General features: G+C 70.5%; 40 protein-coding genes and 1 pseudogene (1 of these 41 running past the window's edge). 14 read left to right on the forward strand and 27 right to left on the reverse strand.

What is annotated here, in order from left to right; all coding sequences use genetic code 11:
• Positions 1 to 2,953 carry the 5' portion of a hybrid sensor histidine kinase/response regulator gene (locus tag IEY73_RS17210; RefSeq protein WP_189080221.1) on the reverse strand. 1,505 nt of this gene lie to the left of the window's left edge, so the window shows 2,953 of its 4,458 coding nt (coding positions 1-2,953); the start codon lies at positions 2,951 to 2,953; its stop codon lies beyond the left edge, outside the window.
• Positions 2,954 to 3,088: 135 nt separating this feature from the next.
• Between IEY73_RS17210 and IEY73_RS17215 the strand changes: the two genes are divergently transcribed.
• Both IEY73_RS17215 and IEY73_RS17220 read left to right on the forward strand, forming a co-directional pair.
• Positions 3,089 to 5,098, forward strand: a complete 2,010-nt coding sequence (locus IEY73_RS17215; RefSeq protein ID WP_229715902.1) for a SpoIIE family protein phosphatase — start codon at positions 3,089 to 3,091, stop codon at positions 5,096 to 5,098.
• Positions 5,099 to 5,109: 11 nt separating this feature from the next.
• On the forward strand, positions 5,110 to 5,703 hold the full coding sequence (locus IEY73_RS17220) for an MBL fold metallo-hydrolase (RefSeq protein ID WP_189080223.1): 594 nt from the start codon (positions 5,110 to 5,112) through the stop codon (positions 5,701 to 5,703).
• 447 nt (positions 5,704 to 6,150) lie between these two features.
• Here the strand turns inward: IEY73_RS17220 and IEY73_RS17225 are convergent, their stop codons facing one another.
• Positions 6,151 to 8,256, reverse strand: a complete 2,106-nt coding sequence (locus tag IEY73_RS17225; RefSeq protein WP_189080224.1) for a S9 family peptidase — start codon at positions 8,254 to 8,256, stop codon at positions 6,151 to 6,153.
• Between the two features lie 308 nt (positions 8,257 to 8,564).
• On the opposite strand from IEY73_RS17225, the gene IEY73_RS17230 reads away from it, so the two are divergent.
• On the forward strand, positions 8,565 to 9,740 hold the full coding sequence (locus IEY73_RS17230) for an FAD-binding oxidoreductase (RefSeq protein ID WP_189080225.1): 1,176 nt from the start codon (positions 8,565 to 8,567) through the stop codon (positions 9,738 to 9,740).
• 18 nt (positions 9,741 to 9,758) lie between these two features.
• Here IEY73_RS17230 and IEY73_RS17235 read toward each other — a convergent pair whose 3' ends face one another.
• From IEY73_RS17235 to IEY73_RS17260, 6 genes are read right to left on the reverse strand one after another with little or no spacing between them, the layout of a single operon-like run.
• Positions 9,759 to 11,315, reverse strand: a complete 1,557-nt coding sequence (locus IEY73_RS17235) for a SpoIIE family protein phosphatase (protein WP_229715903.1) — start codon at positions 11,313 to 11,315, stop codon at positions 9,759 to 9,761.
• Entirely contained in the window at positions 11,291 to 12,655 is a 1,365-nt protein-coding gene (locus tag IEY73_RS17240; RefSeq protein ID WP_229715904.1) for a sensor histidine kinase, read from the reverse strand. The genes IEY73_RS17235 and IEY73_RS17240 overlap by 25 nt, the downstream gene beginning before the upstream one ends.
• Positions 12,652 to 13,680, reverse strand: a complete 1,029-nt coding sequence (locus tag IEY73_RS17245; protein WP_189080226.1) for a SpoIIE family protein phosphatase — start codon at positions 13,678 to 13,680, stop codon at positions 12,652 to 12,654. Before IEY73_RS17245 ends, IEY73_RS17240 begins: the two co-directional genes overlap by 4 nt.
• Positions 13,677 to 14,084 carry an anti-sigma regulatory factor gene (locus tag IEY73_RS17250; RefSeq protein ID WP_189080227.1) on the reverse strand — a complete coding sequence of 136 codons (408 nt, stop codon included), beginning with the start codon at positions 14,082 to 14,084 and terminating at the stop codon, positions 13,677 to 13,679. The genes IEY73_RS17245 and IEY73_RS17250 overlap by 4 nt, the downstream gene beginning before the upstream one ends.
• Positions 14,081 to 14,497: an STAS domain-containing protein gene (locus IEY73_RS17255; RefSeq protein WP_189080228.1), complete on the reverse strand. Its 417-nt coding sequence runs from the start codon at positions 14,495 to 14,497 to the stop codon at positions 14,081 to 14,083. Before IEY73_RS17255 ends, IEY73_RS17250 begins: the two co-directional genes overlap by 4 nt.
• Position 14,498: 1 nt before the next feature.
• Positions 14,499 to 15,347: an STAS domain-containing protein gene (locus IEY73_RS17260; RefSeq protein WP_189080229.1), complete on the reverse strand. Its 849-nt coding sequence runs from the start codon at positions 15,345 to 15,347 to the stop codon at positions 14,499 to 14,501.
• Positions 15,348 to 15,493: 146 nt separating this feature from the next.
• On the opposite strand from IEY73_RS17260, the gene IEY73_RS17265 reads away from it, so the two are divergent.
• The 3 genes from IEY73_RS17265 (at position 15,494) to IEY73_RS17275 (ending at position 16,742) form a co-directional block, all read left to right on the forward strand.
• Positions 15,494 to 15,847, forward strand: a complete 354-nt coding sequence (locus IEY73_RS17265; RefSeq protein WP_189080230.1) for an anti-sigma factor antagonist — start codon at positions 15,494 to 15,496, stop codon at positions 15,845 to 15,847.
• Positions 15,848 to 15,996: 149 nt separating this feature from the next.
• Positions 15,997 to 16,437, forward strand: coding sequence for a large conductance mechanosensitive channel protein MscL (mscL, locus tag IEY73_RS17270; protein ID WP_189080277.1), 441 nt, complete (start codon positions 15,997 to 15,999; stop codon positions 16,435 to 16,437).
• Between the two features lie 71 nt (positions 16,438 to 16,508).
• The gene (locus IEY73_RS17275; RefSeq protein ID WP_189080231.1) at positions 16,509 to 16,742 is read left to right on the forward strand and encodes a hypothetical protein; all 234 of its coding nucleotides are present in this window, start codon (positions 16,509 to 16,511) and stop codon (positions 16,740 to 16,742) included.
• A 71-nt stretch (positions 16,743 to 16,813) separates the two neighbouring features.
• On the opposite strand, the gene IEY73_RS17280 is transcribed toward IEY73_RS17275, so the two are convergent.
• The 3 genes and pseudogenes from IEY73_RS17280 to IEY73_RS17290 form a co-directional block, all read right to left on the reverse strand.
• Complete coding sequence (locus IEY73_RS17280; protein WP_189080232.1) at positions 16,814 to 17,719, reverse strand: zf-HC2 domain-containing protein; 906 nt, start codon at positions 17,717 to 17,719, stop codon at positions 16,814 to 16,816.
• Positions 17,720 to 17,897: 178 nt separating this feature from the next.
• Positions 17,898 to 18,470, reverse strand: a pseudogene (locus IEY73_RS17285) (ABATE domain-containing protein); the annotation flags it as partial.
• A gap of 17 nt (positions 18,471 to 18,487) precedes the next feature.
• Positions 18,488 to 18,937: a TetR/AcrR family transcriptional regulator gene (locus IEY73_RS17290; protein WP_189080234.1), complete on the reverse strand. Its 450-nt coding sequence runs from the start codon at positions 18,935 to 18,937 to the stop codon at positions 18,488 to 18,490.
• 92 nt (positions 18,938 to 19,029) lie between these two features.
• Here IEY73_RS17290 and IEY73_RS17295 point away from each other — a divergent pair, with 92 nt between their 5' ends.
• Positions 19,030 to 19,881 carry a L,D-transpeptidase family protein gene (locus tag IEY73_RS17295; RefSeq protein WP_229715905.1) on the forward strand — a complete coding sequence of 284 codons (852 nt, stop codon included), beginning with the start codon at positions 19,030 to 19,032 and terminating at the stop codon, positions 19,879 to 19,881.
• A 2-nt stretch (positions 19,882 to 19,883) separates the two neighbouring features.
• Here IEY73_RS17295 and sthA read toward each other — a convergent pair whose 3' ends face one another.
• The 7 genes from sthA to IEY73_RS17330 all read right to left on the reverse strand — a co-directional run bounded on the left by sthA (position 19,884) and on the right by IEY73_RS17330 (position 28,142).
• Positions 19,884 to 21,287 carry a Si-specific NAD(P)(+) transhydrogenase gene (gene sthA / locus IEY73_RS17300; RefSeq protein ID WP_189080235.1) on the reverse strand — a complete coding sequence of 468 codons (1,404 nt, stop codon included), beginning with the start codon at positions 21,285 to 21,287 and terminating at the stop codon, positions 19,884 to 19,886.
• Between the two features lie 100 nt (positions 21,288 to 21,387).
• Positions 21,388 to 22,431, reverse strand: coding sequence for an ABC transporter ATP-binding protein (locus IEY73_RS17305; RefSeq protein ID WP_189080236.1), 1,044 nt, complete (start codon positions 22,429 to 22,431; stop codon positions 21,388 to 21,390).
• Entirely contained in the window at positions 22,428 to 23,249 is an 822-nt protein-coding gene (locus IEY73_RS17310) for an ABC transporter permease (RefSeq protein WP_189080237.1), read from the reverse strand. The genes IEY73_RS17305 and IEY73_RS17310 overlap by 4 nt, the downstream gene beginning before the upstream one ends.
• Positions 23,237 to 24,115: an ABC transporter permease gene (locus tag IEY73_RS17315; protein WP_189080238.1), complete on the reverse strand. Its 879-nt coding sequence runs from the start codon at positions 24,113 to 24,115 to the stop codon at positions 23,237 to 23,239. The genes IEY73_RS17310 and IEY73_RS17315 overlap by 13 nt, the downstream gene beginning before the upstream one ends.
• 2 nt (positions 24,116 to 24,117) lie before the next feature.
• Positions 24,118 to 25,248, reverse strand: coding sequence for an ABC transporter substrate-binding protein (locus tag IEY73_RS17320; RefSeq protein WP_229715906.1), 1,131 nt, complete (start codon positions 25,246 to 25,248; stop codon positions 24,118 to 24,120).
• A gap of 131 nt (positions 25,249 to 25,379) precedes the next feature.
• Positions 25,380 to 26,423, reverse strand: coding sequence for an NAD-dependent epimerase/dehydratase family protein (locus IEY73_RS17325; protein WP_189080240.1), 1,044 nt, complete (start codon positions 26,421 to 26,423; stop codon positions 25,380 to 25,382).
• 51 nt (positions 26,424 to 26,474) lie between these two features.
• Positions 26,475 to 28,142 carry a LamG-like jellyroll fold domain-containing protein gene (locus tag IEY73_RS17330; protein WP_229715907.1) on the reverse strand — a complete coding sequence of 556 codons (1,668 nt, stop codon included), beginning with the start codon at positions 28,140 to 28,142 and terminating at the stop codon, positions 26,475 to 26,477.
• 273 nt (positions 28,143 to 28,415) lie between these two features.
• On the opposite strand from IEY73_RS17330, the gene IEY73_RS17335 reads away from it, so the two are divergent.
• From IEY73_RS17335 to IEY73_RS17345, 3 genes are all read left to right on the forward strand, one after another.
• Entirely contained in the window at positions 28,416 to 29,549 is a 1,134-nt protein-coding gene (locus IEY73_RS17335) for a glycosyltransferase family 4 protein (protein ID WP_189080242.1), read from the forward strand.
• Positions 29,546 to 30,685 carry a glycosyltransferase gene (locus IEY73_RS17340; protein ID WP_189080243.1) on the forward strand — a complete coding sequence of 380 codons (1,140 nt, stop codon included), beginning with the start codon at positions 29,546 to 29,548 and terminating at the stop codon, positions 30,683 to 30,685. Before IEY73_RS17335 ends, IEY73_RS17340 begins: the two co-directional genes overlap by 4 nt.
• A gap of 82 nt (positions 30,686 to 30,767) precedes the next feature.
• Positions 30,768 to 31,526, forward strand: a complete 759-nt coding sequence (locus tag IEY73_RS17345) for a metallophosphoesterase family protein (RefSeq protein ID WP_189080244.1) — start codon at positions 30,768 to 30,770, stop codon at positions 31,524 to 31,526.
• A gap of 7 nt (positions 31,527 to 31,533) precedes the next feature.
• On the opposite strand, the gene IEY73_RS17350 is transcribed toward IEY73_RS17345, so the two are convergent.
• The 9 genes from IEY73_RS17350 to IEY73_RS17385 all read right to left on the reverse strand — a co-directional run bounded on the left by IEY73_RS17350 (position 31,534) and on the right by IEY73_RS17385 (position 38,438).
• Positions 31,534 to 32,313, reverse strand: a complete 780-nt coding sequence (locus tag IEY73_RS17350; RefSeq protein WP_189080245.1) for a S1 family peptidase — start codon at positions 32,311 to 32,313, stop codon at positions 31,534 to 31,536.
• A gap of 70 nt (positions 32,314 to 32,383) precedes the next feature.
• Positions 32,384 to 33,178 carry an IclR family transcriptional regulator domain-containing protein gene (locus IEY73_RS17355; protein ID WP_189080246.1) on the reverse strand — a complete coding sequence of 265 codons (795 nt, stop codon included), beginning with the start codon at positions 33,176 to 33,178 and terminating at the stop codon, positions 32,384 to 32,386.
• A 47-nt stretch (positions 33,179 to 33,225) separates the two neighbouring features.
• Entirely contained in the window at positions 33,226 to 33,600 is a 375-nt protein-coding gene (gene pcaC, locus IEY73_RS17360) for a 4-carboxymuconolactone decarboxylase (RefSeq protein WP_189080247.1), read from the reverse strand.
• Positions 33,593 to 34,357: a 3-oxoadipate enol-lactonase gene (gene pcaD, locus IEY73_RS33620; RefSeq protein WP_229715908.1), complete on the reverse strand. Its 765-nt coding sequence runs from the start codon at positions 34,355 to 34,357 to the stop codon at positions 33,593 to 33,595. Before pcaD ends, pcaC begins: the two co-directional genes overlap by 8 nt.
• Positions 34,354 to 35,652 carry a 3-carboxy-cis,cis-muconate cycloisomerase gene (gene pcaB, locus IEY73_RS33625; protein WP_229715909.1) on the reverse strand — a complete coding sequence of 433 codons (1,299 nt, stop codon included), beginning with the start codon at positions 35,650 to 35,652 and terminating at the stop codon, positions 34,354 to 34,356. The genes pcaD and pcaB overlap by 4 nt, the downstream gene beginning before the upstream one ends.
• Positions 35,627 to 36,178, reverse strand: coding sequence for a protocatechuate 3,4-dioxygenase subunit alpha (gene pcaG, locus IEY73_RS17370; RefSeq protein WP_189080248.1), 552 nt, complete (start codon positions 36,176 to 36,178; stop codon positions 35,627 to 35,629). Before pcaG ends, pcaB begins: the two co-directional genes overlap by 26 nt.
• On the reverse strand, positions 36,178 to 36,897 hold the full coding sequence (pcaH, locus tag IEY73_RS17375) for a protocatechuate 3,4-dioxygenase subunit beta (protein ID WP_189080249.1): 720 nt from the start codon (positions 36,895 to 36,897) through the stop codon (positions 36,178 to 36,180). Before pcaH ends, pcaG begins: the two co-directional genes overlap by 1 nt.
• Positions 36,898 to 36,900: 3 nt before the next feature.
• Positions 36,901 to 37,644, reverse strand: coding sequence for a CoA-transferase subunit beta (locus tag IEY73_RS17380; RefSeq protein ID WP_189080250.1), 744 nt, complete (start codon positions 37,642 to 37,644; stop codon positions 36,901 to 36,903).
• Positions 37,641 to 38,438, reverse strand: a complete 798-nt coding sequence (locus tag IEY73_RS17385) for a CoA transferase subunit A (protein ID WP_189080251.1) — start codon at positions 38,436 to 38,438, stop codon at positions 37,641 to 37,643. The genes IEY73_RS17380 and IEY73_RS17385 overlap by 4 nt, the downstream gene beginning before the upstream one ends.
• Before the next feature lie 210 nt (positions 38,439 to 38,648).
• Between IEY73_RS17385 and IEY73_RS17390 the strand changes: the two genes are divergently transcribed.
• From IEY73_RS17390 to IEY73_RS17405, 4 genes are read left to right on the forward strand one after another with little or no spacing between them, the layout of a single operon-like run.
• Positions 38,649 to 39,611, forward strand: a complete 963-nt coding sequence (locus IEY73_RS17390) for an ABC transporter substrate-binding protein (RefSeq protein ID WP_189080252.1) — start codon at positions 38,649 to 38,651, stop codon at positions 39,609 to 39,611.
• Positions 39,608 to 40,402, forward strand: a complete 795-nt coding sequence (locus IEY73_RS17395) for an ABC transporter permease (protein WP_229715910.1) — start codon at positions 39,608 to 39,610, stop codon at positions 40,400 to 40,402. Before IEY73_RS17390 ends, IEY73_RS17395 begins: the two co-directional genes overlap by 4 nt.
• The gene (locus IEY73_RS17400; RefSeq protein ID WP_189080253.1) at positions 40,399 to 41,163 is read left to right on the forward strand and encodes an ABC transporter permease; all 765 of its coding nucleotides are present in this window, start codon (positions 40,399 to 40,401) and stop codon (positions 41,161 to 41,163) included. The genes IEY73_RS17395 and IEY73_RS17400 overlap by 4 nt, the downstream gene beginning before the upstream one ends.
• 14 nt (positions 41,164 to 41,177) lie before the next feature.
• Positions 41,178 to 41,957, forward strand: a complete 780-nt coding sequence (locus tag IEY73_RS17405) for an ABC transporter ATP-binding protein (RefSeq protein ID WP_189080254.1) — start codon at positions 41,178 to 41,180, stop codon at positions 41,955 to 41,957.
• Positions 41,958 to 42,058: the final 101 nt, after the last annotated feature.

The raw sequence follows: 42,058 nt of genomic DNA on the forward strand, positions 1-42,058 counted from the left end.
CGCGCGCCAGCCGTTGCGACTGGGAGAGCAGTTCCTCGGTGCGGCGATTGGCCTGGATCGTGTTGAGCGCCACCCCGATGGTGGCGACCAGCCGTTCCAGGAACGTGAGGTGCAGCCCGGAGAAGTCGGCCACCGAGGCGAACTCGATCACCCCGAGCATCTCGCCCTCGAACAGCACCGGAAGCACGACCAGATCGTTCGGCGGCATCGACATGAGCCCGGAACGCATGGTGAGCACTCCGTCCATGGTCGCCCGCACCCGGATCGTGCGGCGGGAGACCGCGGCCTGCCCGACCAGGCCCTCGCCCGGCCCGAACGTGACGTCGTGATGGCGCGCCACGTATCCGTACGAGGCGCACAACCTCAGCCGCATCACGGCTTCCTCATGGTCCACCATGAAGAAGGCGCCGAGCTGGGCGTCCACCAGCGGTGTCACCTCAGTCATGATCATCCGGCAGACCTCGCCAAGGTCCCGCTGGCCCTGCAACAGGCCGCCGATGCGGGCGAGGTTGGAGTCCAGCCAGCCCTGCTCCGCGTTCGCCTTGGTGGTGTCGCGCAGCGTGACGATCATCTGGTTGATGTTGTCCTTCAGCTCCGCGACCTCGCCCTGCGCCTCGACGGCGACGCTCTGCGTCAGGTCGCCACGGGTCACCGAGGTGGACACCCCGGCGATCGCCCGCAACTGGATGGTCAGCGTGGCGGCGAGCTGGTTCACGTTGTCGGTGAGGTCCTGCCACGTACCGGAAACGCCCTTGACCTGGGCCTGACCACCGAGCTTGCCCTCGATGCCCACCTCGCGCGCCACCCGCGTGACCTCGGTGGCGAAGCTCTGTAGCTGATCCACCATGGTGTTGACGGTGTCCTTCAGCTTGAGGATCTCGCCCTGCGCGTCCACGGTGATCTTCTGCGACAGGTCACCCTGCGCCACCGCCGTGGTGACCGAGGCGATGTTGCGCACCTGAGCGGTCAGGTTCGACGCCATGCCGTTCACGTTGTCGGTCAGGTCCCGCCACGTGCCCGCCACACCCCGCACCTGCGCCTGACCACCGAGCTTGCCCTCGGTGCCCACCTCACGCGCGACACGGGTGACCTCGTCGGCGAACGACGAGAGCTGATCCACCATCGTGTTGACGGTGTCCTTCAGCTCCAGAATCTCGCCCTGCGCCGCCACGGTGATCTTCTGCGACAGATCACCCTTGGCCACCGCCGTGGAGACCTGAGCGATGTTGCGCACCTGAGCGGTCAGGTTCGACGCCATGCCGTTCACGTTGTCGGTCAGGTCCCGCCACGTGCCCGCCACACCCCGCACCTGCGCCTGACCACCGAGCTTGCCCTCGGTGCCCACCTCACGCGCCACCCGCGCCACCTCGTCGGCGAACGACGAGAGCTGATCCACCATCGTGTTGACGGTGTTCTTCAGCTCCAGAATCTCGCCGCGCGCATCGACCGTGATCTTCTGCGACAGATCGCCCTTGGCCGTCGCGGTGGTCACCAGGGCGATGTTGCGCACCTGGCTGGTCAGGTTCGAGGCCATGTAGTTGACGTTGTCGGTGAGGTCTCGCCACGTACCGGAAACGCCCTTGACCTGGGCCTGACCACCGAGCTTGCCCTCGATTCCGACCTCGCGCGCCACCCGGGTCACCTCGTCGGCGAACGACGAGAGCTGATCCACCATCGTGTTCATGGTGTTCTTCAGCTCCAGAATCTCGCCGCGGGCGTCCACGGTGATCTTCTGCGACAGGTCGCCCTTGGCCACCGCCGTGGAGACCTGTGAGATGTTGCGCACCTGGTCGGTCAGGTTGGCGGCCAACTGGTTGACGTTCTCGGTGAGGTCCCGCCACGTACCGGAAACGCCGCGCACTTGCGCCTGACCGCCGAGCCGGCCCAGCGTGCCCACCTCACGCGCGACGCGGGTGACCTCGTCGGCGAACGACGAGAGCTGATCCACCATCGTGTTGACGGTGTCCTTCAGCTCCAGAATCTCGCCCTGCGCCGCCACGGTGATCTTCTGCGACAGATCACCCTTGGCCACCGCCGTGGAGACCTGAGCGATGTTGCGCACCTGAGCGGTCAGGTTCGACGCCATCGAGTTCACCGAGTCGGTGAGGTCCTTCCAGGTGCCGGCCACGTTCGGCACGTCGGCCTGGCCGCCCAGCTTGCCTTCGGTGCCGACCTCACGGGCCACCCGGGTGACCTGCTCGGCGAACAATCGCAGGGTGTCGGTGAGGGCGTTCATCGTGTCAGCCAGCTCCGCGACCTCGCCGCTAGCCGATACGGTGATCTTCTGCGACAGATCACCGCGGGCCATGGCGGTCGCCACCTGCGAGATCGACCGCACCTGGTGGGTCAGGTTGGAGGCCATCGTGTTCACCGAGTCGGTGAGGTCCTTCCAGGTGCCGGCCACTCCCCGGACGTCCGCCTGGCCGCCCAGCTCACCCTTGGTGCCCACGTCGCGGGCCATCCGGGTGACCTCGTCGGCGAACGACGACAGTTGGTCGACCATGGTGTTGACGGTGCGACCGATGCGCAGGAACTCGCCGCGTAGCGGTCGGCCGTCCATCTCCAGCGCCATGTGCTGCGACAGGTCGCCCTGGGCTACCGCGACGATGACGCGGGAGATCTCGCTGGTCGGCCGGCCCAGATCGTCGATCAGGGAGTTGACCGAGCGGACACTCTCCGCCCAGGAACCGTCCAGGCCCTCCTCATCCAGGCGTTCCGTCAGCCGGCCGTCCCGACCGACGATGCGACTGATCCGCCTGAGGTCCAGATTCTGCCGCTCCTGCAGCGAGACGACCTCGTTGAACGCGTCGGCGACCTCGGCGGCCACGCCGGACCGCCGGGGCAGCCGAACCTTGAGGTCGCCGCGCCGGACCCGTCGCAGCGCGTCGGCGAGTTCGCCGAGCAGGGCGGTCTCGTCGGTAGAGCCGACACTGACCTTCTCCGCTGCCGTCATGCTTTCCTCACTCGCTGTCGTTTGCTAGGGACTCGGTGTGATTTTTTCTCGGGGCGTTTCATCATCTCTCGATTGCGCTAGTCAATGCGAGGCACGGCTTTGTGGATCCACCCGAAAACACGAGAGGATGCATGCGTGTCCGTGGAGACGGGAGAGGCTGTGACGGGCGGTCTGGTCCGTCGGGTGCGCCTGCCCAACGACCGCCGCACCCCGGCGGCGGCGCGGGCCCTGGTGCGCTCGATGATCGAGGAAGCCGGCCTGGACGCCCTTCTCAATGAGGCGCTGCTGCTGACCACCGAGCTGTCCACCAACGCCGTGGTGCACGCCGGCACCGAGCTCGACATGGAGGTCGCCGCCGATCCCGACGGGCTCACCGTCACGGTCACCGACTTCGCCCCCGGGCCGGTGGAACAGCTCGCGGTGGGACCGCGCAACGACTCCTTCGACATCGGCGAAGTCGCCGAGCGCGGTCGCGGCCTGCTGCTCGTCGACCACTTCGCCAGCCGGTGGGGCACCGTGCACGAGGGTGCCGGCAAGGGCGTGTGGTTCCGGCTGGAGCACGGCGCGGACGCGTCAGCGCTGACCGTGCCCGCCATCGGCGCCACCCCGGACGCGGCCGCGCCGAGCGTCGGCTCGCTCACCGCGCTGCTGCAGATCGCCCCGGACGAGGGACTGGCCGAGTTCGCCACCGACCTGCTGGCCCGCCTCACCCACCTGACCGGTGCGGCCGGCGGCGTGGTCCGCCTGGACCGCGGCGACGGCATGGGCATCCAGCAACTGGCCCGGCACGGCCGCTCCCCCCGCGACGACGCGCCGGTGGTCCGCCTGCCGCTGAGCGTGCAACGTCCGTACGCCGGAGAGCTGGAACTGGACGCCTCGCCGGACGGCTACGCCCTGCCGCTGGCCGCCCTGGTCACCGAGCGGCTCTCGCTGCACGTGGAGAACGACCGGTTGCGCCTGGCCGACCGGCGCCGACAGACGTGGCTGACGTTTCTCGCCGAGGCGAGCGAACTGCTCGCGCAGTCCCTCGACGTCAACCTCACCATGGCGCTGATCCCGCAGCTCGTGGTGCCGCGGCTGGGCCAGTGGTGCGCGGTGCACACCACCGACGCGTGGGGACGGCTCCAGCTCGCCGCCGCGACGCACGCCGACGAGGCCCTGCTGGCCCAGCTCTACGACCAGCTCGCCGAGACCGGGCCGGAGTCGGTGCTGGGCCGGCTGGAAGAGGCGTCCCGGCTCGGCACACAGGTCGTCTTCGGCACCCCGTCGGAGGGCTTCGCCGTCCCGCTTGTCGCCCGCGGGCAGCGCCTGGGCACGCTCGCCGTCGGGCGGCATGCCACCCATCGGCACGAGGCCGACGAGGTGGCCGTGCTGGAGGACGTGGCCCGGCGCGCCGCACTGGCCATCGACAACGCCCGGATCCACGACGAACGGCACAAGGTCGCCCGCACCCTGCAGGCGTCGCTGCTGCCGCCCGCCCTGCCGCACGTCGCGGGTGTGGGTTTCGCAGCGGAATACGTGCCCACCGGCTCCGAGGTCGGCGGCGACTTCTACGACGTGGTCCCGTCCGGCGACGGCTGGACCGTGGTGGTCGGCGACGTCTCCGGCAAGGGCGTGCAGGCGGCCACGGTCACCGGCCTGGTCCGTGACGTCATCCGGATCCTTGTCGACGACGGCAAGCCGATGGCCGAGATCCTGGAGCGGGTCAACCGCACCCTCGTGCAGCGCGGCGGCGGGCGATACTGCACGCTCGCCCTGGCCTCGGTGGAACGCTCCGACGCCGACCTCGCCGTCTGCCTGCACCTGGCCGGGCACGACCGGGCCGTGATGGTCCGCGCCGACGGCAAGGCGGCCTTCGTCGGCGAGGGCGGTACGGCGCTCGGCCTGCTCGACACCATCGTCTCGCCGGACACCAAGATCGTGCTGCAACCCGGCGACTCGCTCATCTTCTACACCGACGGAGTCACCGAACGTCGCCGCGGCCGGGAACTCTTCGGCACCGCACGGCTCCGTGAGGCCGCCGCGCCGCTGGCCGGCTACCCGGCCGACGTGATGGCCGCCCGGCTGCGCACCACCACGATCAACTTCTCGGTCGAAGAGCCCCGCGATGACATAGCGATACTCGTTTTGCGTAACGATCTGTAACATTGGCGCTCGTGCGTATGACAAAACACGGGCACGCCTGCGTCCGGCTCTCCGCCGAGGGCCGGGTCCTCGTCGTCGACCCGGGCGCCTGGAGCCCCGACGTGCCCCTCGACGACGCCGACGCGGTGCTCGTCACCCACGAACACGCCGACCACGTCGACGCGGCACGCGTGGCCCGCCTCGGCATCCCGGTGTTCGCCCCCGCGGACGCGCGGATCCCCGGGTTGGAGACCATCGGCGTGCGAGCCGGCGAGGAGTTCACCGCAGCGGGTTTCCGAGTACGCGCGGTAGGCGGGCGCCACGCCGAGATCACCGATGGTGAGCCGGACTGCGCCAACCTCGGGTACGTGGTGGACGGCGACTTCTACCACCCGGGCGACTCCCTGCACGTACCCGAGGTCGCGGTGCGCACGCTGGCGATCCCGGCGCAGGCATCGTGGTTCAAAATGGGCGAGGCGATCAGTTTCGCGCGGGCGGTGGCGCCGGAGCGCAGCTTCGCGATCCACGACGGACAGGTGAACGAGCGTGGCCTGGCGAGCGTGAACGGATGGCTGGGCGAGAACGCGCGTGGTTACCGATACTTGGCCCCAGGCGAGACCCTCTGACCCAGGTTCGCCGGGCCCACCCCCGTCCCCCGTCGCCCGTCCCCCGTCCCGCCGCCCCGCCGCCCGTCCCGTCGCCCGTCGCCCGTCGCCCGTCGCCCGTCGCCCGTCGCCCGTCGATCTTGAACTTTCCGGTCCGACAAGTCGGACTTGCCACCCCGAACCGGGCCCGCAAAGTCCAAGATCGCCGGGGTCGGCGCGTACGCCCCGGTCGATCTTGGACTTTGCGGTCGGACAGGTTGGGTTATGTCAGGGCGAAACGGGCACGCTTTCTTCAAGATCGCGCGGGGGCAGCACCGCGGGGCGGCGCGCCGCGGGACGGGCGGGACGGGCGGCGGGACGGCGGGACGGCGGGACGGGCGGCGGGACGGGCGGGACGGGCGGGACGGGCGGGACGGGCGGGACGGGCGGCGGGACGGGCGGGACGGGCGGCGGGAGGGCGGGGTGGGGCTACGAAGCTGGCGACTGATCCGCGCGACCCAGCACGTCCAGCGTCCACGCCATCACGAACGCCTCCTCGCGCCACGCGTCATAACGCCCGCTCGGTCCGCTGTGCCCCGCACCCATCTCGGTCTTCAGCAGGTATTCGCCCTCCGGCGCCACCGCGCGCAGGCGCGCGATCCACTTCGCCGGCTCGTGGTAGAGCACGCGAGTGTCGTTGAAGCTCGTCACGGCCAGGATTGCCGGATAGTCCAGCTTCCCGACGTTCTCGTACGGACTGTACGACTTCATGTACGCATACACGTCCGCCGACTCGATCGGGTTGCCCCACTCCTCCCACTCGGTGACGGTCAGCGGGAGCGACGGGTCCAGGATGGTGTTCAGCGGATCCACGAAGGGCACCTGCGCGACGATGCCGGCGAACGCGTCCGGGGCGATGTTGGCCACCGCGCCCATGAGTAGCCCGCCCGCCGAGCCACCACGGGCGACGATCCGATCGGGCGACGTCCAGGAGCCGGCGGTCAACGACCGCGCGCACGCCACGAAGTCGGTGAAGGTGTTCTTCTTCGCCAGCATCTTGCCCTTCTCGTACCACTGCCGGCCCATCTCGCCGCCCCCGCGGACGTGCGCGATCGCGTAGACAACACCGCGGTCGAGCAACGACAGCCGGGGGATCGAGAAGTACGGGTCGATGCTGTATTCGTACGAGCCGTAGCCGTACAGGACCAGCGGCGCGGTCCCGTCCCGGACGGTGCCCTTGCGCGCGACCACCGAGATGGGTACCCGCGTGCCGTCGTCGGCGACCGCCCACTCGCGGAACTGTTCGTAGTCCTCCGGCCGGTAGCCGCCGAGCACCGGCTTCCGCTTGCGCAGCGTCATGGAACGGGTGACCAGGTCCACGTCGTACACGGAATCCGGAGTGATCATCGAGGTGTAGCCGATGCGCACGGTGCCGGTGTCGTATTCCGGGTTGGCGGCGAGGCCGACGCTGAACAGCGGCTCGGGGAACTCCATGTCGTAGGTGTCGGTGGTGCCGGAGCCGAGCACGCGCAACCCGGTGAGCCCGTCGGCGCGCAGCGAGATGACCACGTGATGCTGGAACGCGTCGACCGCCTCCAGCCGCGTTCCGGGCCGGTGCGGCACCAGTTCGATCCACTCGCCGGGCGCGTCCGCGGACGTATAGGCCAGCGCGAAGTCTTCGGCGTCGTCGTTGTGCAGGATCAGGAAGCGATGACCGTGGTGCTCGACGTCGTACTCGACGCCCTGGCGGCGCGGGGCGATCACGGCCGGCTCGGCGGTCGGGTTGTCCGCGGCGATCGCCCACACCTCGGCGGTGACCTTGCTGCGGGTGTCGATGAGGATGAACTTCTCGCTGCGGGTGAGCTCGACGCCCACCCAGAAGCGTTCGTCGGCCTCCTCGAAGACGGTGACGTCGGCGGCGGCCGGGCTGCCCACGGCGTGCCGCCACACCCGGTGTGGCCGCCAGGCGTCGTCCACGGTGATGTAGAAGAGTGTCGAGCCGTCCGCCGACCACGCACTGCCGTAGAACACACCGGGCACTTCGTCGGCCAGCGTCTCACCGGTGCGCAGATCCTTGATGCGCAATGTGAACCGCTCGTCGCCGGCGAAGTCGACGGAGTAGGCCAGCCGGTTGCCGTCCGGGCTGATGTCGAACGTGCCCAGGGCGAAGAAGTCCGCGCCCTCGGCCAGCGCGTTGCCGTCCAGCAGCACCTGCTCGCCGGGCAGCGCGGCGCCGTCCTCCGGGATCGGCGGGTCGGTCACGCCGGGATCGGCCGGCACCCGGCACTGGATCCCATATTGCTTGCCCTCGACGGTCCGGGTGTAGTACCAATAGCCGCCCTTGCGACTGGGCACGGTCAGATCGCTCTGCTGAGTCCGGCTCTTGATCTCACCGAAGACCGCGTCGCGCACCTGGCCGAGGTGCGCGGTGGCGCGTTCCGTCCAGGCGTTCTCCGACTTGAGGTAGGCGACCGTGTCCGGATTCTCCTTGTCGGTCAGCCAGGCGTACTCGTCGATGACGGTGTCGCCGTGAAAGGTGCGCTCGGTGGCCACGGCACGGACGGTGGGTGGGCTGTCAGGCTGATCGGTCGTCACGCGGCCCAGATTACGCGCCGCTCGGCGCAGCGATTTGCGCTCGTTCCTACCCGTACGCGGTCGGGCACGAAAAAATGAGTACGCTCGACCACCCGCAACGATTAGAACATGTGTACGATGTGCCAGAGTGGACGATCTTCGGGGTTTCGATGTCATGCGTTCGATCCGGGCTCGTTCGATCCGGGCTATCGATTCAGGGGAGGGCCGATGCCCATCAGACCGGGGCTGATGCCCGTCAAGGAAGTGCCGATGCCCGCGACCCGGCTGCTTGAGGCACCCCCACCGGTCTTCCGGACGGCGGTTGCGTGATGGGTGAGAAGCTGCCCTCGCGCGAGCCCTTGCTCCACACTCTCCGGGACATCTGCGGCCCCGACTTCGCCCGCACCGCGCGCGCGGTGGACCGCGTCGCCGGCGGCCGGGTCAGTTTCGTGGCCACGCCGGCCACCGCCGATGCGGTCTCCGCGGTGATGCGCCTGGCCGACGAGCGCGGCCTGGCGGTGAAGGCCCGCGGTTCGGGCAGCAAGATCGACTGGGGCCGACCGCCCCGCGGGGTCGACCTGATCGTCGACACCGCCCGCCTCAACGGGCTGTGGGACCACCGGGCGGAGGACCGGACCGTCGAGGTCGCCACCGGCACGCCGGTCCACGCCCTGCAGGCCGCGCTCGCGCTGCGCGGTCAGCGTCTGGCCGTGGATCCGCCGTCGCGCACCGCGACGGTGGGCGGCATGCTCGCGGTCAACGAGTCGGGTCCGCTGCGGCACCGTTTCGGCAGCCCCGCGGAGTTCGTCGACCGGGTGAGCTATGTGGACATGCATGGCCTCGCGGCCGATTCGGACGGCGAGGACGGCCGTCCCGGCATCGCCGAGATCGACGGCGTGCTGCTGTCGGCGCGGTTGCGGCTGCAGGCGGCGCCGGCGGCCAGCCGGTGGGTGACGGTTCCCGCGGCCACCCCGCTCCAGGTGCACCATGTGACCGAGCAGGTTCTGGCGCTGAGCCTGGGCGAGAGCGCAATCGAGATGGACCTCCCGGCGCCCGCCGCCGCACGGGACTCCACGCCGCCGCGGGGCACCGTCGCGGTCCTGGTGGAGGGCGACGCCACGGATGTCACCGACCGTGCCGCGCGACTCGTGCGGGAGCTGGGCGACGAGTCCGCCGCCGCGGATGCCGCTCCATCGTGGTGGGGCCGCTATCCGTTCGAGGCCGCGGACGTGGCGCTGCGCATCTCGGCCGCGACGGCCGACCTGCATGCAGCGGTGTATGCGCTCAGCGATGCCCTGCGGGCGCCGGTGGCGGTCCGCGGTTCGGTCGGCTACGGCCGGGTGCACGCCGTCCTCCCGGGCGGGATGACCGCGGAGGAGGTCACCGCGGCCCTGGAGTCGGTTCGGCAGGTGTTGCTGGCCCGTGGCGGCCGGGTGGTCGCGATCGTCGCGCCGCCCGCGTTGGCCCGCCAGATCGACATCGCCGGCCGGGAAGACCTGTTCTGACGGCCGGCCGCGTCCCGGTCAGGCGCGGCGCAGCGCGACGATCGCCACGTCGTCGGCCTGCTGTTCGGTGCCGGCCAGCCGCACGAGTAGCCGCTGGCAGAAATCGTCCAGATCGCCGTCCACCCGCTCGGCGTTCTTGGCCAGTGCGTCGAGACCCACATCGATGTCGGCGTCTCGCCGCTCGACCAGGCCATCGGTGTAGAGCACCAGTGTCCCGCCGCGAGGAAGCACGAACTCCAGATCGTCGGGCCGCTCCGCGTTGATGCCCAGCAGCGGTCCCCGGGCCTGCAGGAAACGGACCGGCCCGGCGCCGCTGAGCAGCGGCGGCAGATGTCCGGCGCTGGCCATGCGCACCGAGCCCGACCCCGGGTCGATCGCGAGCAGGCACAGGGTCGCCGACTCCTCCGGCAGCACCGTGCGCATGAACCGGTTGACCAGGCGGATCACCGCCCCCGGCGGGTGCCCCTCGACCGCGTACGCGCGCACCGCGTGCCGCAGTTCGGCCATCACCGTGGCGGCGTGCAACGAGTGCCCCGCGACGTCGCCGATCGCCACCAGCAACCGACCGTCCAGCATGGTCAGCTCGTAGAAGTCGCCACCCACCTCGGTCTGCGCCCCGGCCGGCTCGTAACGCATCGCCAGATGCATGCCCGGCACGTCGGGCAGGCGAGACTGCAGGAGGCTGCGCTGCAAGGTGACCGCGATGCGGTGCTCCTCGTCGTAGGAACGCTGCGCTTCCACCGCCGCAGCCACCGCCTGGGCGAGCTGACGCAGCACCGGGAATCCGGGCGTCTGTGAACTGCCGGGCACCCCGACGAAGACCGCGGGCCGGTCCGGGCGCAGACGCGCGGCGGCCACCGCCACCGTCTCGCCGTCCGGCCAGTCGACCACGTCCCAGGCCGCCGGGTCGTCCGTCCGCACCAGCGAACCGACCGCCACGTCGCGCTCGTGAAACGACCACGCCCGCATGGTGGGTGGATCGCCCGCGGCGGCGAGGCATTCCCCCTCGGACGTCTCGGCGAGCACCACCACGGGACCGCCGAAGATCCGGTGCGCCCCGTCCGCCGCCGCGGACAGCAGAGCACTCAGCGTCGACGCGGAGTTGATCGCCAGCGTCGTCTCCGCCAGCCGGACCATGCGTTCCGCCAGGGACTCGGCGCGTTGCCGGGCCCGGTAGTACCGCAGCACCGCCTGGGCGGTGGCGATCAGCTCATCCGGTTCGATCGGCTCGACGAGGTAGGCGTCGGCCCCGCGGTTCAGGCCCTGGGTGCGGTCCACCACGTCGACCGCGTGGGCGGACACGTGGACGACCGGAAGGGCGCCGATCACCGGGTCGGTCTTGATCCGTTCGCAGACCTCGAACCCGCTCATGTCCGGCAGCTTGACGTCCAGCACGACCAGGTCCACCTCACCGGCGTGCGCCGCGAGGTATTCCAGGGCGGCGCCGCCGCTCTCCGCCTCGCGCACCTCGAATCCGGCCCGGCTCAGCCAGCTCACCAGCAGGTACCGCTTGGTGGCGCTGTCATCGACGACCAGGATGGCGGCGGAGTTCACGGCTGTCGTAGCGGCAGGCACACGGTGAACGTACTGCCGATTCCCGGCTCGGAGGAGACGCGCATGGCGCCGCCCAGGATTCCCACCAGACGCCGGGCGTACGGCAGGCCCAGGCCGGTCCCGGTGCCGTTCAGCGGCTTTGCGCCGGGCACCTGGTAAAACTCCTCGAAGATGCGTTCGTGCAGTTCGGCCGGGATGCCCGCACCGGTGTCCGCCACGGTGAACTCGACGTCGTCGTCGACCCGCTGGGCGGTCAGGCGCACCGAGCCGGTCGCGGTGAACTTCAGCGCGTTCGTCAGCAGGTTGCGCAGCACCTGAGCGAGCATCACCTCGTCGGAAAGCAGGTGCGGCACGGCCGGTTCCTCGACCAGGAAGTCGACCTCGGGCCGGGTGGCCAGCGGCCGCAGGGTGCCGCGTAGCTGGCCGAACATCGCCCGGAGGTCGACGTCGCTCCAGTTCGGCTCCATCCGGCCGGCCTCCGCCTTCGCCAGATCCAGGAGATCGTTGACCAGGGCCAGCAGGTCGGTCGCCGAGGACCGGATCAGTTCCACCTGGCGGCTCTGCTCGGGATCCAGCGCACTGGACGACGTGTCGACGAGCAGCCTGCCCAGACCGATGATGGCGGTGACCGGGGCCCGCAACTCGTGACTGACATTGGCCAGGAATCGGGTCTTCGCCTCGCTGGCCGTGCGCAGTTGCACCGACTTCTCGTCAAGCTCGGCATACAGGGCGACGACGCCGCGGTTGGTCTCCTCCAGTTCCTCGGAGAGCTGGTGGTACAGCGCCATCACGCCGCGGTTGGTCTCTTCCAGTTCGGCGTTCAACCGAGCCAGGTCATCACGTTGGGCGCGCACCTCGTCCAGCGCCGAGATCAGTTGCTGGTTCTGCACTGCCAGTTCGTCCAGGGGCGTGCCCGGCACGTGTGCGGCGAGCCCCTCGCGGATCTCCGTCATCCGGTCGCGCGTCAACGGCGGCGCTCCCGGTGGCAGACGTCGTGACATCCGTACGGTGGTACCGGTGTCGCCATCGTCGACCTCCATCGTGTCCACCAGCCGCCCGACCTGCGCCAGGTGCGGAACCAGGTGTTCCTGGCCGTCGGTGATCGGACTCACCATCTCTACCCGCACCGCCGGATGCTGCACCGCGGATGCGAAAAATGCCACTTCAACGTCTCGCCCCAGGGCTACCATGCGCCGGGCCACTTCACTGATCGCGGTGGCCAGCCGGGTCTGGTCCTGGGATTCCATCCCGGCCGCGCGGGCCACCTCGCGACCGAACTGACGGACCACGAAGATGTCCTGCTCGATGCGCAGCCGCATGCGGGACAGCAGATGATCCCGCTGCGCGTCGGCGGAGTTCATAGCCGGGCCACGAGAACGCCCGCGTCGTCGCGGCGGGTGCCTCCGTCCCGCAGCACGGTCGCGGCGATCACCTGCGGGGAGCGGGTCAGCAAGCCCGGATAGTCGGACGGGTCCCAGCGGTCGACCACACCGTCGGTGTGCATGACCACCACGTCCGCCGGCCCCAGCGCGTACTCGTACTCCCGGATCTGCCTGCGCTGGTGACCGGCGATCCCGGGCAGTGAGACCATGCCCCGCCGCGCCCCCCCACCGGCCAGCACGGCGCCCACGACGTTGCCCAGGCCCGCGTAGCGAACCACGCCGGCGGCCGGATCGAGTTCGGCGACGGCGACGGCAGCGCCCCGGGTGTGCCCGAGCGCGCGATGCAGTGCCTCCACGACCACCGACGGCGGTGCGGCGGGCGCCGCCGCAAAGCCGCGGGCCGCTTCCTGCGCCGCGCGGGCGGCCAGCGGGCCGTGTCCGAGGCCGTCACAGACCATGACCTGTCGGCGCCCGGCCGCCTCGCGTACCGCACATCCGTCCCCGCTGACCGGCTCCCCGGTCAGCGGGCGCACCAGCCCCGCCGCCCACGCCGGCGTGGGCGGCGGGCCCGGCCACACCTGTACCGCCAGCACGGTCCCCCGGTCCGGCACCGAATGCAGGTCGGACCAGCTCGCCTGGCGCATGATCGCGCCCAAGCCGATGCCCAGCGTCCCCACCGTGGAATGCCCGTCGCCCAGCGCCTGCGCCACATCGCGCATGCCCGGCCCGGTGTCCACCGCCACCAGTTCGACTCCGGCCTGATCATCGGTTCGCACGGCGCGCATGAAGAGCCGGCCGTGCTCGGCGTGTTTGACCAGGTTGCCCGCCAGCTCGGCGACCACGATCGAGAGGTCCGCGATGCGGCGTTCCGGCACCGCGAGCTCGGCCGCGAGCCGTTCCGCGGCGCGGCGCGCTCCGGAGGCGGAACCCGGCTCCTCCATCCGGAACCAGACTCCGCCGTCGAGAAGCCCTTCCGGTAGCGACGCCACCGCGCCTCCGCTCATCGGCACCACTTCGTCACGGTGATACTCGTACCCTGCCCCACGCCGGTGTCGATGGCGAACTCGTCCACCAGGCGGCGGGCGCCGCTGAGTCCCAGGCCGAGGCCGTTGCCGGTGGTGTAGCCGTCGGTGAGGGCCAGATCCACGTCGGCGATGCCGGGGCCCTGGTCGGCGAAGACGATCCGGATGCCGGCCCGGCGGCCGTTCTCCACCCGGCTCACCTCCACCGTGCCGCCCCCGCCGTAGACGAGCGTGTTGCGCGCCAGTTCGCTGGCCGCGGTGACCAGTTTCGTCTGATCGACCAGGGACAGCCGGACGGACACCGCCACGGTACGCACGAGTTGGCGTACCCGGACCACGTCCTGGTCGGAGGAGACCGCGATCCGGTCCGTCGTTGGTGAGGTCATGGGGCGGATACCGCGGCGTCGTCCCCGTCCTGCATCGCCGTGTCGTCCGGCTCGGAGTCGCCGTGGTCGCGGGCGAGCATCTCCATGCCGAGTTCCACGTTCAGTGCGGTGCGGATGCCGGGCAGCGACAGCCCGAGCTCGACGAGCGTGATCGCGACCGCCGGGCGCATCCCGACGACGAGGGTCTCCGCATCCAGCACCCGGGAGACCGAGGCGATGGTCGCCAGGGTCCGGCCGACGAACGAGTCGACGATGTCCAGCGCGCTGATGTCGATGATCACACCACCGCAACCGGTCGCCACGATGCGTTCCGCGAGATCCTCCTGGAGCTGGAGGGCCACCTGGTCCTCCATGTCGATCTGGATGGACACCAGCAGGGTGTCCCCGATCTTGAGAATGGGCACCCGCTCCACGTCAGCGCTCCTGCCGCTTCATCCCGGTCAGCTTGAGCACGTGCCGTAGCGCGTCGGCAAGCGAGGCTTTGGTGGCGATGTCGCCGAACTCGATGCCCAGCGCCACGATGGTCTGCGCGATCTGCGGGCGGATGCCGGAGATGATGCAGTCGGCGCCCATCAGCCGGGCGGCCACCACGGTCTTCAGGATGTGCTGCGCGACCTGGGTGTCCACCGCTGGGACGCCGGTGATGTCGATGATCGCGTACGGCGAGCCGGTGTCCACCAGGGTCTGCAGCAGGCGCTCCATGACCACCTGGGCGCGCGCCGAGTCGAGCGTCCCCACCAGGGGAAGCGCTACCACGCCCTCCCACAGGCGGACCACCGGCGTGGACAGCTCCAGCAACTGCTCGGCCTGGTCCGCGATCAGCTCTTCGCGCGTACGCACGAAGGAGTCGAAGGTGTGCAACGCGGCCTGATCGACGAACGACGAGAAGGCGACATAGTCACGAAGGGTCTCCGGACGCTCGTCGCCGGCGTGGTCCAGCGCGGCGAGCACCGCGTCCTTGAGCGCGAAGACGCTCACCGCGGTTTCCGTGGCGGTGAAGCCTTGGCGGGCACGGCTGCCGGACAGCTCGGCGAGCAAGGCACGCAGCTCACCGCCCGCACCGTCGGACAGCTCCGACAACCCGTCGGACAGTGCACCCTGCACGGCATGGTGCAGATCAACGGTCTGGCGGTGCAGCTCCGCGGTGCTCAGCCGACCGCGCAGCGTGCTGCCCACCCGTTCCGCCCAGGTCGAGACGATCTCGTCTTCGCGCTCTTTGAGCAGCTCAGCGAAGCGCCCAGCCTCGTCCGAACTCAGCGCCACCGCTGCCTCCCCGAGGTCATGGGTCCCGTGACGCGCCGGACTCTACCATCGGGAAGAGCCCTTACTTGCCGTTGGCCAACTAAGCCCCGAATCTGCACTCCACCCGGCAGTTGGAGTACGGTTCTGCTCATAACTGGAGGTCCTGCATGTCACTGACGGTACAAACGGAACAGCGCGCCGACGTGGTCGTGGTGTCGGTGTCCGGTGAGCTCGACATGGCCACCGCGCCGCAGCTCCAGGACCAGATCAGCGACCTGCTGGAGAAGGGCCGCACGCGGCTGGTCTTCGACCTGTCCGAGGTGTCGTTCTGCGACTCCACTGGTCTGTCGGTCTTCGTCCGGGCCAAGAACAGCACCGACGATGTCGGCGGCGTGGTGCGCCTGGCTGCTCCGCAGCGCGGCGTGCTGCGGATCCTGGAAGTCAGCGGACTGGTCGAGGTGCTGCGCACCTATCCCACCGTCGACGAGGCGGTCACCGCCCAGGAGCCGGCGCTCGACTGAGCGACGCACATCGATGATTCCTGGCACCTTCGGGTGCCGGGCCACTCTCCCCTGACTTGTTCCGGTCGGCGTAGTTTGTCGCAGACCGGCAGTGGGAATCTGCTGCCGACATCCCTTCGGTCTGGTGCAGGAGAGTGGTCGTGAATTCCATGTTCAAGGGCTTCAAGGACTTCATCATGCGGGGCAACGTTGTCGACCTCGCCGTCGGCATCGTGATCGGTGCCGCGTTCACCGCAGTCGTCACGGCCTTCACCGACGCCTTCCTCAAGCCTCTGATCCAGTTGATGGGCGGGGGCAGTGGGCAGCAGAAAGGCGTATGGACGGTGAACGGCGTGGAGTTCGACTACGCCACCTTCATCAACGCGGTCATCACCTTCCTGCTGACCGCTGCGGTGCTCTACTTCCTGGTCGTCTACCCGCTGAACAAGCTGGCCGAGCGGCGCAAGCGGGGCGAAGAGCCGCCGCCCGCCGCACCCAGCGAGGACATCAAGCTGCTCACCGAGATCCGCGACGCGCTGATCCGCCAGCAGGTGCCGCCGGGCGCCGCGAACGACCTGCTCGGCCGCGGCCAGCAGCCGCCGCGCTCCTGACCGATTTTTCAGCTAGAGAAAGATCAACCCCACCCGGCACTGTTCGAACACACGTTCGATACAGTGCCGGGATGGAACAGCGTAAGCACTGGTGGAACGGCAGATGGGGACGCGCCGCGCGAAAGGATGTCTATCTCCGCGCGAGCGGCGATCAGTGGTATGTCGAACAGCGCGCCGGCGGCTCCGACGGGGTCTCGCACTTCTTCGAGTACGACTCCGAGGAGGCCGCACTGGACACCGTGCGCGCGCTGCTGGCCGGGCCGGACGAGTGGCGCGAGCTCTCGGTCCGCCCTCGCCCCCGATGAGGCCCCCGCCCCCGATGAGACCCACGTCCCGATGACCCACGTCCCGATGACCACGCCCCGATGAGTGGGCGCTACGCGGCGCGCCGACCGTCCCGGCGTGCGCTGAGCGGACCCCGCCGCCGCGACACCAGCCGCAACTTCGGCACCGCGGATGTGTCGTCGTCGGCGACCGGTTCCGGGAAGCTCGCCCGCCAGGGTGCGGCGATCCGCCTCCCGGGTGGACGCGCCGAGTCCGGCGCCACCCGCGCCAGCGCCACCACGAGCAGATATCCCATCACCAGGAATCCGTGACTGATCAGCCGTGTGCCGTTCACCCGGTGCGCGGTGAGGTCGTTGAGCGACAGCAGCACCAGCGTCCCGACGAAGACGGTGAGCGTCGGCACCAGCGCCGACGGCCGACCGCGGCGCAACGCGAGGAAGAGATAACCGGCGCCGACGGCGACATTCCACGCCGCGGACTCATGCCACAGGTGGCCACGGGCGGCGTCCATGCCGTCGTGTATCTGCCCGCCACCCCCACCGGTGCCGATCTGCGTCAGGCCGAGCACCAGTTGCGCCGTACCCACGACGGCGAGAGCGACGTAAAGCGCCGCGGCGAGTTGCGCACGACTCGGCCTCCGGAGCGCGTACCGCCACCGCGTCACCGCGCCGAGCGGTATCCGCGCGACCATCGCGCCGAGCGGTATCCGCGCGACCATCGCGCCGAAGCGCCGGAGGCGGCCGTCGGCTCCGCCGGACGAGGGCCGTGTGCCGCGTCCGGTGTCCGCGGGCAACGCGGCGAGCACCGCGGCACTCAGGTCCGGCATGTCCGCGACGGCCCCGGTGCGCGTCAGCCGATTGACCATGGCCGCGCGATCCAGCCACGTCCGGCAGGCGGCGCAGCCGGCCAAATGCTCATCGACCAGCGGCCGGTCGGCCGGGTCGTCCTCGGAGTCCAACTGCGCGGACAGCATCTCGCGCCACCGATCACACGCCATAACCCGGTAGTCGCGCCGGAGCGGCGTTTGGTTCCCGCCTCCGCCGGATCGCGCCGGACGGCCGTCGCCCCGGTCAGCCGGGGGGCCGCTGATGGTCGCCGGTGTTGCCCATGAGGCGTTTGCGTTCCCGGTACGCCCGCAGGTTGGCCGTGTTACCGCAGGTGCTCACGTCGTGCCAGACCCCGCTGTTGTTCCGGGACGTGTCGAAGAAGGCTGCCCGGCAATCGACGTTGTGACAGAGCTTGAGGCGCGACCACAGGCCGGCCTGCTGGGCGAGCAGCGCTTCGGCCCACAGCGCCGACGCCAGCCACCGGGTACCGCGTCCCGCGGGCACCATCCGCACCCAGCCGTCCGCACCGGGCACCAGGCTGACCGGCACATCGGCCGGCGGCAGCGCACCCCCGCCGATCGCCTGCCGGCCACCCGCCGCGATCACCGTTTCGAAGGTGGTCCGCAGCCGACGCAACGATCGCATGTCGGTGGAGGACAGCAGCAGCGTCGGCGCGGGCAGGCCGGTGAACCGCGACCAGACGGCCAGCGCGTCGGTCAGCCAGTGCTGCGCATCGTCCGGCGTGGCGAGCAGGTCCGAGCCGTACGTGACGGTGGCGCGCGTGTTCAGCAACTCCTGAACCAGCCCGAGGCCAGCCGGCGCCTCGCGGACACCATGCCGTGCGCTGGCCTTCCATGACATAGCCGAAGGGTACTTGACTCTTTTACAGGCCAGCATCCGCCTACCGTTTGACCTGTGCATATGCGGAAAGCAATCGATCAAACACTAACCGCCGCGGTGGCGCGGGCGCGGAGCAGCAGGCCGAGCGCGAGCGCGGTGCGCTTCTGCGCATCGGTGGCATCGTCGAGAATCCGCAGTGCCCGGGACGTCTCCTCGGCCACCTCCGAGTCCACCGGCGCCCGCTCGACCATGGCCAGGAACAGCAGGCCAAGCCCGTGTCCGTCGGCGAGCACCCGCTCGACCGCATCCGGCGGCGCGCCCCGGGAGGTGACCTCGGCCAGCGCGGCGACGTCCTGGTCGATGTGCCGGCGCAGGGCAGCTAGGTAGAGCCCGCGCTTGTTGCCGAAGGTCTTATACATGCTTCCGCGATGCACGCCGAGGTGGGTCACCATGTCATCCACGGACGTCCCGTCGTAGCTGCGCCGCGAGAACAACTCAACGGCCGACCGGACGACCTGATCCTCATCAAACCCCCGTGGTCTACCCATATCGGCCACGGTAGAACGACCGTTCCGCGAAAGCGATCATCGCCGCGCCGAGGCCACCGCTGAGGTGGACGCGCCCAGGTAGCGTATTCGGGATGATGCGGAGGATCTTCATGTGCGCGACGGCGGCAGCGACCCTGGCGCTGGCCACCGCCTGCAACCCCGGCGACGACGGGACCGACGCGGCCGCGCCGGCACCCACCGTCACCACTGCGGCCCCGCCGTCCGCCGCACCCGCATCCACCGCGCCCCCGACGACGCCGCCGTCGTCGTCCGCCGCGACATCGGCCACCGCGCCCCCGACGACACCGTCGGCGGCGGCAAGCGAGCCGAGCAGCAGCCCGGCCAAGCCCGAGCCGCTCAAGGTCGGCGCGAAGGGCACCGAGGTCCGCGCGCTGCAACAACGCCTCACCGAACTGGGCTACTGGAACGGCAAGGCCGACGGGGTCTTCGGATCGGTCACCCAGCAGGCCGTGTACGCGCTGCAGAAGGCGGCCGGCCTGAGCCGCGACGGCGTGGTGGGCCCGAAGACCAGCAAGGCGCTCGACAAGGGCGTACGACCGAGCGCGAAGAGCGACGACGGCTACGTGATCGAGATCAGCAAGAAGCGGCAACTGCTCATGCTCGTCAAGGACGGCACGGTGCAGCAGGTGTTCAACACCTCCACCGGATCCTACGAGCACTACGAATCGGAGGGCGCGACGCACATCGCGGCCACCCCGAGCGGGAAGTTCAGCGTGTCCCGGCAGATCGACGGGTGGCGGAACGCCCCGCTCGGCATGCTGTGGCGCCCGAAATACTTCAACGGGGGCATCGCGGTGCACGGCGCGAACAGCGTCCCGCCCTACCCGGCCTCGCACGGCTGCGCTCGCCTGTCGATCGCGGCGACCAACTACCTCTGGACCCACGACAAGATCCCGCTGAAGACAAAGGTCTGGGTCTACTAGGGTCAGCCGTCGATGCGGACGATGTTGCGGATCTTGTTCGAGGCGTCCAGGGCCGCCACCTTGTACGCCTCCGCCAGCGTCGGATAGTTGAAGACCGCGTCCACCAGGTATTCCACCGTGCCGCCGCACCCCATGACTGCTTGCCCGATGTGCACGATCTCGGTGGCGCCCGTGCCGAAGACGTGCACCCCGAGGAGCCGGCCGTCGCCCGGTGAGACCAACAGCTTCAGCATGCCGTACGAATCGCCGACGATCTGACCACGCGCCAGCTCGCGATAGCGGGCGATGCCCACCTCGAACGGCGTCGACGCCTCGGTCAGCTCGTCCTCGGTCTTCCCGACGAAACTGATCTCCGGAATGGTGTAGATGCCGATCGGCTGCAACGAGTGCATCTCGCGCTGGGGTTCGCCGCAGGCGTGGTGCGCGGCGAGCCGGCCCTGCTCCATCGACGTCGAGGCGAGCGCCGGGAAACCGATCACGTCGCCGACCGCGTAGATGTTCTCCACCGCGGTCCGGTAGTTCGCGTCGACCGTGATCCGGCCTCGACGGTCCGCCTCCAGGCCGGCCGCTTCCAGAGCCAGATCGTCGGTCTGCCCCTGCCGCCCGGCCGAATACATCACGGTGTCCGCGACGATCTTCTTGCCGCTCTTCAGAATGCACAGCGCGGCGGTCTGGTGCCGCTCGACCGCCGCGACCTCCTCGCCGAAGCGGAAGGTGACGCTGAGATCGCGCAGGTGATATTTCAACGACTCGACGATCTCCTCGTCGCAGAAGTCGAGCATCTTCTCCCGGCGCTCGACCACTGTCACCTTGGTGCCGAGCGCGGCGAACATCGACGCGTACTCCATGCCGATCACCCCGGCGCCGACCACCACCATGCTGCGCGGCACGGCGTTCAGGTTGATCACGCCGTCGGAGTCGACGATGGTCCGGTCGTCGAAGTCCACGCTGTCCGGGCGGGCCGGCCGGGTGCCGGCGGCGATGATGATCCGGTCCGCAGTGATCTTGCTTTCCCGGCCGGAGCCGCCGTCCACCCAGATCGCATGGGCATCCGCGAACCGTCCGGTCCCGGTGATCATCGAGATCCGGTTGCGCGCGAGCTGATTGCGGATGACGTCGGTCTGCCGGCTGATCACGTGCTGGGTGCGGGCCGCCAGGTCGCTGACGGTGATCTCCTCCTTGACCCGGTAGCTGCTGCCGTACAGGTCACGCTGATTCAGGCCGGTGAGGTACAGCACCGCCTCGCGGAGGGTCTTCGACGGCACGGTGCCGGTGTTGATGCAGACGCCACCGATCATGTCCCGGCGATCGACGATGCCGACCCGGCGGCCGAGCTTGGACGCGGCAATGGCAGCTCTCTGGCCGCTGGGCCCGGAGCCCAGGACCAACAGGTCGTAGTCATACACGCGCTCAGCCTCGCAAGACTCGGCCGTACGCGCCACGGCCACATTTCGCGCAAACCCGGATCTGTGCCCCAGGCCGCGCCGATTCGTCTCCGCGTACGGGTCAGCCCGCGACCGCCGCGTCGTCCAACACCACCGGCACCGGGCGCAACTCGACGCGCACCGCCGTGCCGGGCGTCAGCGCCGCCAGCCGTTCCCCGGGGACCTGGGCGACCACCACCGTGTCGCCCAGCCGAACGCTCACCCGGCTTGTCGCACCCAGGAAGCTCGCCGACTGCACGCGCCCCGGCCCGGCCGGGTCCGGCACCACGTCAATCGACTCGGGCCGCACCAGTGCGGTGCCCGCGGTCGCCGTCGACGAGCCGACCAGGGGCAGCGTCGCGCCGAGCACGGTGACCGAGTCGCCCGCCACGGTGCCGGGGAGCCGGTTGGACAAGCCCACAAAGTCGGCCACGAAGCTGGTTGCCGGGCGGCGATAGACCTCCGACGGCGCGTCCAACTGCTCCAGTCGGCCCTCCCGCATCACGCCGACCCGGTCGGCCACCGCCAGCGCCTCCTCCTGGTCGTGGGTGACCAGGAGGGTGGTGGTGCCGACCTCGGACTGGATGCGCTTGATCTCGTCGCGCAGTTGCACCCGAACCTTGGCGTCCAGCGCCGACAGCGGCTCGTCCAGCAGCAACACCTGCGGCTGGATGGCCAGCGCACGGGCCAGCGCCACTCGCTGCTGCTGCCCGCCGGAGAGCTGATGCGGATAGCGACCGGAGTGCGCCGAGATGCCCACCAGGTCGAGCATGTCGGCGGCCCGGGAGCGCTCCGCCGCACGCTTGCGCAGCCGCAACCCGAACTGCACGTTCTCCAGGGCGGTCAGGTGCGGGAAGAGGCTGTACGCCTGGAACACCATGCCCATGTCACGCCGGTTGGCCGGCATGCCGGTGATGTCCCGGCCGCCCACCAGCACCCGGCCGCTGTCCGCGTCCTCCAGCCCGGCCAGAACCCGCAGCGCGGTGGTCTTGCCGCACCCGGACGGTCCCAGCAATGCGACCATCTCACCGGGCGCGAGCGACAGATCCAAACCGTCCAACGCGTGCACCGCGCCGAACGTGCGGCGCAGATCCTCCAGTTGGACGGCGACGCCCGATTCGGTCACGAGTTCTCCTTGTCGATGGGCGCCGGGGAAGCGGCGCGACGCCGGTCGCCGAGCAGCGACAGTCCCAGCAGCAGTACGAAGGCGAGCAGCAGCGCCGCCAGCGAGACGGCGACCGACATGGTCGCGCTGCTCTTGCCCAGCAGGTTGATGGCCACCTGCAGGTTGTTGCGGTTGAGCAGGGACGCGATGGTGAACTCGCCGAGCACCAGCGCGACGCTGAGAAAGGCCGCGGACAGCACCGCCGAGCGGATGTTCGGCAGCACCACCCGCCAGATCACGGTGCCCCAGCTCGCGCCGAGACTGCGCGCCGCCTCGGCCAGCGTGCGCACGTCGATCGCGGACAGCCCGGCGTCGATCGACCGGTACGCGTACGGCAACACCAGGATCGTGTAGGCGAAGGTGAGCAACTGAGCGGATCCGCCGAAGAAGTACGTGACCCACGCGTACACCGGAGCCAGCCCGACCACCAGCACGATGGCCGGGATGGTCAGCGGGAGCAGGCACAGGAACTCCACCAGCCGCCGCAGGCCGGGCAGGCGGAGCCGGACCCAGATCGCCGTGGGGACGAGCAGCGCCAGCATCAGCAGCACCGTCCACAGTGCCTGGCCGAGGGACTGCACGATGCCGTCGGCGAGCGCCGGGTAGGTCTCGCGCAGTTTCGGCCAGTTCACCAGCAGCCGCCATGCCTGCCCGGAGTCGCGGGTGGTGAACTCCACCATGGCCACCAACGGCAGGAGGAAGAACACGCACGCCACGACGACCACGATCCAGCGCAGCACCGCCTGTTTGCGAGCCCGGCGTGCGATCAGCCCAGCCATCGTGCGGTCCTCCGTTGCAACAGCGCGTAGAGCCACATCACCAGGCCGACCACGACCACCATGCCCAGCGCCATGGCCTTGCCCAGGTTCTGCTGGCCGAGGATCACCTCGCTGGTCAGGGCGCCGCGGATCTGCAACGGGATGATCGGGCTGCCCTGACTGACCAGTGCCGCCGCGGTCGCGTACGCGGAGAAGGCGTTGGCGAACAGCAACAACGCGCTGCCCAGGAAGGCCGGCGCGAGCAGCGGCCCGGCGACCCGGGTCCAGTAGTGCCAGGTGGCACCGCCGAGGCTTTCGGTGGCTTCGCGCCACTGCGGCCGGATGCCGTCCAGCGCGGGCAGGAAGACGATCACCATCAGCGGAATCTGGAAGTACGTGTAGACCAGCACCAGGCCGGGCAGCTCGAACAACCAGACGCCGTTCGCGTACAGATCGATGCCCAGGTGTTCGCCGAGGAACACGGTGACGAAGCCGGACAGCCCGATGGTGGCGATGAACGCGAACGCCAGTGTGACGCCGCCGAACTGGGCGAGCACCCCGCACGCCGCGGTGACCGCGCGCCGCAGCAGCCCGCCGGGCTTGGCGGTGACAAGCGCGTACGCCAGCAGCGCCCCGAAGACCGCGCCGATGACCGCGGTCACCGCGGAGAGCAGGATGCTGCGGCCGAAGGCGCGCAGCACGTAACCGTCGGTGAGCCCGGAGACGTTCGACCAGGTGAAGCCGTGGTCACCGGTGAAGGCACCGATCACCACGACAAGCGTCGGAATGATCAGGAAGATCACCACGTACGCGAAGAACGGTACGGTGCCGAGCAGGCTGCGCAGGTGCGCGTAGCCTGCTCGGCGACCGGTCGATGAGCCGACCATGTTCAGCCGACGGCCTTGGCCCAGTTCTGCGCCAGGTAGTCCTTGGCCTTGGTGGTCTGATCCTCGGTCAGGAACACCGGGGTGCCCTCGGCCTTGGGCAGCGCGCCGTACGCCTGCGCGTCGATGGTGCCGGCCTTGTCCATCGCGTCGGCCCGGACCGGGCGGGCGCCACCGGAAAGCCACAGGTTCTGGCCCTGGTCGGAGTAGAGGAACTCCTGCCACAGCCGGGCGGCGGCGGGGTGCGGCGCGTCCTTGTTGATGGCCTGCGTGTAATACGAGCCGACCACCGCGCCGGACGGCACGACGGTCTTCCACTGCAGCTTGCCGCTCAGCTTCGCGCCCTGACCGACGTTGAGGTAGTCCCAGTCGATGACGACCGGCGTCTGACCGGACTCGATGGTGGTCGGGGTCGGGTCCACCGGCAGGAAGTTGCCGGCCTTCTTGAGCTGGGCGAAGAAGTCCACGCCGGGCTTGATGTCGTCGGCCGATCCGCCGTTGCCCAGCGCCGCCATGACCACGCCGGAGAACGCGGCGCCGGCCTGCGTCGGGTCACCGTTCAGCGCCACCTTGCCCTTGTAGTCGGGCTTGAGCAGGTCGGTGACGCCGGCCGGCGCCGGCACCTTGGAGGCGTCGTACCCGATCGACATGTAGCCGCCGTAGTCGCTGGTCCAGGTGCCGTTCGGCTCCTTGAGGTCGGCCGGGATCTCGTCCCAGGTGGCCGGCTTGTAGGCGGCGAACTTCGCCGTGTTGGCCAGCGCCACCGCGCTGCCCAGGTCGAACACGTCGGGCGCCTTGTCCTGCCCGTGCAACTGGTCCGCCGCGTTGATCTCGTCCTGACTGGACGCGTCCGGCTGGGCCGAATTGACCTTGATGCCGTACTTGTCGCTGAAGGTGCTGATGATCTCGCCGTAGTTCGCCCAATCCGGCGGCAGCGCGATGACGTTGAGCTGTCCCTCCTTCTTCGCGGCGTCGACCAGAGCATCCATGCCGCCCAGGTCTGCGGCGCTCGTCGCGGCGGCGGCGCCGGTGGCATCTCCGCCATCGTCCGACTCGGGCGGCGCGCAGGCCCCGACCGCGGTCATCGCTACCGCCGCGAGCAGCGCGGCGGCGGTCTTACGGGAAACGGTGTGCACGTGCTTCCTCCTCATCACGGCGCCGGGCCCGAGCCGGGCTCGATCCCTCGCGGTGGATCCTGGGAGCGGCCGGTGGACCGAAGACGACGACCAGGCTGCCAGCAGACTACGACGAGAAGGACTCCCTTTGATCAAGCCGTGATCGTTCCGCTATCAGACGCGGCCTCTCGGGCCAGCAGGCTCCGGCCGGCCGCGACAATCGCGTCCTCGGCGCTGCGCGGGCGCCAGCCCAGAATCCGCCACGCCGCATCGCCCACCGGCCGCCGCACCCGGCCCAGATCGGGAACGATCTGGGCCACCGACCGATCGAACCGGGCGAACAGCCACACCACCCAGTCCGGCGCCACCTTGACCGGGACGCGGGCCGCCGCCGCACCCAGCCGATCGCGCAGCACGAGCGCCAGCTCGCGCATGGTCACCACGTCACCGGCCACCGCGAGGAACCGCTCACCGGCCGCCTTCGGCTCGGTCATCGCGCGGACGTGCAGGTCCGCGACGTCCCGCACGTCAACCACCCCGAACGACAGCCGCAGCAGACGCGGCAGCCCGCCCAGCAGCAACTGCTGGACCAGCATCAACGAACTCGGGCAGCCGGGACCGAGCGCCGGGCCGAGCACCACCGCCGGGTTGATCACCGCCAGTTCCATGCCGCCGCCCTCGGCCGCCACGAAATCCCATGCGGCCCGCTCCGCCAGCGTCTTCGACCGCACGTACGGCCCGACGTCGGCCGTGGCATCCGTCCAGTCCCGCTCGTCGAATGTTTCCCGGCCGCGCTCGTGCCCATAGCCGATCGCGGCGAACGACGACGTCATCACCACTCGCCGTACGTTCGCGTCCCGAGCGGCACGCAGCACACGCATCGTGCCGTCCCGCGCGGGCACGATCAGGTCGTTCTCGTCGCGGGGCACCGTCGGCGGCATCGGCGAGGCCACGTGCAGCACGAAGTCGCTTCCGGCGACCGCCTCGGGCCAGCCGGCGTCGCCGGTGAGGTCGGCGACCGCGAACGACAACCGGTCGAGATCCGCGCCCGCCGCCCGCACCGCGGCGCGCACCTCTTCCTCGCGCTGCGGGGAGCGCACGGTCGCCCGGACATGATGCCCGTCGTGCAGCAACCGGACGATGCAATGCCCGCCGACGAATCCGGATCCGCCCGTAACCAAGACCTGCGCGCCCATCCCCCGATGATCACGGCACGAATCTGGTGCTCTCCCTAGCTTTCCGCGGGCTCAGGCCAGGAAACGCCGGGCCGGCAGCGCCCGGTCGGTGATGCGCACGTCGCCGAGCCAACCATAGAAACCCTGGCCGTATTGCAGGTCGAACGATGTCGCACCGAGCACGAACGGGCGGCCCAGAGTGGCGATGCCGTGCGAGCGCTGCGACGGGTTGCGCACAATCGGCGACTTGTCCACCCACACCACGGTGTGCCGCCCGTCGTTCACCACGGCCACGTGCATCCATCGACCGACCGGCAGCGCGTGACTCCATGATGTCGGGTCGGCGTCCCGGTCGGCCGGATAGACGACGTACTGCAGGAAGCGCTCCGGCGACAGGTTGAGGCTGCACGTGCACTCCAGCGGTGACCACCCACTGGACTTGCCCGCATCGCCGCTGCGGCCCTCCCAACTGAAGATGCCCATCCAGGCGTGATCGCCGACGAACGGGTCGGGAAGCTTGAGGAACACCTCGAAGGTGTAGCCGTCCTCGAACGTCATGCCGTTCAGTGCGGCGTGCGGTGCGGTCGCCAGAAGGGCGCCCCGGTCGGGCGATTTGCCACCGTCGAAGCGGACACTGGCGTGCGCCGGCTGGGCCGGGTGATGGTCGGCGGACAGGGTGAGCATGTCCGGACCGCTGGTCGCCAGGCGCCGTACGGTCAGATGGTTGCCCTTGCCGCTGAGGTCACGCACGACGGCGCCGTCGGCGACCGACTGCCCGTCCCCGTCGAACCGCCAATATCCCACCGTGTGCCGGTCCACCAGCCGAGCCGCCGGTATCGGCGCGGGCAGAGCCGGCGGATCGAAGGCCGCGAACCGCGCGTCGAAGTCGACGGCCAAGCTGAACCGGTCAGCCGGGCCGGTCAGCTCGACGGTCTCTGCCTCCAGCGGGGTCCGCGCGGCAGGGGCGTGCGACAGGAACCACGGCGAGAAGGTCTCCACGTCGATCACGTTGCGCGCCAGGTCGAAGGTGTACAGCCGGATCATGGCCGCACCACCGTAGTAACGGTCCTGGTAGTTGGTGATGTGCACATGCACGTCGTGGCCCGCCGCGTTGGTCAGCACGGTGCGTCCGGGCGGCCAGAAGTGTCCGTTCAGGGTCAGGAAGATCTGGTCGTTGTCGTTGATCAACCGGTCCCAGAGCCGTCGGCCGTTGTCGGACAGCGACGCGCGGCCGGCGTCGTCGGCGAAGGCGAGGTCGTGCGTGGTCAGCACGGCCGGTACGCGCGGATGCTCATCGAGGATCCGCTGCGCCCACGCCAGACCGCCGTCCGAGATGCGCCAGTCCAGGGCCAGCACCAGCCACTGCCGACCAGCCGCGGACAGCAAGTGGGCGCTGTTGTAGCCGTCCGGGGAGGCGCCCAGGAAGGTCGGCATCCCGGCGTACCGGGCCGGGCCGAAGGCGTCCAGGTACGCCGAGTCGCCGCGCTGGTCGTCGGTGGACGAGTTCACGTCGTGATTGCCGGCCAGCACGCTGTAAGGCATGCGGCCGTCCAGACTCCGGAACGTCCGCGCGGCCAGCCCGATCTCCTCGGCGGTGCCGTGCTCGGTGACGTCGCCGAGGTGCGTCATGAAGGCGATGTTCGCGTCGGCACGGTGCTCCAGCAGGTAGCGAAACGTCTCCCGCAGCGGCGCCGGGTCGGCGCTGTCCGCGTCGAACAGATACTGCGTGTCCGGCAGCACCGCGATCGCGAAACGATCGCCACGGCTCGCAGGCGATAGAACACCGGTCGGGGACGGTTGGACACCGGCGGGGACGGCCATCGCCAGAGGTGTGGCCGCGGCCGCTCGGAGAAGATCGCGCCTTTCCATGGAGGTCAATATCGCCCGGTCAGCGCGACATTCAGGAGGCGGTCAGGCAAAAATCGGGCAAACAGCAATCTTGTCGCCCGACGTTCCTCTTCCGGTCACGGCGAGGTGGCCCTGCGGGCGAGCCGTGCCGATCATCGTGAGGCCATGCGCATCGCGTTGGTCACGGAGTCCTTCCTGCCGGACGTCAACGGCGTCGCGAACTCGGTCGTACGCGCGGCCGAACATCTACAGCGGCGCGGGCACGAACCCATGGTGATCGCACCTCAACCACCCAACCGGGGCGAGGTGGACGTCCCGTACCCGGTCGTCCGGATCCCCTCCCTGCCCATGCCCGGCTACCCGCAGATCCGGCTCGGCCTGCCCACCCTCACGCTGGCCGCCGTGCTGCGCGGGCACCGCACCGATGTGGTGCATCTGGCCAGCCCGTTCGTGCTCGGCGCTTGGGGTGCGGCGGCGGCCCGGACGCTGCACCTGCCCACCGTTGCGGTCTATCAGACCGACGTCGCCGCGTACGCCCGCGCCTATCGGGTCGGCATGACCGAACGTGCCGCGTGGCGGTGGATCCGCACCGTCCACAATGCCTCGACGCGCACGCTGGCGCCGTCCCGAGAATCGGCGGCGGCTCTTGCCGCACACGGCGTTCAGCGCGTGCACATGTGGCGCCGGGGCGTGGACGACTTGCGGTTCCATCCCCGACACCGCAGCGCCGGGATACGCCGGGCGTTGGCACCCGACGGGCAGACGCTTGTCGGATTCGTCGGGCGGCTGGCCGTGGAGAAGCAGGTCGAGTTGCTGGCCGAGGCGAGCCGGTTGCCCGGCGTACGTCTGATCATCGTGGGTGGTGGACCGGCCGAGGCGGCGCTTCGCCGGGCCCTGCCGGATGCCGTCTTCCTCGGCGTTCGACACGGGGCCCAGCTCGCCCGGCTCTACGCCAGCCTGGACGTGTTCGCGCACACCGGCCCGTACGAGACGTTCGGCCAGGCGGTGCAGGAGGCGATGGCCAGCGGCGTACCGGTCGTGGCCCCGGCCAGCGGTGGCCCGCTGGATCTGGTGGATCACGAACGGACCGGCCTGCTGGTGCCGCCGTTCGCAGCGGACGGGTTCACCGCGGCGATCGCCCGCCTGGCCACCGATCCGCAGGCGCGAGCCGCGTTCGGGGCGGCCGGACGGGCTGCGGTCCGGGGGCGTAGCTGGGCGGCGGTGAGCGATGAGCTGATCGGGCACTACCACGCGGCGCTGGCGCCCACGCCGGCCACGCGGATGGCGGCGGCCGCATGAGGCTGGTGCGCATCGCGAACTTCGTGACCGAACGTTCCGGCGGTCTGCGCACCGCACTGCACCGGCTCGGTATCGGCTATCGCGCCGCCGGACACGACACCGTCCTGATCGTGCCCGGCGAACGCTCGCTCGACGAGCAGACCGACCAGGGCCGGGTGATCACGTTGCCCGGACCGCGGGTGCCCGGCATGGGCGGGTATCGGGCGCTCGTCGACCGCCGCCGGGTGACGGCCGTGCTGCGCGACCTCGCTCCGGATCGCGTCGAGGTCTCCGACCGTTCGACGTTGCGCTGGGTCGGGAGTTGGGCGCGCACGGCGGGCGTACCGTCCATGATGGTCTCGCACGAAAGCCTGAGCGGACTGTTCCGCCTGTTCGGCCCGGCCGCGGCGGGACGCTGGGCGGACCGGCTGAACGAGCGCACCGCCTCCGCGCACGACGTCGTCGTGTGCACCACCGTCTGGGCCGAAGAGGAGTTCACGCGCATCGGCGCCACGAACGTGGTGCGGGTGCCGCTCGGCGTAGACCTGGACCTTTTCACGCCCGAGCGGTACGACGTGCGTCTGCGCCGGCGCTGGGCCGCCGACGACGATGTGTTGCTGTTGCACTGCGGGCGGCTATCGGCGGAGAAACGGCCGCGCCGGTCCCTCGACGCGCTCGCCGCGCTGCGCGACGCCGGTGTGCCCGCGGTGCTGGTGGTGGCCGGCGCCGGACCGCTACGGTCCGCCTTGCAGGAGGAGGCCGCCGACCGCTGCCTGCCGGTGCGTTTCCTCGGGCACCTCCGCGACCGCACCGAGCTGGCCGCATTGCTCGCCACCGCGGACGTGGCCCTGGCACCCGGACCGGTGGAGACATTCGGGCTCGCCGCGCTGGAGGCGCTGGCCAGCGGCACACCCGTGGTGGTCAGCGCGGAAAGCGCGCTGCCCGAGGTGATCGGCACCGCCGGCATCGCGGTGCCGGGCGGCGGCCGTGGCTATGCGGCGGCCGCAGCATCGCTGCTGGCCCGCCCGAACCGCCGGACGGCGGCACGACGACAGGCCGACCGCTACCCCTGGTCGGCATCGGTCGCGGGCTTCCTGGCAGCACACCAGGCCACGCCCTCGCTCGCCACCTCGCCCGGCCTTGACGAACCCGCCTGAACGTGTGCGAGGACGAGCCAGGGGCGCGCGTGTTCGCGCCAGGCGTACCCGCGACCCGGCGGAGGCGGCCTACGGTCGGGACATGCGAGTTGCCGTGCTGTCCGACATCCATGGTGTGTTGCCCGCGCTGCGCGCGGTGCTGCATGAACCCGACGTGGCCGGTGCCGACCGGATCGTGCTCACCGGGGACATCGCGGCCGGACCGTTGCCCGTGGAGACCCTGGACGCCCTCGTCGAGCTCGGCGAGCGCGCCCTCTGGGTGCGCGGCAACGCCGAACGGGAACTCGTGCAGCTCGCGCACGGCGGCGACACCGCCATTCCGGATCCGATTGCGCCCTGGGCCGCCGCGGCGTTACGGGCGGATCAGGTGACGTTGCTCGACGGCTTGCCCAGCGTCCAGCGGCTCGATCTGGGCGCGCTCGGGGCGACCGTGTTCTGCCATGCCACGCCGCGCGACGACGAGGAGGTGGCGCTGGTGGACAGCCGCATGGAGCGGTGGATCGAGGTGTTGTCCACGCTGGACGACCAGGTGGCGACGGTGGTGTGCGGGCACACCCATATGCCCTTCGCGCGATTGGTCGACCGGCGCCTCGTCGTGAACCCGGGCAGCGTCGGCATGCCGTATGGCACGTCCGGCGCGCACTGGGCGCTGCTGGACGGCGACACCGGCGGCGTGACGCTGCGCCGCACCCGTTTCGACGCCGAGGCCGCGTTCGCCGAGCTGCGGGCATGCTCCGGGTACCCGGAGGTGGGACGATGGGCCGACGAATACCTCCGGTCCACCCATTCCGACGTGGAGGCCGTCCGCGTTTTCGGACCGCGGGACGGCCGGGCCGCGTAACCGCGGATCAGCCGCGGCCGGAAGACACCATGCTGCTGAGGATCCAGCCGGCGATATTGTCCGTGCGGGCGCTGCTCTCCACCTGCGTGTGCGGGCAGCTCGGGCCGTTGCTGACCACCGACACCAGCGACGGCACACGCTTGTGGCGCTCCAGGAAGAACGGCGCCCCCGAGTCGTACGGGCAGGGCGTGGTGTCCGGCGCCGGGGCATACCCGGTCAGGCCGGTGACCGAGTCGCTCAGCGACACCACCGTCATCTGGCCGGTGCGCAGATGGGTCACCGGCTGCGGGTTGGTGCTGGTCACCGAGCCGTAGCCGGTCACCCGCACGATCGCGCCGATCTCCGGCGCCCGGCGGCTGACGCGCAGCGGCCGGATGTCGTAGACGGGCTCGTCGAGCTCGGCCAGGGAGACGTCGGCCGTCGGCGACTGCCGGACCGCGACCACCGTCCGGTCGTGCCCGGCGGTCCCGTTCAGGTCGGTACGTCCCACAGTCGCCGTGGTGAGGTCGGCCACCGGCCGCTCCACCCGTACGTTGTTCTCGTCGCGGAAGCAGTGCCCGGCGGTGATCACCCAGCGGGGCGCGATGAGCGCCCCCGAGCAGGCGCTGTCGCGCTTGCCGCCGTCCGCGGTCGGAATCCCGGTCATGGTCAGCTTGACCGCGAAGCGGTATTGCCCGTCGGGCACCTCCTCGCCGTTGGCGATGGCGTTGGCGGTGCCGACACCCACCGCCGCGAGGGCGAGCGCTATCGGCGGTATGAGCAGGGCGAGAAGCTTGCGGCGCACCATTGGGGACCTCCCTGTCGGCAATGGACCCCTGCGACGATAGAAGACGATGGGTAGTCCGTGGGGGCGACCCTCAGCGTCGCGCACCCACATGCAGGTCGGCGTTGATGCGCGCGGTCGCCGCCAGCAGGGGCGGCAGCAGGTCGCGCCGCATCGTCTCCACCGACGTGCGGCTCGCGTGCACCGAGACGTTCACCGCCGCCACCACCGCACTCGCCCGATCACGCACCGGCGCCGCGATCGCCCGCAGGCCCTCCTCCAGTTCCTGATCCACGATCGCGTAGCCCTGACGGCTCACCCGCTCCAGTTCGGTGCGCAGCGCCGAGACCGACGCGAGGGTGCGGGAGGTCAACCGCACCGGCTCGATGCCTTCCAGATAAGCCTCCCGCGCCTCGTCCGGCAACCCCGCCAGCAGCACTCGGCCCATCGATGTCGCGTACGCCGGGAAGCGCGTGCCCACGTTGATGGCGACCGTCATGATGCGTGTCGTCGGCACCCGTGCCACATAGACGATGTCGCCGCCGTCGAGCACGCTCAACGATGACGACTCGTGCACCTCGGACACCAGCCGCTCCAGGTGCGGCTCGGCGATCTGCGGCAGGCTCAGCGCGGACAGGTAGGCGTACCCCAGCTCCAGCACCCGTGGCGTCAGCGAGAAGAGCCGTCCGTCCGTACGGACATATCCGAGATCGCCGAGGGTGAGCAGGAAACGGCGAGCCGCCGCACGGGTGAGGCCGCACTGGCGGGCCACCTCGCTCAGCGTCAGCTCCGGATGACCGGCGTCGAAGGCGCGGATGACCGCGAGTCCTCGCTCCAGCGACTGCACATAGTACGGCTCGCGGACCGAATCGGTTGGTTCGTCGGTCACTGAAGCCCCCGGTTGGTTCCTGCGCCGCACCCTACTCCACGGCTCGGTCACTGCTCGGTCATTACACGCGCAGCGATGGCGAACGCCGCATTCGCCGCCGGGACGCCCGCGTAGACCGCCGTGTGCAACAGCACCTCCTGGATCTCCTCGGCGCTGACCCCGTTGCGCAGCGCCGCGCGCACGTGCATGGCCAGTTCGTCGTGGCAGCGCAGGGCGGTGAGCAGGGCGAGCGTGATGCAACTGCGGGTGCGCCGGTCGAGCCCGTCCCGGCCCCACACGTCGCCCCACGCGTACCGGGTGATGAAGTCCTGGAACGGCGCGGTGAAGCCGGTGGTGGCCGCGACGGCGCGGTCCACGTGATCGTCCCCCAGCACTTCGCGGCGCGTCGTCATCCCGCGGTCGAAGGTGGTGTCGTCAGCCATCGAGCGCCTCCAGGATGAGCGGGTTCACGATGCGTGGTTGCTGCCAGGTCGCCAGGTGCGCGGCGTCGCGCACCACGACGAGCCGGGCATCCGGGATGGCACCGGCGATCTGCGCCCCGTGCATCGGCGGGATCGCCTCGTCGTCGTTGCCCGACAGCACCAGGGTGCGCGCGGTGATCCGGTCCAGGTCGGACCGCAGGTCCATGTTCTCGATGGCGGCGCAGGCTCCCGCGTACCCCGCCGGCGGCGTCGCGGTCAGCATCGCCCGCAGGCGGCGTACGTCGTCCGGGTGCGTCGAGGCGTACGGCGGGGTGAGCCAGCGCCCGATCACCGCCGTCGCGATCGCGCCGAGGCCCTGCCGCCGGACGGTCTCCGCGCGGTCCGCCCACTGTTGCGCCGGCCCGAGTTGCGCCGAGGTGCAGCACAACACCAGCCGACCCACACGGTGCGGCGCGTGGGCGGCCAGCCACATCGCGGTCATGCCACCCAGGGACAGTCCGACCACGTGCGCGCGGGGCACGCCGAGCGCGTCGAGCAGCCCGAGCGCGTCCTGCCCGAGATCGGCCAGCGAGTACGGTCCGGCCGGCACGGACGAGCATCCGTGCCCCCGTACGTCGTACCGGATCACCCGGTGTTGCGCGGCCAGGACCGCCATCTGGGGTTCCCACATGGTGTGGTCGGTGCCGAGCGAGTTGATCAGCAGCACCGGGGGCGCGTCCGGCGGACCGTCCAGGCGCCGATGCAGGCGGACCGTCACGACGCCGCCTTGAGCGCCCGGTCGATCAGCACGTCGGCGCTGCCCAGGTAGTCCTCCGGGGCGAGCAGGCCGGCCGCGTCGGGCACCCGCGCGTCGGCCGCCAGGGCTGCCGCGAAATCCGGCGCCGCCGCGGCTTCCCGCACCACCGCGTGCGCCTGGTCGGCACCGAGGCGATCGGCCAGCACGGCGGTGACCCGTTCGGCCAGCAGGGCGCCTCCGGTGCGGTCCACGTTCGCCCGCATCCGATCCGCGTCGACCTGCAGGCCGTCCAGCGACGCGCCCACCTGGTGCACCGCCGAGCCGGCCGCCTCGAACAGGGCACGCAGCGGACGCCACTCGGCATGCCACGCCCCCGCGGCTCGCTGGTGTTCCTGCGCCATCGCGGACAGCAGGGTGGCCACCAGGCCGGGGGCCGCTTCCGCCGCCGCCACCGCCAGCACCGCCCGGATCGGGTTGTGTTTCTGCGGCAGCGTCGAGGAGCCCCCCGCGTCGCCGCCCTCGCGCAGCTCGCCGACCTCGGTCTGGGCATGCCGCACGATGTCGCCCGCCACCTTTCCCGCGGCGCCCGCCGCGATGCCCAGGGCAGCGGCCAGCTCGGCGATGCGAGCCCGGTCGGTGTGCCAGGGCAGCACCGGTTCGGCCAGGCCGAGACCCTCCGCGTACGCGGAGACCATGGCCGGCCCGCAGTCCCGGTACGCCGCGAGGGTGCCCGCGGCACCGCCCAGTTGCACGGCGGGACGCAGCCGGGCGAGCCGCCGCCGGGCGTCCGCCAGCGCCGTCAGCCATCCGGCGGCGACCAGCCCGAACGTGGTCGGCAGCGCCTGTTGCAGCAGGGTGCGCGCGGGAAGCAGGGTGCGCCGGTGGCCGTCGGCCAGGGCGGCGCAGCGCCCGACCGCGTCCGCCAGTTCACGGTCCAGCACCGCCAGCGCGTCCCGGGCGATCAGCATGGTCGCGGTGTCCATGATGTCCTGGCTGGTGGCGCCGCGGTGCACGTGCCGGGCGGCGTCGGCGGGCAACGCGGCCCGCAGCAACCGCACCAGCGGCACCACCGGGTTGCCCGCACCCAGGGCACTCGCGCCCAGTTCCGCCGGGTCGACGGTGGTCTCCGCGCATACCGATGCGATGGCCTCCGCCGCCGTCTCCGGCACCACCCCCGCGGTCGCCCCGGCACGGGCCAGGCCGGCCTCCGCGTCCAGCAGGGCACGGATCCATGCCTGGTCGTCCACCGCGGCACGGACCGGCCCGGCGGCGAGCAGGTCGCCGAACAGGTCAGAGTGCGAAGAAGACGGTTTCATGCTCCCCCCGGAGCCGGATGTCGAACTGGTAACCGCCGCCGGTCGGTTCGGCGAGCAGCGTGCGGCGCCGGTGCTCGGGCACCGTGGCCAGCAGCGGATCCGCATCGTTGGCCTCCGCCTCGTCCGCGAAGTAGATCCGCGTGACCACCCGGTTGAGCAGGCCCCGGGCGAACACCGACACGTCGATGTGCGGCGCCTGGAGCACGCCCTCGCGGTCCGGCACTCGGCCCGGCTTGCGGGTGCGGATCGCCCAGTCACCCGCGTCTGCGGTGGGGCACCGGCCGAAGCCGCGGAACGACGTGTGCCGGCCGCGCGGGTCGTCCGGGTGAGCGAAGCAACCGTCCGGGTCCGCCTGCCAGGTTTCGATCAGGCCGTCCGGCACCGGCTCGCCCGCACCGTCCCGCAGGACGCCTCGCACCCAGAAGGCGTCCGGGTCGGTCTCCGGCACCACCAGCGGCCCGTCCGACCAGGGCAGGCCGATGGACAGGTACGGACCGACGGTCTGTGCGGGGGTGAGCCCGAGCATCACGGCTGCTCCATCGGTGTCGCGTCGCGGCCACGCAGCACGATGTCGAATCGGAAGGCGAGTGCCCACGAGTCGACGGTGGCATCCATGTCGAAGTGGGACACCATGCGCCGCCGGGCCCGTTCGTCGCGGACCGAGTTGAAGATCGGGTCGTACGCGAAGAGCGGGTCGTCGGGGAAGTACATCTGGGTGACCAGGCGCTGGGTGAAGGCCCGGCCGAACAGCGAGAAGTGGATGTGCGCCGGGCGCCAGGCGTTGGGGTGGTTGCCCCACGGATAGGCGCCCGGCTTGATCGTCACCAGCCGGTAGTTGCCCTGGTCGTCGGTGAGCACACGTCCCACGCCGGTGAAGTTCGGGTCGATCGGCGCGTCGTGCCGGTCCACCCGGTGCAGATACCGTCCCGCCGCGTTGGCCTGCCACACCTCGATCAGCGTGTGTGGCACCGGCCGGGCGTTCTCGTCCAGCACCCGGCCGTGCACGATGATGCGCTGACCCAGCGCCTCCCCGCCGGGTTGCACGGACAGGTCGGCCGAGGAGGACGAGACCCGCCCCTCGCCGAGCAGCGGGCCGGTCAGTTCGGTGAGGTTGTGCGGCAGCAGGATCAGCGGCTCGCTGGGCGCGCGCAGCGCCGTGGAGCGATATCCGGCGTAGTCCAGCGGCGGATGCACGGTGCCGTCGTCGCGGCGGTACCCGGACGGCACGACGAGGGGTTCGGCCATGGGTCACTCCTTCAGCGAACGCAGCGCGGACAGCTCCGTGCCGCTGGGCGGGTCGGTCACCACCGGCGGGTCGGCGACCCGCAGATTCCAGCCGGTCGCGTCGACGGCCTGGTCGAGCGAGACACCGGGATGCAGGTGGGTCTGGGTGAGCTCGCGAGTCTCCGGATCCGGGGTGAGGATGCCCAGGTCGGTGATCACCATGACCGGACCGGCGCCGCGCAGGTTGTGCCGGGCCCGGTCGCTCGCGCCGTGGCCGTGGCCCAGGGACGTCACGAAGTCCACGCCGTCCACGAACGTACGGGAATTCTGCCGGACGATCACGATGACCTCGCTGCAGGACGCGGCGATCTCGGGGGCGCCGCCGGCACCGGGCAGGCGAACCTTGGGTTCACGGTAGTCGTCGCCGATCACCGTGGTGTTGATGTTGCCGAACCGGTCGATCTGGGCGGCGCCCAGGAAGCCGATGTCGATGCGGCCCGGTTGCAACCAGTAGTTGAACATCTCCGGCACGCCGACCACCGCGTCGGCTGTCTCGGCGAGCACCCCGTCGCCGATGGACAGCGGTAGCCGGTCCGGTTTCGCCCCGATGGTGCCGGACTCGTAGACCAGCACCAGGTCCGGGGCGTGAGTGCGGCGCGCCAGGTTGGCGGCGGTGCTGGGCAGGCCGATGCCGACGAAGCACCGGGTGCCCGGGTGCAGCGCGCGGGCGGCCGCGACGGTCATCATCTCGTCGGCGGTCCAGTTCATCGCACGCCCGCCAACCACTCGCCGAAGGAGGCCCGGTCCCGGCTGATGCCGTCCCACGCCCGGTAGTACGCGTTGTCCCGGTCGCTGTAACCCATCGCGTACGACGGATGTGCCCCGCCGGGCACTTCGGCCACGTGGTCGATGGTCCATCCGGGCAGCACCGTGGCACCCGGCCGCACGCTCAGCGTGTCGACCACCTCCTCCACCGTGACCAGGGATCGGCGACTGGCGAGCACGACTTCCTTGTGCACCCCGGTGATGCCCCAGAACTGCACGTTGCCGTTCCGGTCCGCCTGTTGCGCGTGCACGATGCCGACGTCCGGGTTGAGGGCCGGCACGGCGGTCAGCACCTCGCCGGTGAACGGGCAGGTGATCGGCTTGACGGTGTCGGTGTGCTCGGGCAGGTCGGTGCCGGCGTAGCCGCGCAGCACCGCGAAGGGCAGCCCGGACGCGCCCGCCACGTATCGGTTCGCCATGCCGGCGTGGCTGTGCTCCTCGATCTCCAGGGGCACCGGCCAGCCGTGCTGCACCGCGTCGCGGAAACGGTGCAGGGATCCGACACCGGGGTTGCCCGCCCAGGAGAAGATCAGCTTGCGCGCGCAGCCGGCACCGATCATCTGGTCGTAGACGATGTCCGGGGTCATCCGCACCAATGTCAGGTCACGCCGGCGCTGCCGGATGATCTCCTGCCCGGCGGCCACCGGGATCAGGTGGGTGAAGCCCTCCAGCGCCACGGTGTCGCCGTCGCGCACCACAGCGGCGACCGCCTCGGACAACGTGGTGATCGTCGCCATGTCCACCTCCGTGCGATATACGAACAACAGTGCGCGTGTCGTACATCGCTGTCAAGCCGGGCAGCCACCATGCCTGCTCCAGAGATTGACGTGAGCCACGCCACGTTCTACGTTCGTATCGAGAACTCAAGTTCGTATAGCGCACACCTCTTGCCCCTTGCCGGAGCGCCCCCGGGCGTCTCCACCGGGCACCGAAGAACGGGAGATCCCATGCGCCGGACCCTCCTCGCAGGCGCCACTGCGGCCGTGCTCGCGGTGGCCGGATGCGGCAGCGATTCCTCCAGCGGCTCCAGCGGCGACAGCTCGGGCGGCGTCGACCAGGTCACGGTCGGCGTCATTCCGATCGTCGACGTGGCACCCATCTATCTGGGACAGAAACAGGACTTCTTCACTAAACGCAATATAAAGCTCACGCTGGAGAGTGGCCAGGGTGGCGCCGCCATCGTCCCGGGCGTCGTCAGCGGTCAGTTCCAGTTCGGCTTCAGCAACATGACTTCCCTGCTGCTCGCGCAGACGAAGAACGTGCCGATCTCGGTGGTGGCCAACGGCGTCGCGTCCACCGGCAAGTCCGGCGCCGACTTCTCCGGCGTCGCGGTCAAGGGCGACAGCCCGATCAAGAGCGCCGCCGATCTCGCCGGCAAGAAGGTCGCGGTGAACACCCTGAAGAACATCGGCGACACCACCGTCCGGGAGTCCGTGCGCAAGGCGGGCGGCGATCCCAGCAACATCCAGTTCGTCGAGATGCCGTTCCCCAACATGCCCGCCGCGGTGGAGCAGGGACAGGTCGACGCCGCCTGGATGGTCGAGCCGTCGCTGACCGAGGTCACCAGCGCCGGCGGACGGGTCGTCTCGTGGAACTATGTGGACACCGCACCGGACCTCACCGTGGCGGCCTACTTCGCCTCGACCAAGTTGCAGGCGGACGACCCCGACCTGGTCAAGCGCTTCACCGAGGCGATCAACGAGTCACTGGAGTACGCGGATGCCAATCCGGACGCGGTGCGGGAGATCCTCGGGTCGTACACGAAGATCTCACCCGAGGTCCGCGAGAAGCTGACCCTGCCGAAGTGGCCCACCGAGATCAACAAGGCATCGGTGCAGACGCTGGCCCAGCTCGGCCAGCAGGACGGCGTCTTCTCCACCGCGCCCGACCTTGGGAAACTGCTTCCGTGACCGGCACCGCCACGTCCACACCGCGAGCCGTCCCGCTCGCGGTGTACGGCGTCGCGGGCCTCGCCGGGCTGCTCGTGCTCGCCGAGGCGCTGCCCCGGCTCGGCGTGGTGCCCGCGCGCTACCTGCCGCCCGCCACCGAGATCCTCAGCGCACTCGGCCGCGAAGTGAGCACCGGGGCGTTCTGGACCGCGCTCGGCCACACCCTGGTCGCCTGGGCCGCCGGGCTGGCGATCGCGGCCGGCGCCGGGATCGTTCTCGGCATCGTCATCGGCGCCGTGCCCGGCCTGCGGGCCGCCACCGCGTCCACGATCGAGTTCCTGCGTCCGATCCCGTCCGTCGCGCTGATCCCGCTGGCCGTCCTGCTCTACGGCACCGACCTGAAGTCCAGTCTGCTGCTGGTGGTGTACGCATCGTTCTGGCAGGTGCTCATCCAGGTCCTGGCCGGGGTGCAGGACGTCGACCCGATCGCCGAGGAGACCGCCCGCAGCTATGGGCTCGGATGGTGGTACCGCATCCGCTACGTGCTCTGGCCGACCGCCCTGCCCTACCTGCTCACCGGCGTGCGGCTGGCCGCCGCCGTCGCACTCATCCTGGCCATCACCGCCGAGCTGGTCATCGGCTCGCCGGGCCTGGGTGCGGAGATCGCGGTGGCGCAGACGTCCAACGCGCTCCCCGCGATGTACGCGCTCATCGTGGTCACCGGCCTGCTCGGCGTCCTCATCAACCTGGGCGCCCGCGCCCTGGAGCGGCACCTGTTGTCCTGGCACCAGTCGATCCGGGGGGCGGCGTGAAAAAGATCCTGCTGGCCGTCGGCCTGCCCGTGGTGCTGGTGGCGGCGTGGTACCTGCTGTCGTACGGCAGTGAGAGCTTCTATGTGCCGCCGCTGCGCACGATCCTCGCCGCGCTCGTCGACACCTGGACTCCCGACCGGTTGCGCGCCGATGTGCTGCCCAGCGTGCTGCGGCTGCTCGGCGGCTTCGTGCTGGCCACCGCGCTGGGCGTGGCGGTGGGCGTGGTGATCGGCACGCACCGCCGGGTGCGCGCCGCGGCGGAACCGGTCCTGGAGTTCTTCCGGGCGATCCCGCCGCCGGTGCTGATCCCGGTCGTGATGATCTTCGCCGGCATCGGTGACACGATGAAGATCCTGGTCATCGTGTTCGGCTGCATCTGGCCGATTCTGCTGAACACGGTCGAGGGAGTCCGCGCCGTGGACAGCGTGCTCAGCGACACGGCCCGGTCCTACGGCATCGGCGGACCGGCCCGGCTGTGGCACCTGGTGCTGCGCGGCGCGAGTCCGCAGATCGTCACCGGGATGCGGCAGGCGCTGTCCATCGCCATCATCCTCATGGTGATCAGCGAGATGTTCGCCGCCAGCAACGGTCTCGGCTTCACCATTGTGCAATTCCAGCGCAGCTTCGCGATTCCCGAGATGTGGAGCGGCACCATTGTGCTGGGCCTGCTCGGTGTCGTGCTGTCGGTGCTGTTCCGGCTCGCCGAGAGCCGCGTCCTGTCCTGGTACCACGGCCTGCGCGGCACACAGCGGCAGTCCTGAGAGGAGCCTCCGGCATGCTCGAAGTGAGCCATCTGAAGAAGGTGTACGACGGCGGTGTCGAAGCCGTCGGCGACCTGACCTTCACCGTCGATCCGGGGGACCTGGTCTGCTTGGTCGGCCCGTCCGGGTGCGGCAAGACCACGTTGCTGCGGTGCATCGCGGGCCTGCTGCAGCCCACCGCGGGCGAGGTCCGGTTGGACGGCAGCCCGGTCACCGGGCCGCCGCCCGGCATGGCGGTCGTCTTTCAGGAGTACGGCCGCAGCCTCTTCCCGTGGATGAACGTACGGGACAACGTCGAGCTGCCGCTGAAGCAGAAGAAGCTGCCCAAGGCGCGGCGGCGCGAGCTGGTCGACTCCTCCCTGGAGGCGGTGGGGCTCGCCGACCGCGGCGCGGCGTTCCCGTGGCAGCTCTCCGGCGGCATGCAGCAACGCGTCGCCCTGGCCCGTGCTGTCGCGTACGAGCCGGAGGTGCTGCTGATGGACGAGCCGTTCGCCGCGGTGGACGCGCAGACCCGGGCCGACTTGGAGGATCTGGTCCGGTCGCTGTGGAAGCGGCTCGGCGTCACCATCCTCTTCGTCACGCACGACATCGACGAGGCGGTGTACCTCGGGCAGCACGTCATCATGCTGTCCGCGTCACCGACCGTGGTGCAGGAACGGCTGACGGTGGATCTGCCGGCCGAACGAGATCAGCTCCACACCCGAGCCGACGACCGGTTCACCAAGCTGCGCACCCGGGTCTACGAGCAGATCCAGGCGGCCAAGCGGGGCACCGCCCCCACCCCCACCATCTGACAACAACCCCCACCCCACCCCGTCGCGCCCCGTCGCGCCCCGTGCGGCCCCGTCGCGCCCCGTGCGGCCCCGTCGCGCCCCGTGCGGCCCCGTCGCGCCCC

It is taken from the genome of Mangrovihabitans endophyticus, from assembly GCF_014646155.1.
Lineage (GTDB): Bacteria > Actinomycetota > Actinomycetes > Mycobacteriales > Micromonosporaceae > Actinoplanes > Actinoplanes endophyticus.

Bases quoted from the DNA above. Each gene is read 5' to 3' on its own strand.
- pcaB (WP_229715909.1), bottom strand. From the start codon at position 35,652: ATGAAACCGTCTTCTTCGCACTCTGACCTGTTCGGCGACCTGCTCGCC.
- IEY73_RS17295 (WP_229715905.1), top strand. From the start codon at position 19,030: ATGATGCGGAGGATCTTCATGTGCGCGACGGCGGCAGCGACCCTGGCG.
- IEY73_RS17290 (WP_189080234.1), bottom strand. From the start codon at position 18,937: ATGGGTAGACCACGGGGGTTTGATGAGGATCAGGTCGTCCGGTCGGCC.
- IEY73_RS17240 (WP_229715904.1), bottom strand. From the start codon at position 12,655: ATGAACTCCGCCGACGCGCAGCGGGATCATCTGCTGTCCCGCATGCGG.
- IEY73_RS17385 (WP_189080251.1), bottom strand. From the start codon at position 38,438: ATGGCGACGATCACCACGTTGTCCGAGGCGGTCGCCGCTGTGGTGCGC.
- pcaG (WP_189080248.1), bottom strand. From the start codon at position 36,178: ATGCTCGGGCTCACCCCCGCACAGACCGTCGGTCCGTACCTGTCCATC.
- pcaC (WP_189080247.1), bottom strand. From the start codon at position 33,600: ATGGCTGACGACACCACCTTCGACCGCGGGATGACGACGCGCCGCGAA.
- IEY73_RS17250 (WP_189080227.1), bottom strand. From the start codon at position 14,084: ATGACCTCACCAACGACGGACCGGATCGCGGTCTCCTCCGACCAGGAC.
- IEY73_RS17380 (WP_189080250.1), bottom strand. From the start codon at position 37,644: ATGAACTGGACCGCCGACGAGATGATGACCGTCGCGGCCGCCCGCGCG.
- IEY73_RS17390 (WP_189080252.1), top strand. From the start codon at position 38,649: ATGCGCCGGACCCTCCTCGCAGGCGCCACTGCGGCCGTGCTCGCGGTG.
- IEY73_RS17265 (WP_189080230.1), top strand. From the start codon at position 15,494: ATGTCACTGACGGTACAAACGGAACAGCGCGCCGACGTGGTCGTGGTG.
- pcaH (WP_189080249.1), bottom strand. From the start codon at position 36,897: ATGGCCGAACCCCTCGTCGTGCCGTCCGGGTACCGCCGCGACGACGGC.
- IEY73_RS17245 (WP_189080226.1), bottom strand. From the start codon at position 13,680: ATGAGCGGAGGCGCGGTGGCGTCGCTACCGGAAGGGCTTCTCGACGGC.
- IEY73_RS17345 (WP_189080244.1), top strand. From the start codon at position 30,768: ATGCGAGTTGCCGTGCTGTCCGACATCCATGGTGTGTTGCCCGCGCTG.
- IEY73_RS17275 (WP_189080231.1), top strand. From the start codon at position 16,509: ATGGAACAGCGTAAGCACTGGTGGAACGGCAGATGGGGACGCGCCGCG.
- IEY73_RS17335 (WP_189080242.1), top strand. From the start codon at position 28,416: ATGCGCATCGCGTTGGTCACGGAGTCCTTCCTGCCGGACGTCAACGGC.
- IEY73_RS17310 (WP_189080237.1), bottom strand. From the start codon at position 23,249: ATGGCTGGGCTGATCGCACGCCGGGCTCGCAAACAGGCGGTGCTGCGC.
- mscL (WP_189080277.1), top strand. From the start codon at position 15,997: ATGTTCAAGGGCTTCAAGGACTTCATCATGCGGGGCAACGTTGTCGAC.
- IEY73_RS17340 (WP_189080243.1), top strand. From the start codon at position 29,546: ATGAGGCTGGTGCGCATCGCGAACTTCGTGACCGAACGTTCCGGCGGT.
- IEY73_RS17315 (WP_189080238.1), bottom strand. From the start codon at position 24,115: ATGGTCGGCTCATCGACCGGTCGCCGAGCAGGCTACGCGCACCTGCGC.
- IEY73_RS17280 (WP_189080232.1), bottom strand. From the start codon at position 17,719: ATGGCGTGTGATCGGTGGCGCGAGATGCTGTCCGCGCAGTTGGACTCC.
- IEY73_RS17405 (WP_189080254.1), top strand. From the start codon at position 41,178: ATGCTCGAAGTGAGCCATCTGAAGAAGGTGTACGACGGCGGTGTCGAA.
- IEY73_RS17230 (WP_189080225.1), top strand. From the start codon at position 8,565: ATGGGTGAGAAGCTGCCCTCGCGCGAGCCCTTGCTCCACACTCTCCGG.
- IEY73_RS17325 (WP_189080240.1), bottom strand. From the start codon at position 26,423: ATGGGCGCGCAGGTCTTGGTTACGGGCGGATCCGGATTCGTCGGCGGG.
- IEY73_RS17350 (WP_189080245.1), bottom strand. From the start codon at position 32,313: ATGGTGCGCCGCAAGCTTCTCGCCCTGCTCATACCGCCGATAGCGCTC.